The sequence below is a fragment of the Mucilaginibacter gossypii genome (assembly GCF_017569325.2).
GTDB classification, from domain to species: Bacteria; Bacteroidota; Bacteroidia; order Sphingobacteriales; family Sphingobacteriaceae; genus Mucilaginibacter; species Mucilaginibacter gossypii.
On the sequence record NZ_CP071878.2, the window covers coordinates 1553791 to 1611461 of the forward strand.

Below are 57671 nucleotides of genomic sequence, written 5' to 3' on the forward strand. Positions count from 1 at the left end.
ACCGGGGGGCTGGTTGATCCCACAGTGAAACCTTTGGTTGATGCCTGGGGATTTGGTGTAATTAAATCGGCACATGACCCTGATCGGAAAGAAGTGCAAAACCTCCTTCATCATGTAGGAGCGGATAAAATCAGTTTGAAAGGTACTTTTTTACACAAGACCCAGCCGGAAGTACAACTGGATCTCAACGGCATCGCGCAGGGCTATTCTGTCGATCTGCTGGCTTCGTTATTGGAACAGCATTCCATTCATAACTATCTCATCGAATTGGGTGGCGAATTACGCATTAAAGGCCATAAACCCGGCAACGAGCCGTTTAAGGTAGGCATTGAAGGCATCAGTGGTGATGACCTGAACCCGGCCCCGATGCGTAAAGTGATCGAACCGGGAGATGGCGCCATTACTACATCCGGCAATTACCGCAAACATCATGAAGCAGGCGGCAAACAGGTTTCGCACCTGATGGATCCGTTAACAGGTTACCCAATACAAAACGAAATGATCAGTGTTACCGTTTATGCAAAAGATGCAATAACAGCGGATGGTTATGATAACGGGTTTATGACGATGGGATTAAAACGCACGTTGAGCTTCCTGAAAAACCGGAAGGATCTGGGTGCTTATATTGTATACCGGAAGCCGGATGGCCGTATAGCAGATACGGTTACTGCTTACTTTAAAGGATATCAACAATAAAACTGGATAAATGGAGAGAAGAACTTTTTTGAAAAATACAGGCCTGCTAACAGGCGGACTATTGCTAAACCAAAACCTGAGCGCAATACAGCCCGGGGCCGATCTCGTTAAAATTGCAGTGGTAGGCTGTGGCGACCGTGGTACCGGGATTATGAATATCCTTAACGGAATGCCCGATCAGTTCCGCATTACTGCCTTGTGCGATGTGCTCGATTTTAGGCTGACAGCAGCACAAAAGCTGGTTAAGCCTGGTTCAGTAAAAATATATACGGATTACCGTAAATTAATTGATGATAAGCAGGTGGAGGCGATCATCGTTGCTGTTCCGCTGTACCTGCACTACGCTGTGGCTGCTGATGTTATCCGCTCGGGCAAGCATTTATACCTGGAAAAAACGATGACCTATACCATTGATCAGGCGCTTGAACTTGTGAGCCTGATGCATGGGCGCAGCAACCAGGTGCTGCAGGTTGGTCACCAGTACCGCTATTCGCCTTTATATTACCGGGTTAAAGATATGATCAATAAAGGCTACCTGGGCAAAGTGACGCAAGTGGATTGCCGCTGGGACCGCAATGGCAACTGGCGCCGCCCGGTGCCTGATCCTTCACTGGAACGGGCCATCAACTGGCGCATGTACAAAGAATATTCGGGCGGACTGGCGGCCGAACTGCTTTCGCACCAGATTGATTTTATTAACTGGGTTTTTGATACCCATCCGCAGGAATTTTTTGCTACCGGCGGGATAGATGTGTTTAAAGATGGCCGGGAGACCTATGATAACGTACAACTGATGTTACGTTACCCGGACCTGGGCCTGATCGGTAATTTCGGCGCGATGTGCGGCAATGCGCATGACGGGTATCTTTTCAAGATTAAAGGTACCCTGGGTACTGTATCCCTGCTAACCGACCAGGGCATGTTTTACCCTGAGAAAAAACTATTGAAAGAAAAAGGGACAGTAGACGGCGTAACCGGTGCAACACGCATTGTATGGAATAAAGAAGGAGGCACACCTATTCTGCCCGAGGCCACGAAAGACGGTACCTGGTATGCATTCAATGATTTTTATCAGAAAATACAGCATAATGAGCTACCGGATAGTAATGTATTTACAGGAGCCCGCACCGCCATTAGTGTGCACCTGGGCAACCAGGCGCTGTACAGCAAAAAGATCTGCAACTGGGATAACAGTTATAAGATTGGATAATTAGAAGCCCCGATATCGCAGACATCGGGGTTTTGTGTTTATAACCAAAAAAATCAAAATAAATTTGCGAAACCAATTAGTTGCGCATATATTTGCAACCAATCAGTTTCTTATTTAAATAAACCAAACCATGAAAACTAAAATCCTATTTGTTTTATGCCTGTTAACCGGGCTAATGTTTATCAACGCCGGTTGTGACAAATTTTTTCATTACATGCCCATGCCTAAAGAAATGCCCGAAAAAATGGTGAAAGCGGGGCAGGCCTTTATGCAAATCGGCTGGCTCATGCCGCTGGTTGGTGCCATGGAAATCCTTGGTGGTTTATTATTGATTATCCCAAGAACCAAGGCGCTTGGTGCTGTAGTACTTGTACCTCTTTTAACCGGTATTTTATTGGCTAATATTAGTATGGCGCCATCAGGTTTACCTATCGTATTAGTATTGATCGCAATTGTTCTTTGGGTAATTATTGACAATTGGGAAAAATACCTGCCCATGATCAGGAAATAAGTTTTAAATGAACCGGCGGTCTTATTAACCGGTTCTTAAATAGCACTTCAATGAGAAGAGACATTTTTCAGGCTGTTGCCGATCCTACCCGCAGAGCCATTATCGCTTTAATAGCATTGCAGGCAATGACACCCAATGCCATTGCCGAACATTTTGATACTACCCGACAGGCAATTTCAAAGCATTTGCGGGTTTTAACCGAATGTGAACTGGTGAAACCGGAGCACCGGGGCCGGGAGATTTACTATCTATTGGAGATTGACAAAATGAAAGAAATAGACAAATGGCTGGAGCAATTCCGGAAAATATGGGAGACCCGGTTCCTGCAACTCGATAACCTTTTAGCAACCTTAAAAAAACAACAAAAATGAAAAATAATTTGCACTTCGATTTTATTGCCGACAAAGTAAAAAATACGCTGACCATCAGACGTGAGTTTTTAGCCGACAGACCATTGGTTTGGGACTGTTATACTAAAAGCGAATTGCTCGATCAATGGTTTGCGCCCGCGCCCCTAACCACCAAAACCAAATCAATGGACTTTAGCGAAGGTGGCCACTGGCACTATGCCATGGTGGAGCCTAACGGCACAGAATATTGGGGCTGGACAGACTATCTTAAAATCAAACCTATTGATTACTATACATCATTGGATGCTTTTTGTAACGCAGAAGGTGAAATAAATAGGGATCTTCCCCGTGCGGAGTGGCTTGTAAATTTCACCGATAAAGGAGAAAACGCTTTGGTAGAAACCATTGTAACTTACAAATCGCTTTCAGATTTGGAAACGGTTATCCAGATGGGTATGGAACAGGGAATGATGGCAACCCTTGAAAAGCTCGACCAATTATTATTAACCTTAAAAAAGTAAAAAATGAGCAACAAGATCACCGTTACCGCTATGGTAAATGCAGATGCTAAAAAAGCTTGGGATTATTACACCAATCCCGAACACATTACAAAATGGAACTTTGCCGATCCTTCGTGGCAATGTCCTTCTGTATCAAATGATATGCGGGTAGGCGGAAAATACTCGGCAAGAATGGAAGCGAAAGATGGAAGCTTTGGTTTTGACTTTGAAGCTACTTATGACGAAATTGTTGATGGCGAAAAGTTTACCTATACTATGCCAAACGGCAGGCAGGCCTCTGTTGCCTTCAAAGCCAATGACAATCAAACTGAAGTTGAGGTAGCTTTCGACCCTGAAGATCAAAATCCCCTTGAAATGCAAAAAAATGGCTGGCAGGCGATACTTAACAACTTTAAGAAATATACCGAAGAAAATTAACGTGCTCAGGAAAGTTACCGTTAATGGTAGTTTTACAAAAGCTGGATGGAAACATTCAGCTTTTGTACTTTTTACTCTGCCCTTAGTTTAGGAGTAGGAAAATGTACTCAACAAAACTATTATTCTTTTTACCAAGTCCCCACTTCCTGTACTGGCCTATACACTTCAATATTCTCACATTGCATGTCAGTATTGTTACATTTATCAAGCCTCATATTTTATACATTGTACAGGTAAATCAATCATGTTATGTTGTTTAAGATCAGGGTGCTTTGTGCCTGTATTACATTATTGGTATGCTCTTTGCTTTCATTTGCGCAGCAAATAAATTATCCTCCAGTTGATAACGTTGCCGCTGATTTTAAAAAACTGCTGGAAAGACCACGTGTTCCGTTAAATCCATCTTTTACTATCACTCATACAGATTCAGTTATTATAGAACACGGTTTTATTTATAGCGAAAAGAATGAGCTGGTGCCTATTCTTATTTATAAGCCGGTTACCGGGACCAAGCCATATCCCGCTGTAATTTTTTTACATGGTACAGGTGGTAAAAAGGAAGACAGCAAAAAGATGTTGTACCAATTGGTTAAAAGAGGGATCATGGGCGTAGCCATTGATGCCCGCTTTCATGGTGAACGCATTGCCGGAGGCGCTCATGGCTCGAAGGAATACGTAGCAGCTGCTACCGCTGCCTGGGAAAATAAGGACAAAGCCCATCAAACGCATCCATTTTTGTTTGATACCGCTTTCGATCTTTGGAGGGTAACCGATTACCTGGCAAGCAGGCCTGATGTAGATGCTAACCGCATCGGTATGGGCGGCATATCCATGGGAGGGATGGAAACATGGCTTGCGGCATCAATAGATAAGCGGATAAAAGTAATTGTGCTGGATATTGCAGTGCAAAGTTTCAAATGGTCGTTAGATAATGATAAATGGCAGGGGCGTGCAGGTACTATTCAGGGAGCGCATTTGCAGGCAGCCAAAGACCTTGGCGATTCGGTATTAAACAAGCATAATGTACAGGCTGTATGGGATAAACTATTACCCGGTATCACCGGCGAGTTCGACTGTCCGTCGATGCTGCGATTGATAGCGCCACGTGCCATGTTGATTGTAGGCACAGAAAATGATCCCAATTGCCCGCTTCCCGGAGCAAACATAGCTTACGCTTCGGCCATACAGGCATATAGATCGAAAGGGGCAACCGATAAGATTATGCGCGATGTAACGCCAAAGCTATTCCATACATCTACGCCTGAACATTTTAAAATGACGTTGGATTGGTTTAGCAAATGGTTGTAATACAGCATTGTAATATTAAGGGAAGCCATTAAGTATTTCTAAGAAGCTGTTTAAAGAGTGATTTATTCATTGCCGTTGGCTTCAGCCAACGGTAAAATAGCCAATGAGGAGAGGGCTTTAGCCAAATTCAGATGGTATTTTGGCTAAAGCCCCTTAAATTTACTGCATTATTCCGTTGACTAAAGTCAACGGCAATGAATTTTATTGAATAATTAATAAGTCGCTAATTTAAACACAGCTAAGTCTAAAAAATAAAATTAACAAAAATTTGCTAAATCGATTTTATTATATAATTTGGTCGTGCAATAACCAATTAATAAATACCGGTCAATTTTAGTTCTGAAGGCTTATCTGTCATAAAAAACTTACGGTAAACTAAACTTTCTATCCGGTACCGCTATTATGAACATAACTACACTACCAGCCTTAAAAAAATGTTTAATAACCGTATTTGCCGCGGGTATGTTGTTTATTCCGGCAACAGTGCTGAAAGCGCAAAATGCGGCTTCCTATGTTAATCCTTTTATAGGAGCCAGCACCAGTGCCGATGGAGCAGGGGTTTACCATGGCTTAGGTAAAACGTTTCCGGGCGCTGCCTCACCTTACGGGCTTGTACAGTTAAGCCCAAACACCATAACCGGAGGCGACAATGGCTCGGGCTATAGCTATGAACATAAAAGTATTGAAGGCTTTGCCTTTACTCAAATGAGTGGCATTGGCTGGTATGGCGATCTGGGGAATTTTTTGGTAATGCCTACAGCGGGGCCAATTAAAACCAGTGCCGGTAAACCAGGCACTACTGGGGTTGGATATCGTTCTGCTTACGATAAAAGCACTGAAAAAGCATCGGTCGGATATTACAGTGTTCTGCTAACTGATAATCATATCAAGGCCGAAGCCACTGCCGCCCCTCATAGCGGCATGTTGCGCTTTACCTTTTCACAAAATAAACAATCGAGTATCCAGATTGATCTGGCCCGGAGGGTAGGGGGAACGTCAACGCTGCAATATGTAAAAGTAGTTGATGATCACACTATTGAGGGCTTTATGAAATGCACCCCTGAGGGTGGCGGCTGGGGCAATGGTGACGGACATGCAGATTATACAGTATATTTTTATGCACAATTCAGCAAGCCGCTTAAAAACTATGGCATCTGGAGTGCCGATATTCCAAGCGACTGGGGCCGTAAGCTGGACGACGTTACCGGCGATAAATACCAGGAACGCGTAGCTAATGCTGAGATCCTTAAAGGATTGAAGGAAAAGCAGGGAAAGCACCTTGGTTTTTATAGCGAATTTGCTACCAAAGCCGGTGAACAGGTATTGCTTAAATCGGGTATTTCATTTGTGAGTATAGCCGGTGCCAAATCCAATTTGCAAGCCGAAATAAAAGACTGGAATTTCGATGCTGTTCATCAGCATACCGTTAACCTGTGGAATAACGCCTTATCAAAAGTAAGTATCCAGGGTGGCACCACAGGGCAAAAAACGGTGTTTTATACAGCATTGTACCATACCATGATCGATCCCCGCATTGTAAGCGATGTTACAGGGCAATATATGGGCGGCGATGGCAAGGTGCATCATACTACAACATTTAAAAAACGCACCATATTTAGCGGATGGGACGTTTTCAGGAGCCAGATGCCTTTACAAACTATTATTAACCCTTCGCTGGTTAATGACCTGGTTAATTCGCTGGTTACCCTTGCCAATGAAAAAAAGAAAGATTACCTGGAGCGCTGGGAGTTATTAAATGCTTACAGCGGATGTATGCTTGGCAACCCGGCTGTAGCTGTATTGGCCGATGCGTATGCCAAAGGCATCCGTAATTATAATATACCAGATGCCTATAAATTAGCGGTTAGCACTGTTGAAAAATTTGGCAATGGCGATAAGGGTTTCACTCCGGGTGGTGGCAGCATAAGCTATACGCTTGAATACGCCTATAATGATTGGTGCGTTACACAGCTTGCAAAAGCGCTTAACAAAACACAAGACGAAAAAAAATACGGCGAAAGGGGAGAGGCATTTAAAAACATCTTTGACGCGGATAAAGGTTGGTTCCGGCCTAAGGATAGTACCGGCAACTGGCTTCCGTGGCCTGCAGAGGGACGTGTTAAACAGTGGTATGGCTGTGTAGAGAGTAATCCTTATCAGCAGGGATGGTTTGTACCGCAGGATGTAGGTGGTATGGCAAAACTAATGGGCGGCCGCGAAAAAGTAATAGCCGATCTGAATAATCTTTTTGAAAAAACGCCCGATAACATGATGTGGAACGATTATTATAATCACTCCAACGAGCCCGTACACCATGTTCCATTTTTATATAACAGGTTGGGCGCTCCATGGCTTACCCAGAAATGGACTCGTGAGATCTGCGGCCGGGCTTATAAAAACTCCGTAGAGGGTTTGGTAGGCAACGAAGATGTCGGGCAGATGTCGGCCTGGTATGTATTGGCAGCGAGTGGCTTGCATCCCGTTTGTCCCGGCGATACCAGGCAGGAGATTACCAGTCCGGTATTTAATAAAGTAACGTTAAAGCTTGATCCTAAATACGCAAAGGGTAAAACCTTTACCATCATCGCCAATAATAATTCGGCAAAAAATATTTATATACAGGCGGCAAAGCTTAACGGCAAAACCTATAATAAATGCTATATCGATTATAAGGATATTGCAGCAGGCGGCACCCTTGAACTAAGTATGGGCGCAACGCCCAATAAAAACTGGGGGATCTGATAATTTAGGACATGAGTGAAGGAAAGATGAGCGGGGATTTTTTATACATAATTGCTAAATCGATTTTATAAATTGAATGATTTTACTGCACCGACCAAACATCAAACCAAATTATAAACCAAACCAAATTATGAAAACAAACCTGTTCACCTGTACCATGACGGCTATGGCTTTGCTGGCATCATGCAGTAAACAAGCTGCCGTTAAGTACCCCAAACCTTTTGTTCGCACAGATTCCGTACAACTAACCAGCGGATCGCCGGTAAGCTCATACGGAACCTTTTTTATCACCAACGTTTTAAGCGGTAAAGCTATTGAAATTAATAGTAGCGGTATGCTTAATGATGGCACCGGTGCGCAGCAAAACCAATACTCGGGCAGTGGTACGGCCACGGCTCCCAACCAAAAATGGATAATTGTACAACAGGGTAGCGGCGCTATAACCAGCACCACCAAATTTAAGATCATGAACGTAGCCAGCGGTAAATATCTGGAAGTACCCTTGGCCACCACGAATCCCGGTACAGGCCTATGGCAGGATAAAGCCAACACCAACAATGCCCAGCAGTGGTATATTCAGGCAGTAAGTACCGGTGTTTATAAAATTATTAATGTGGGGAATGGCCTGGCAGTCACCAATCATGGATCATCTGCCACTAATGGTACGCCTATTACCCAGGAAGTATTTGTTGCCGGCAATACCGCGCAAACCTGGCTGCTTAACGGGCTTACAGCCGAGGCTTACCGCGACGATGATGTCGTAAACTTTTTTCACCGTACCAATGGCACCGTGGCTTTTGATGAGGGAAAAAGTATCCCGCTTACCTATGGCGCCAACAACGGAAAAGTGCTTTGGATAACCGAAGATGCCTATGAATCGTCACAGCTTCAAAGTAACGGACAGTTATATTGCCAGTTTTTTAAGTATCATAATTCGGCCCTGCTGCAGCCGGCCAGTCACAGCTGGGATCAGTCCCTTACGCCAAATATCACTACCAATAATTCGCCGGTAAACAGCATGGAGATCATTGAAAGCCCGGGCGATCATAACTCAACCTATCGCTGGCCCGGCGCAGGAATTGAGGCCGGTAGCCACGTTTATCTTTACACATTTGAATCGGCCAACGGAGCTACGCCCGAAAACCAGGTGCTGTATGACTTAACTCAAAACACATCCGGACTTAACTGGGGTACAGCCGCGCGGTTAACACCTGCGGGTATGTCGGGCCAAACAGAAACCGGGTTTTCAAACGGGATGGTTAAAAACGCTACTAACGACTCGGTATATGTTTACGGAAGCAAAAGCGTTTTCTTTAATACGTCCAATGTATTCCTGGCCCGCTTCCCGGTAAGTAACCCGTCTAACTGGTCGTTCTGGACAGGCTCTTCATGGTCGTCAACCCGTACAACCGCTTCGGCGGCAGCTTTATCTGTAGGTGCGGGCAATACCACGCAGCAAAATGTGACCATATCAAAAGTGAACAATAAGTACGTAATGATGCAAATGGACCTGGGCTATTTTTGTGATCCGGCGAGCCATAACATTTATATTTCAACGGCCGATAGTCCTAAGGGGCCTTTCACTGCGCCCAAAATGGTTTTTACCATTAATGATGTTTACCAGGGCCATTTGGCTAAGTACTATACCCCGGCCATCCACGCTGAGTTTTTAAACGGCCATAACGAGTTGCTTGTTACCTATTGCCTTAATTATAACGGTGATGGCGGCAGCTGCAGCACAACCACCTGCGTAAATAATAACCAGGATCCTAACTTTTACCAGGTAAAAGCAGTAAGGATCCCGTACAGCCTGGTGGGTTTATAGTTTGAATTTATTTTTTGCTGAACACATTATAATTAACAGTTAATGAAAAAGTTGATTTTATTATTAGTACTGATAGCAGCCCGGGGAGCAGTAACTGCCCAAAACATAGCGCCATTTCGCGCGGGCGACCGGGTGGCTTTTGTTGGCAACAGTATTACGGATGGGGGCCATTACCACTCGTACATATGGTTGTACTATATGACCCGTTTCCCTAACATGCGGATAACCTGCTATAACGCCGGCATTGGCGGCGATGTTGTAGGGCAGATCAACGATCGTTTTGAAGATGATGTGTTCAGCAAAAAACCAAATGTATTAACCCTTACCTGGGGCATGAATGATACCGGTTATTTTGAATGGTACCGCCCCGATGCACAGGATGTTATGGATAAAAGGATCCAGGGCTCATACGATAACTATACACTGCTGGAAAACAAACTAAAGCAACACCCTGAGATCCGTAAAATTTTTATTCTTGGTTCGCCTTATGACGAAACCAGCAAGTTTACTACCAAAAACATCTATCCTAAAAAAAGTGCGGCTTTTTCAAAAGTGATCGATTTTCAGCAAGCAGCAGCGAAAAGAAATAACTGGGGTTATGTTGATTTCTATCATCCCATGACAGAGATCAACCTGCGTGAGCAAGCCAAAGATTCCACCTTCAGCTTAACGCCTAATGACAGGGTGCATCCTGACAATGACGGGCACCTCGTGATGGCTTATCTTTTTTTAAAGGCGCAGGGCTTCAGCAATAAAGTAGTGGCTGATGTGGCTGTTGACGCTAAAAGTAAAAAGACCATTAAGGCGGTGAATTGTAAAGTAACTAACGTGGTTTCTTCGGCAGATTCCGTATCGTTCAATTACCTCGCAAATTCATTGCCTTATCCCATTGATACTATTCCGCGTGGTTGGGGAAACCGAAAAAAACAAGCCGATGCGCTTAAGGTTGTGCCGTTTACCAAAGAAATGAACCAGGAGTTGCTTACCGTTAAAGGGTTAAAAACAGCTAATTATGATGTCATTATCGATGGAGAAAAAATGGGGAGTTGGTCGACTGAGCAATTGGGCGCAGGTATCAACCTGGCCGAGATCACTATAACACCGCAATATCAGCAGGCTATCCAGATCAGGGAACTAAACGAAGAACGCTGGGACATTGAAAGGCGTATCCGCATGTATACCTGGATGCAGTTTGACTTTTTAAAAGGCAAAGGCTTGTTGTTCCATGATACCAACGCCGCTATGGATACCATAAGCAAGTATGCCAAAAAAGACATTTTTGTTAATGGAAATAAAGATAATTATACCCGTGCCCGCTACAAAAGCCTGCGCGATGCCTGGCAAAAAGAAATGGATGTACTTACCAACCAGATCTATGCTATCAATAAACCGCAAAACCATCGCATCACCATCATCGCCTCAAAATAAAATCACTATATACTGATGAATATTAAAAAGTTACTATTTATTCCATTATTTATCGGCTTTGCAGTCTGCAGTTTGAAAGCTGCCGCTGCAACGGTTGATACGGTGCTGACCCACAGTGCCATAATGAACAAAGACATTAAGGCTGTGGTGATCAAGCCGGCCGATTATTCAAGCACCAAAAAGTACCCGGTATTATACCTGCTGCATGGCTTTAGCGGCAATTACAGCGATTGGATTAAAAAAGTCCCTGCTGTTGCCGGTTTGGCCGATACTTATCATTTTATCATAGTTTGTGCCGACGGCGATTTTGCGGGCTGGTATTTTGATAGCCCAACCATTAAGGATTCGCAATACGAAACCTATGTAGGTACCGAACTGGTGAACTGGGTTGATAAGCATTATTCAACCATAACCGACCGAAAGGGGAGGGCCATAACCGGTTTGAGTATGGGCGGGCATGGCGCGTTGTATATAGCGTTTAAGCATTTAGATAAATTTGGTGCTGCCGGGAGCATGAGTGGCGCGGTTGATATCAGGCCTTTTCCGGATAGTTTCGGCATCGAACGCGTATTGGGTAAATACAGCGAACACCCCGACAGGTGGGAACAAAACAGCGTGGTAAACCTCATTTACCTGTTAAAACCCAACTCACTTGCTATTACTTTTGATGTTGGTTATGATGATTTCCTTTACCAGGCTAACCAGGAGCTGCATGAAAAGCTGCTTGAACGCAAAGTCCCTCATGATTATACTGTAAGGCCGGGAGGCCATACCTGGGAATTTTGGGGCAATTCCATTAACTACCAGGCACTGTATTTTAGTCTTTTTTTTGGTGGAAAAAATAGTTAGTGCCGGGTTACCGATAAATTGCGCTACGTTTTTAGTTCAATGTACACGTTCAGGTATCAAAAAAGAGAAAATCAGTCCAGTGGCTTCCGGTTTAGTATTATCGACTTAAATAGATAACGCTTTTATAATAACAATTACAACATTTTCAACCGATTGCAAATGTTGTAATTGTTAAAATTCCGGTATCGAAATTGTGATTTTAAAAATTATAAAAAAATAGTGTGAAAAATTTGCTAAATCGTTTTTATAAACTATATTAGTATCGGATTTCGACATCTGAATTATAAACCAATTAACAAACAGCTTTTAAAACGTTTGCTCCGCGGGTTAAAATATGAAATTGCTAAAACGATTTTATATTTTTCTGTCGAAGCATGATGTTAACTAACCCTATAGTATGAAAAAACTTTACTTCAAGGTTCTTGCTTATTCGGTTTTCGGGGGCTTCCTTGTTTTTACTTCATGTAAAAAGGAAGGTTTCCTGGGGCAAACACAAACATCAAACCTAACCGGGGAGACAGTGTTTACCGATAGTGCCAATACCGTATCGTTTTTAGCCGGCATTTACAGCAATGTTGGTTTTAGTGCGGCGGCAGGAAGGTTTACCTACGGGCCAATACTTTCGCCTACACCTAACGGCGGTATCGACGCTGCCTCCGACGAAGCGGAAGTATCGGCATCTGCCGGATCAACAGCCCTGGCATTTGAAACAGGCACCATCAATGCCGCTGTGGTTACCGATGATGCATATAAAACCTGCTATACCAATATCCGCTCGGTAAACCAGTTGCTTAAAAATTTGCCTAAGGCACCCATCAATAATTTCGTCAAAACACAGATGAAAGCTGAGGCGCGGTTTTTACGGGCCTGGTATTATGCTATATTACTGAAACATTACGGCGGTGTGCATTTACTTGGCGATAGTGTTTACACCTATACGGATAAGATCCCAGCTGCCCGCAATACCTATGCCGATTGCGTGAATTATATCCTTGCCGAGTGTGACGCGGCAGCGCAGGACCTGCCAACTGTGCAATCGGGGGTAAATTATGGAAGGGCATCAAAAGGGGCTTGCCTCGCTTTAAAAGCGAGAGTGTTGCTTTACGCCGCAAGCCCTTTGTTCAACGGGCAGTCTATCGGTGAGGGTAAAACACTTGAATTGGCGGGATACCCGGCTTACGATAAAGAGCGCTGGAGACTTGCCGAACAAGCTGCGGCTGCCGTTATCTCAACTGGCGTATATAGTCTCAACGTTGACAATGCCACCGCCCCGGGTTTTGGCTTTCAAAAGCTGTTTACCAAGCGTGTAAATACCGAATATATTTTTCAGTTGATGCGCCCGACCGGCAACGTGGATTTAGAGAATTTATGGCAACCACCAACCCGTACGGGCAAAAACGGTGCTTTCCCCCTACAGGGATTGGTTGATGCTTTCCCGATGAGTAACGGTAAAAGTATAACAGACCCTACATCAAACTATAATCCCAATAATCCATATGCTAACCGCGATCCGCGTTTGGATTATAGCATCATCCATGACCAAACACCATTGCAAATCAGGCTTTCGTCAGGTACCTCGCCCATAAATATTTTTGTTGGCAAATACAACGGAAATACAACGGGGCCTGATGCTGTACATGTTGGCACTACCACCGGATACTACACCAATAAAATGCTCGACCCGGCTGCAGTGGCCAATGATTTTATGCACCGGACAGATCGTTGCCTGCCATTGATCCGCTATGCCGAGATCTTGCTGAACTATGCCGAAGCTGCTAATGAATATGAAGGGCCAACCGCATTAGTTTATTCGGCAGTTGAGGCTATCCGTCAACGGGCGGGCTTAAACCCATACCAGTTGCCCGCGGGTTTGAGCCAGGCTGATATGCGTACAGCCATTCAAAACGAACGCCGTATTGAGCTGGCTTTTGAAGAGCACCGCTTTTGGGATGTGCGCCGCTGGAAAATTGCCGACCAAACTGACAACATCACTACCAAAGGGATGGAAGTTGACCGCGATGGTGCTGCAGTGGCCTACAAACAATTTGATGTGCGCAAACGCAATTTCCGTAAAGCGATGTACCTGTGGCCTTTCCCGCAAAGCGAGGTAGCCAAATCGCCCGAACTGATCCAGAACCCAGGCTATTAATCACCAACAGTATAATAGTATTGATATGAAATATAATTACAAAGCAAAATGGTTTTACATGCTGCTGATAGCTGTCTTTATGCTGGCGGCTTCATCATGTAAAACCGAAAAGATAGTCCCCGGAAGCGAGGCCCCCAAGGATATCGCCGGCAACTGGCGGGTGATCAAAGCTACCCGTAATGGCACCGATTTAACCTCCATTATTGATTTTAGCCAGTTCAGGATCAGCTTTACCGATAAAGGGTATACACTGGTGAACAAATTGCCCTTCCTGGTAAGCAAGGACGGTGCTTTTGCACTTGATGATCCGCAGTATCCGTTTAAGATCACCTTTACTGCCACGGGCGATAAGCCGGTTTCAACAGCTTTTACTTATCCTATAGTAAACGGCAAGAGGCAGCTAAGCATAACCTTCAGTCCGGGCTGTACCAATAATACTTATGTGTACGTGCTTGAAAAAGCCAATTGATAAACTAAAAGCAACCGATAAATTATGAGATCATATTTACATATAAAAGGTAAAAATTTATGGAAGCTGTGTGCTTTGGTGGTGCTGGGTATTGCTTTAGCCTGCTGCGGCGAACAAATTACCAGTGTTGATCAGCCGGCCACAGCTACCGTAGGTTCAGTTGTGCCGATAACGGTACACTGTGATATCCCTACTGTGGGAGATGGAGGCCCCGACTACCTCATTTTTGGTTTTTTGGTGCCTAAAGGCTGGAAGGCAGCGCAGAATACCACTATAACTTACACCAGCAAACAAGGTAACGGAACCATGTCCCTGATACCCGACGGTACTTTACCTAAAAAAGGCGACGGCCTTACCTGGTCGGCATACATGAAAAAAACTTTCGGTAACGGTGGTAACCTTATTGATGACATGGAATGGGTGGCTTACCAAACTGATAAAGCCTACAGCCATACCGGTGGGGTAGAGTTTATTGTCGATCTGAATATCAAAACAAAAGTAGGCGCCGATAATAATAACATGTTGGTTAAACTGGGCTATACCATAACCGACAGCGGTAACGGTTTTACCAGCGATGGCAACGGTACTTATTACAGTGTGCTGCTTGGTAATACCTGTTTTGAAGTAACCGGCGGCAGCGGTGACCTGGTTGACTTTTGTAACCCGCAGCTTACCACAATCGATCCGCCAAAATCATTGGATAACGATTTTGTAACCCTGACTTTTGATGGTACAGTTACCGATACACAGTTAAGCGGCGCAAGTGAAGTTTACCTGTGCGCAACGGCCTACACCAGCGATGGCAAAACCATAAAGGTTTGTGAGCAAACCACTAAAACATTATTGAAACAAACTACTGCCACCAGTAAAAAGTACCAGCTTACGTTTTGGCCGAGATCATTCTTTAATGCGGGGGATACGCAAACCATCACAAGAATGGAGTACTTCCTTACAGATAAAACGGGCAAGGTAAAGGTAGGCTATGGTAATACTGATGCCCCGTTCACCTATACATTTAAATGCGGTTGATCTGAAAATGTAAATAACAAGCAAATGCACTACACAATATTGCTTTTGCTAAAACGATATTTAAACCTTTTGCCAACAATTTTAAACCTGAAAAATATGGCTTATTGCTACATAAATAAATGTTTAACAGGTATCACGCTGTTGATGCTGCTACTGGTTAAAACCAGCTATGCAGCCATGCAGCAGGATACAGCTTCCGTGGCGCCTGCACGGCCCGGTCAGGTAAGCGGTATTGTACTTGATGAGTATGGTAACCCACTACAGGGTGTTAAAGTAATTAATAAAGGAAAAAATAGTACCCTAACTACCGGTAAAGACGGCATGTTTGCCATCAACGCCATAAAGGGAGATGCGCTGGTATTTACCGCCGCGAATTATAACGCCCGGCAAGTTACTGTTAAAAACACTGCTAAATTAACGGTGAGGCTCATAGATACCTATATTCAGGCACCTAAAACCATTAATGTGCTTTATGATACCATCAGCACATCAAAAAATGTGGGTGCCATATCAACTATCTATACCAATCAGCTTACCAGCACACCAGCAACTTTGTATACCTATGCTTTACCCGGGCAACTCCCCGGTTTATATACCCAGCAGTATAGCGGTTTCGCCGCACCTCAAACCGGTGTGCAGACTGTAAATGATTTTATCGGGGCGGTAGTGCAGCACAATAATTATTCGGCCAATGACAATACCGAGTTCGGCCTTTCATTAAGAGGGCAGGGGCCGATAACGATTATCGATGGTGTTCAGCGTGAGATAGCGTCGCTTGATCCGGAAAGTATCGAATCGGTTTCGGTATTAAAGGATGCGCTTTCAAATATGATGCTGGGCATCAACAGTTCGCGCGGTACTTTACTTATTACTACCAAACGCGGTCAGGTGGGTACGCCGCATATTTCATTCACTGCACAAACGGGTACCCAGCAGCCTTTAGGCTTGCCAAACCCGCTGCCTGCTTATCAATATGCGTATTTATATAATGAAGCGTTACAAAACGATGGTAAGCCGGCCCTTTACAGCAGTGCCGATTTTAACGCCTACCGCAACCACACCGACCCTTTAAGACATCCGGATGTTAACTGGTTTAAAACCATATTGCGCGATAATTCGCCGATGACCAGCTACAAGCTTAATGTTAACGGCGGTACCCAGGTAGCGCGGTACAGCGTGTCATTAAACTACCTTGACCAGGCCGGGATGTTCCGCACCGCATCAGCTGTACCATACAACACCAATAATGATCTTAACCGCTATATCATTAACTCCGATCTCGCGGTTAACGTAACCAAAAAATTTACTGTCGATCTTCAGTTATTTGGCCGTATCCAGCAAAGCACGCAGCCAGGGGCAGGGTATGGAAACATATTGGGCGCTCTTTACAGCACGCCAAACAATGCATATCCGCTTTATAATCCAAATAACACATTTGGCGGTACAACAACATATACCAACAACCTGCTTTCGCAAACCGAGTTTTCAGGCTATCAGCGCACCAGCAGCAATGATGTACTGGCCAACCTCGATCTGAATTATAACCTCAGCAGCATAACACCAGGCTTATCGGCAAAGGCGAAAGGCAACCTTGCTTTTTCATCGCAAAGTTTTTTAAATCGCTCATTGCAAAATAATGCCTATTCTTTTAACGCCGACAGTTCTTATTCGGCAGTGGGCTCATCAGTTGCGCAAAACAATTCGTTCAGTACGGTTTCAAGCGCCCGCTACTCGTTTGCCCAGGCATCGGTTAATTACGACAGGACTTTTGGTAAAAGCAATATAACCGGTATGGCACTGTATGATGTACGCTCGGTTGTATTAAACTATGACCTTTCGCAGGTAACAACAAACCGTGCATTAAAAGCAGGTTATAATTATGACGGTAAATACTTTATTGAAGCGGCCGCCAACAGCAGCGGTTATAACCGTTATCCTCCGGGCAATCAATATGGCTTGTTTTACGCCGGCGGTATTGGCTGGCAAATGGGTAAAGAGGATTTTATTAAAGATAATTTCAGCTGGATAAACTCATGGAAATGGCGCGCCACCTATGGTAAAACCGGAAACAACAACGTAGATAATTACGGTTACTATAATTTTTTGCAAACCTACGGCCCTTCGCAGGGCTATTCATACAGCACAGGTACCATCAAAAGCCCGGTACAGGGTTATTTTGAAAACACATTGGCCAACCCATACATCCGTTGGGAAAAAGCCCGCAAGCTGGATATAGGGGCCGATATCTCCCTGTTTAATAATCATTTCAATATTACTGCCGATTATTACCACGACAGGTATTACGATCTGTTGCAGGTTAGAGGAAACAGTATTGCTTTGTTGGGTACCTCATATCCTTATGAAAATTTAGGTATTAATCTTTACAAAGGCGCTGAACTTACTTTAACTTATCAAAATCACATCCAAAATTTCAATTACTTCATTTCGGGTAATGCCTCTATCCAATCGTCTAAAATTATTTTTAGCGACGAAGAGCCATATCCTTACTCATGGCTCAGGCACACCGGTCGCTCAACCAACGCTATTTATGGTTACACGGCTATCGGTTATTTCAAGGATGCCCAGGATGCTGCCACCAGTGCAACAACTACCGGTTACACCGCGCAGGCAGGAGATGTAAAATACAAAGACCTTAACGGCGATCATATTATCAACCAGTTTGATGTTTCGGCTATAGGCGGTAACCGGCCGCTGGTTTATTATGGCTTTTCGGCGGGTTTCAATTACAAAGGTTTTAGCCTGAGTTTCCTGTTACAGGGCGTGGCGAACCGTGAGCTGATGTTCAATAACTCGCAGGTGAACGGCTTTGCAGGTGTGGGTTTCCTCGGGCTTACTTACAGCGGGCAGGCGTACGAAACCATTTTAGGCCGGTGGACACCCGAAACCGCCGCCACGGCTACTGCGCCAAGGTTGTCAATAGGTAACGCCAATAATACCGCCAACTCAACCTTGTACCTGCGCAAAGGCAATTATGTAAGGCTAAAAAATGCTGAGGTAGGTTACAACCTGCCTTATGAGTGGGCGCATAAGCTTAGGCTATCGGGCTTGCGAGTGTTTGTGAACGGCGAAAACCTGTACACACTGTATGGCTACAAAGATTTTGATCCGGAGGCATACGGTACTGCTTACCCGATTCAAAGGGTGATAAATGCCGGCGTTAACATTAAGCTTTGATTTTGGCCATCATAAAAATATTACGATCATGAAGAATTTCAACAAAATAATTTTAGCGGCCGCCGGCATCTTAACCATAATGGCCAGCTGTAAAAAATATGAGCAGTTCCCGGTTGATAAAGTGACTATCAATTACGTGTTTGACAAAAAGGACTCCTTAGGCACCAATGCCCAAATGTTCCTGTATGGGATTTATGCAACGCTCCAAAACGGGCACAACAGGGTAGGGAACGACTATCTTGACGCGGCCAGTGATGATGCCATGTCATCGGCTTCGGTATCATCAAATGTAGTAACCATACTTTCAACAGCATCTTATAATTCATATACTATCCCCTCCGGTGAAAACCTTTGGGCTTATTATTACGCAGGCATCCGTAAGGCTAATGAGTTTGTGAATAATATTGATGTAGTGCCGGTACTTGCACAATACCATGGTTATTCCATGAAATATGTATGGAAAAGCGAGGCCCGTTTTTTAAGGGCGCTATATTACTTTGAACTGGTTAAACGTTACGGTGGCGTACCATTATTGGGCAACAAGGTGTTTACTATAACGGATAATGTGGCCTTGCCACGTAATTCCTTTGCCGATTGTATCAAGTACATTGTAAGCGAATGCGATGCCATTAAGGACACCCTGATGAGCGCGCCGCTAAGCAACCCTAATGCTGATTATCACCGCCCTACCAAAGGCGCCGCCATGGCTTTAAAGGCCAAAGTACTGCTGTATGCGGCAAGCCCATTATTTAACGGGCAGAATATTGATGCCTCAAATCCGCTAACCGGTTATACCGATTTTAGCGCCGACAGGTGGGCACAGGCTGCTGCTGCCGAAAAAGCGGTAATGGACCTGAATGTTTATTCGTTATTGCCCAGCTTTAAAGATGTATTTCTGACTCAAAACAGCTCTGAAAATATATTTATCCGGCAAACAGATAATTCATCCTCGATTGAAACCACTAACGGTCCGGTGGGATTTACCGGGGCAGTAGGCAAGGGGCAAACCAGTCCTACACAGCAATTGGTTGATGCCTTCCCCATGAAAAGCGGTTTGGCTATTACTGATCCGGCATCAGGCTATAATCCCGACAACCCTTACCAGAACCGCGACCCGCGCTTAACCTATACCGTGCTCTATAACGGTGCAAGATGGCTTAACTCAGATCTGCAATTGTATGAAGGAGGGGCCAGCAAACCCAACGGCTCATTACAGCAAACCAAAACAGGTTATTACATGCGCAAGTTCATGGGCAATTTTGAAAACACCAATGCCTACGCTGCTCATGTCATAGACTGGCAGATCCTGCGCTATGCTGATGTGGTTTTAGGCTATGCCGAAGCACTCAATGAATCGGCAGGAGCAACTCCCGAGGTTTATAATGCTGTTATCAGCATCAGGAAAAGGGCAGGGATAGATGCGGGCACCGGTAACTACGGACTTAAAGCCGGTATGAACAAAGCGGAGATGCGCGCCATCATCCAAAATGAGCGGCGCCTGGAAATGGCTTTTGAAGAGAACCGCTACTGGGATATCCGCCGCTGGAAAATTGCCGAAACGGTAATGAACCAGCCGCAAAAAGGCATCAGCATTGTGAAGATAGGCTCGAGCCTTACCTATAACGTGGTGAATGCGCTCACTACCAAATTCGAAGCGCCTAAGATGTACCTGTACCCAATACCTTATGACGAGGTTTTGAAGAACCCGAATATGAAACAAAATCCAGGATGGTAATCTCAAAACTTCAGCCAGTTAAACCAAAAAAATTAAGCTTTATGAGAAAAATAATACTTCTCTTCCAGATATTAATGATCCTGCTCCCGGCGGTGTCATTTGCGCAAAGCAGGACCGTAACAGGCACTGTACGCGATATTACCGGGGTATTGCCCGGGGTATCGGTAATTGAAAAAGGCGTTCCTAACAACGGTGCTATTACAGATCAGGGTGGTAAGTTCAGGCTTGTTCTTAAAGGGCAGTCAAATACCATCATTGTGCGTTTTATTGGTTATATCCCGCGTGAGCTCCGGCTGTCGGAATCGGGTAGAATGGATATTATCCTGCAAACCAATACCAACGGTTTGGATGAAGTAGCTGTAGTAGCTTACGGAACCAAAAAAAGGATTACCAATACCGGTGCTGTGAGTTCCATTTCGGCCAGTGAGATCCGTACCGTGCCAACGGCCAACGTGCAAAATGCTTTAACCGGTAAATTGCCAGGCTTTTTTTCGCAGCAGGGTTCGGGCCAGCCGGGTAAGGATGCTTCAGATTTTTATATCCGCGGGGTAAGTTCGTTAAACCCATCGGGTAACCAGCCGCTCATTATTGTAGATGACATCGAGTACAGCTATGACCAGCTGCAGCAGATCAATGTTAACGAGATAGAGAGCATCTCGATTCTGAAAGACGCGTCAACTACAGCTATCTACGGTATCAAAGGCGCTAACGGCGTATTGGTGGTAACCACCCGCCGCGGCAAAGCCGGCACCCCTAAAGTGAACCTGCGTGTGGAAAGCGGCATCCAGCAGCCTACTAAAACGCCGCAGTTTTTAGATTCATATAATACAGCGATATTGATTAATGAGGCCCAGCATAATGACGGCATCCCGCTTAGCTTTACCCAGCAGGACCTTGACCTGTTTAAAAATGGATCGGACCCGTACGGGCACCCCAATGTGGATTGGTACAATAAGATCTTTAAAAAGTACACCTATCAAACCAATGCCAACCTGGATATTTCGGGTGGTACAACCGGGGTAAAATATTTCATCTCGGGTGGCGCGCTAAACCAGAATGGCCTGGTACGTGATTTTGCCGATCCGCAAAGTTTGGTGAATACCAATTACTATTTTAAACGCTATAACTTTCGCTCAAACCTCGATCTGAAAGCCAATAAGACGCTTGATCTGCGACTGGACATTACCACCCGTTTTTCGGATCTGAACCAGCCTTATAACCAGAACGCCGTAAGCGAGGTATATAATTTTACCAAGGAAACGCCTTTTACGGCGCCATATCTTAATCCTAACGGAAGTTATTCATACGCCTATTCATCATTTAATCCCGATCACCTGCCAACGCTTAACGCCAGGCTGGCAACAGGAGGCTATCAACACTCCCGCCGTACCGATTTTAATGTACTTTTTGGTGCTACGCAAAGGCTTGATGCTTTAACCAATGGCCTTTCGGTAACGGGCAGGGTTGCTTATTCGAGCATTGAACAATTTACCAAGCAAATTTTTAACGGTGGTATCCCTGCCTATCATTACGATCCGGCTACTAATCAATATTCCTTAAGGCCGGGTGCTACTTATGTGTATCAAACTTATGCTTTAACGGGCAGCACCGATATCAATACAAATAATTACAACCTGCAGCTTTATGCCAACTACGACAGGACATTCCGTGGTTCGCACCATTTTTCGGGATTGTTGTTGTTCAATCAAACTTCGCAAACGTATTTCACCTATCCGCTACTTGATGGCGCGCAGGTTGGTGTGCCGCAAAAGTTCCGCGGTATATCGGGCAAGGTGGGATATGACTTTAAACAGAAATTTCTGTTCGACTTTAACGTAGCCTATAACGGCACCGACCGCTTTGCCGCTAATCATCGCTTTGGGATTTTTCCGGCTGTGAGCTTTGGTTATAACATCGCCAAAGAGTCGTTCTTTGAAAAGGCTCTCCCTATGTTTAGTCTTTTGAAAATAAGGGGCAGTTATGGTTTGGTTGGTTCGGATGCAGCGCCGGGTAACCGTTATGTATATAACCAGGTCTACAATCAGGGCGGTGGTTACAATTTTGGCGAAACAGCTCAAAACTACAATACTATATATGAAGGCTCATTGGGCAATCCGAACGTAGTTTGGGAACGTGCCAAAAAGATCGACATAGGCCTGGATGCCAACTTGTTTAATGATAAAATATCCATCACAGCCGATTATTTCCACGATATCCGTTACAATCAGCTAATTACACCGGGGAGTATACCGGAGATTTTGGGTGTTGGTTTGCCTGCCGTAAACATCGGTAAAACCCGTAACCAGGGCCTTGACGGGCAGATCAGCTATCATAGCACGCTTGGCAAAGTACAATACAACGTTGGTTTCGTGTTCTCGTACGCTAAAAACAAGATCCTATATGAAGATGAGGCTACGCCGGCATATCCATGGCTGGCGCAAACCGGTCATTCAATCGGGCAGCAATATGGTTATCACTTTTTGGGATACTATACTGCTGCCGATATTGCCGCCATCAATTCGGGAAGCAAATCGGTACCCGTACCTGATAACGGTATCCCACTACAGCCCGGCGATCTGAAATACCAGGACTTGAACGGTGACGGCATTATTAACGTTTTTGACAAAAGGCCGATAGGCAATCCAAACCTGCCAAATACCATACTGGGTCTTTCATTGCAGGCTGTTTACAAAGGTTTTAGTGTAAGTGTGCTTTTGCAGGGATCGTTTAACTACAGTTTCGCGGTGATTGGTACAGGTATCGAACCATTTCAAAGCCAGTTTCAGCCCATTCACCAGGAACGCTGGACGCCCGAAAACCCGGTTAATGCCGCCTTCCCAAGGTTAACTACCAATCCAACTTCCGTAAACAGCCCTACGGCTTATTTTTCTGATTACTGGTTATTAAATGCACATTACGTGCGGTTAAAAACCGTTGATATAGGTTACCAATTGCCAACCAAGCTGTTACCATTTAAGATTAATAACGCCCGCATTTATATGAGCGCATATAACCTGCTCACGTTTGATAACTACAAAAAATATCAGCAGGACCCCGAAATTGCTACCAATACCGCGGGCGATGCGTACATTAACCAGCGGGTGATTAACCTGGGCATCCAGGCTGGTTTTTAAAAACCAATAGATAAACCAAAAGGAGCCGGCGGTGCGGTGCCGGCTTCCTTTTTTGATTTGGCAGATAAACTTTAAATTAGGATATGTTTCCAACCATCGGCGATCTGATATATTATCTCTTCCATATCCGGATTGGATTTCCTATCCAAACGCTTGGTTTTTTTATTGCACTCGCCTTTCTATTTGCCTACATAGTGTTTACTTCAGAATTTAAACGGTATGAAACTATTGGAAAGATCAGTGCATTTAAGCGGAAGGTAATCGTCGGAAAACCCGCTTCGGCAGCTGAAATGATCATTAATTTTTTGCCCGGTTTTTTATTTGGCTTTAAACTTTTTGGAACCGTTTTTAACTACCAGGTTTTTGCTGCAAACCCGCGGGCATATATCCTTTCATTGCAGGGAAATTTAACAGCCGGCGTACTTATTGGAGGTGCATTTGCCTTCTGGATTTACCGCGATCGCAAGAAATTTGCATTGCCTAAACCACAAACAACTGAATACACAGTACATCCTTATCAATTAATGGGGTTGATTGTTTTCAGTGTCGGATTTTTTGGTTTCATTGGCGCCAAGCTTTTTGACATCGTTGAGCATTTTGACAGGTTGAGATATGATCCGCTGGGTACTATATTTTCGGCCAACGGATTTGCTTATTACGGCGGCCTGATCTTTGGCGCATTGACTTATTTGTATATCGGCCACCGGCATAACATGAAACTGGTGCACCTTGCCGATATCGGTTCGCCGGGCATGATGCTGGCGTACGGCATTGGCCGTATTGGTTGCCAACTGGCGGGCGACGGTGATTGGGGTAAGTTTAACCCACATCTAAAACCCGGTTTTTTAAGCTGGCTGCCCGATTGGATGTGGGCGTTCAATTATCCGCATAATGCTATCAATGCCGGTACACTGCTGCCCGGTTGCCTGGGTAACTATTGCAATCAACTGGCTAACCCGGTATACCCCACGCCGTTTTATGAGGCTGCACTTTGCATTGGTATGTTTTTGCTGATGTGGGTTTTTCGTAAACGGATAGTTACACCCGGTTTTATGTTTTTCCTTTACCTTGTGCTCAACGGTACCGAGCGTTTTTTGATAGAGCAGATCCGTATAAACCCGGTTTATCATTTTTTAGGTTTACCGTTTACCCAGGCCGGCTTCATCGGCTTTTTAATGCTGATGGGAGGGTTAACAGGTTTTATTGTGCTGTTTGCTAAATACAAAAGCCATCATCATAAACATTTACCTGTATTATAAATATCATTTAATGAAGAAAATTACCCTTGTTTGTTTAGCTTGTTTGAGCCTGGTTTTAACCAATAGGGCCTTTGCGCAAAAAACTGATACCGTTAATCTTACCGATATTAAATTTAAGGTAGAGGCCGCGCCGGAATGGTCGGCCCTTTTAAAGCGTGATTCGGGCTGGTTTGGGGGCGATGGTATTTATACTATCCCTTTGAATGGCAAGGAGACTGGCCAGGCAAAACATAACGATAAAGTGCTTTTTATTTTCAGCGATAGCATGATAGGCGCGGTGCGTGATCATACTATGGCTCCGGGAGCCATCATGATCCACAATGCCGTAGCTGAACTAAAAGGCAACGAGCCTTTGGATAAACAAATGAAATTTTATTGGGATAAAAATGCTAAAGGAAAACCGGAGTCTATTTTTATCCCCCATACACCTAAAACAGGAGCTACAGATTACTACTGGCTTGGCGATGGCTTTGTAAACCAGGCATTGAATAACAGCATCTACATTTTTGGGTACAGGGTGCATAACGTAAGCAACGAAGCATTTGGTTTCAGGGAAGTTGGCAACACACTCATCAAGATCCCGGCAAACAGCAAGCCGCCGTATAAAGACCTGAAGCAAATGGATACGCCGTTTTACCTGGTAGATCAGAAAGGGGAAAGCGGCTCTTTTGGTGCCGGCATTTACGTAAATACCAAAGAAGCCGGCGCGCCAAAGCCCGATGGCTATATTTATGTTTATGGAGTACGTGGCATGGCCAAGCATCTGATGGTTGCCCGTGTACTGCCCGGGGATTTTGAGAATTATAGCAAATGGACTTTCTACAATGGCAAAGCCTGGGTTGCTGATATGGAACAGGTTGCCAATGTAACCAGCAGTGTATCAAATGAGTTAAGTTTTAGTCCGCTGCCGGATGGTCGTTACGCGCTGATATTCCAGGTAGGGGGGATGACCACATCGGTGGGGATGCGGATAGGTGCAAGCCCGGTAGGTCCGTTTGGCCCGATCATTAAATTATGGGATTGCAAGCCTGATCTTATCGCCAAAACGTTTGTAGTTTATAATGCCAAGGCGCATCCAAGCTTATCAAAGCCCGGTGAACTGCTAATCAGTTATAACATTAACTCCGTTGATTTTTTAAACGATCTGAAGAAATATCCAAACCTGTACCGCCCAAGGTTTATCAGGGTAAAATTTAATGAACACGAATAGGCTCGAATTGAAGGAGCACGAATGGAATTAGTGTTTAATATAACCCAATGAAAATACGTTCGCTTATTTGCGCAGTTGCGCTTATGCACGCCGGAAACCTGTTTGCGCAGGAGGCTAACCTTATTAAGTATGTGAATACCCGGCAGGGCACCAATACCAAATACGAGTTTTCGTACGGTAATACCTATCCGGCTACCTCATTGCCTTTCGGCATGAACACCTGGACGGCGCAAACCGGCAAAAACGGCGATGGATGGAAATACCAGTATTTTGAGCACACTATCCGCGGCTTTCAGCAATCGCACCAGTGTAATTCGTGGGTTAACGATTATGCGGTGTTTTCGCTCATGCCGGTTGCCGGGAAACTTGTTGTTAATGAAGATGAACGGGCGGCATCATTTAGCCACGATAACGAGATAGCGCAACCAGGTTACTATAAGGTAAAACTTGATAATAATATTACAACCGAAATGTCGCCGACAGAACGGGGAGCGCACCTGAGGTTTTCGTTCCCGAAGGGTAAAGCCTCTTATCTTGTTTTAGATGGCTACACTAAAATGAGCGGGGTAAAAATCATCCCGGCCCAGCGGAAAATAACAGGGTACGTAAACAATTGCCGCTGGGCCCCTAAAGATTTCCGGAACTACTTTGTCATTATTTTTGATAAGCCCTTTACCGATTACGGCACCTGGGAAAATAAAAAGAATACCCTTTCGGAAAAGAACGAATCGGCAGAGGGCGAAGGTATCGGGGCCTATATCAAATTTAAAGATGGCGAAACTCTACAAGCCAAAGTAGCTTCGTCCTATATCAGCCCTGAGCAGGCTGAACTTACTTTAACAACTGAACTGGGTAAATACAAATCATTTGATGATACCCGTAAAGCTGCTGATAAAGTGTGGAACCAGTTGCTTGGCCGTATGGCCATTGAGGGGGCTACGGAAGATCAGAAGGCGACTTTCTACTCGTGCATGTATCACGCCAATCTATTCTCACACCAGTTTTTTGAATATAATAAAGATGGGAAGCCACACTATTATAGCCCTTACGATGGCAAGGTACATGACGGTTATATGTATACCGATAATGGTTTTTGGGACACTTTCCGTGCCCAATTCCCGCTGAATACGGTGTTGCACCCTAAAATGGAAGGCCAGCTTGTAAATGCCTTGCTTGATGCGCAGCAGCAATGCGGCTGGTTGCCGGCATGGTCGTTCCCGGGTGAAACGGGAGGGATGCTGGGTAACCATGCCATATCCCTGTTAACCGATGCATGGGTAAAAGGGATCCGCACCTTCGACCCCAAAAAAGCCCTGGAGGCTTACTATCATGAAGCTACCAATAAAGGTCCGTGGGGCAGTGCCAATGGCCGTCCGGGCTGGAAGGAATATTATGCCAACGGTTATGTGCCTTTTACGCCGCAAACCCTTGGTTCAACTGCCTGGACGCTGGAGTTTGCATACGATGATTTTTGTGGATATCAACTGGCGAAACTCACCGGTAATAAATTTTATGAAGATGTTTTTGCCCGGCAGATGTACAATTATAAAAACCTGTTTGATACCAAAACCCGTTTCATGCGCGCGAAAGATGCCCAAGGTAATTGGATTGAACCTTTTGACCCTATGGATTGGGGCGGCCCCTATACCGAAGGTAATGCCTGGCACTGGACCTGGTCGGTTTTCCAGGACACGCAGGGTTTGATCAACCTGATGGGCGGAGAGAAGAACTTTACTGCTAAGATTGATTCGGTATTTACTGAACCGGGAACAATCAAAGTAGGAGGGTACGGACAGGTGATCCACGAAATGACGGAGATGGCCGAATTTAAAATGGGTCAGTACGCCCAGGGTAACGAGCCTATTCACCATTTGCTTTACATGTACAACTATGCCGGCCAGCCATGGAAGGCGCAGCTACATTTGCGCAGTGTGATGGATAAGATGTATAACGCCGGCGAAAATGGTTACCCTGGTGATGAGGATGAAGGACAGATGTCATCTTGGTTTGTGTTGAGCGCCGCTGGCTTTTACAGTGTTTGCCCCGGTACCGATCAGTATGTAATTGGCAGTCCGCTATTTAAAAAGATGACCATCGCTTTGGAAAATGGCAAAAAGTTCGTGATAGAAGCTAATAATAACAACAAGGAGAACGTGTATATCCAGTCGGCGACGCTTAATGGCAAGCCTTATACCCATAACTGGATCAGCCATGCTGATATTATGAACGGCGGCGTATTACACTTTGAAATGGGTGATAAACCGGCTATAAACCGTGGCATTGGTTCTGAGGATAGACCGTTTTCGCTTTCAAAAGCTCAATAACAAAATTAAGAAGAATATGGAAAACGTCATTGCGAGTGTTTAAATCCGGAGGCCTCTGAAGGTGAAATGACATTTACACTACCCGTCATCCCGAATTTATTTCGGGATCCCACGCGCTGAGCGGCTATGCAAGCGGCCTTGCATGTGGGGTGCTGAAACAAGTTCAGCATGACTGTATTTTTTATTATGTTATGGGTAGGAACGAAGCAATCCCCGATTAGCAGGTCCGCTTTGTACAGTTTGGGATTGCTTCGTTCCTCACAATGACGGTTTACTTATTAAGAATTATTAGAATATCCGCTAAAACGATTTTATGATCAATATTTACAAAATAAAAAAGTCAATTCTATTACTTACTTCGGTGATACTGCTGTTCAACCCGGCATCAGCACAGGAAATCTTTTACCTCAACAACACCAACAACCAAATCACCTGGAAAGTAAAAGCCCAGGCCGACCTGGGAGCCGACAGTCTTGACATCTACAAAAACGGTTACGCCACTCCTGATTGGGTAAAGGCTATTGTACCCGGTACTGTATTTTCATCATACGTAGCAGCCGGTTTGGAAAAGGATCCCAATTTTGGCGATAATATTTATAAGGTTGATAAAAAGAAGTACGACCGCAATTTCTGGTACCGTACGCAGTTCAGCGTACCTGCAGGTTTCACCAAACAAAAAATCTGGCTTAATTTCAAAGGTATTAACCGCAAAGCCGAGATCTACCTGAATGGGAAGAAGATAGGTAGCTTAGATGGTTTTATGCAGCGGGGCATGTATGACGTAACCAAACTCGTAAATAAAACAGGGGCAAACACACTTGCTGTTTTGGTTTATTGTCCGCTGAACCCATTGGTAAATTATGCCAGCCCAACATATATACCCAGCGCCAGTTGGGATTGGATGCCTTATGTACCGGGCCTCAACAGCGGCATTACTGATGATGTTTACCTGAGCAACACAGGTAGTCTTACCATTAATGATCCCTGGATTCGTACGGATGTGCCTACCACGGCCCGGGCTGAAGTATCGGTTTCGGTTGGGGTGAAAAACAGCACCGATACTTTTCAGTCGGGGACCTTAACCGGTGTTATTAATCCTGGAAATATCCAGTTTACCCAAAAAGTATTTGTGGGTGCTAACGGCAATGCAGAGGTAAAAATCGACCCAAAACATTTTTCGCAGCTGGTGATCAACGGCCCAAAACTGTGGTGGCCCAATGGCTATGGCGATGCCAACCTGTACACCTGTAACTTAAACCTGAAGCTGGGCGATGAAGTATCTGACAGCAAACAGATCCGGTTCGGTATCAAAAAATACAGCTATGATACCGTGGGCCATGTATTGCATTTGTATGTAAATGGCACCAAAGTATTTTTAAAGGGCGGCAATTGGGGGATGGCCGAGTATATGCTGCGTTGTCGTGGTGATGAGTACGATACCAAAGTGCGCTTGCAGAAAGAAATGAATTTTAACATCATCCGAAACTGGATAGGCTCAACCACGGATGAAGAATTTTATGATGCCTGCGATAAATACGGCATCATGATCTGGGATGATTTCTGGCTTAACTCCATCCCCAACCTGCCTAATGACGTAAGTACTTTCAATGCCAATGCCATCGAAAAAATAAAACGGTTCAGGAACCACCCTTCCATTGCCATTTGGTGCGGTGATAATGAGGGCGAGCCTTTACCTCCGCTAAATAACTGGCTTCGTGAGGACATTAGCGCTTACGATGGTAACGACAGGTATTATCAACCTAACTCGCATGCAGGGAATTTAACAGGCAGCGGTCCGTGGACTAACTTTGATCCGCGCTGGTATTTCAGCCGTTTTCCTAATGGCTTTGGCGGTAATCAGGGTTGGGGATTGCGTAGTGAGATAGGTACGGCGGTGTTTACTAATTTCGACAGCTTTAAGAAATTTATGCCGAAGGATAAATGGTGGCCCCGCAATGAGATGTGGAACCTGCATTTCTTTGGTCCGTCCGCAGGTAATGCAGGCCCCGACAGGTACGACGATGGAATTAAAAACCGTTACGGAGCCGCTTCGGGTATCGAAGATTATTGCCGTAAAGCACAGCTGCTAAACATCGAAACCAATAAAGCCATGTATGAGGGCTGGGAAGATAACATTTGGGAAGATGCTTCGGGCATTATGACCTGGATGAGCCAGTCGGCCTATCCTTCATTGGTGTGGCAAACCTATGATTACTACTATGACCTCACCGGTGCCTACTGGGGGGCTAAAAAAGCCTGCGAACCGGTGCATATTCAATGGAACCCGGTAAATAATGCTATTAAAGTGATCAACACCTCCCGTACCGACGAAAACAGCCTCGCTGCTTATGCCGATGTTTATAATAGTGATGGACAGATCGTAAAAGAATATAGCCAGTCAAAAACTATCGATGCGCCATCGAATACAGCGCTGAATTGCTTTACTATGGCTTTTGCTGATAATCGCGAAAATTTGGCACTAAACAAACCAGCATTTGCATCATCAACCACCATGGGTGAGGCCGGTTCTGTAACGGATGGTAATCCAGGAAGCAGGTGGGCCAGTAATTCAAATGATGTCGAATGGATCTATGTCGATTTGGGTAAAGAGCAAGAAGTAAACGGCGTGAAATTAAACTGGGAGGAGGCATATGGTAAAGCTTTCAAGATCCAGGTATCTGACGATGCCAAAAGCTGGAAAGATGTTTATGAAAGCGGCGATGGGCATGTCGGTGTTCAACAGGTTACCTTTGATGAAGTGAAAGGCCGATACGTGCGTATGTATGGATTACAACGCGGATCGGGTTGGGGCTACTCTCTTTGGGATTTTGAGGTGTACGGCGGCGTGCCGAAAAGCAGCGGTCTTACGGATGTTCATTTCATCAAACTAAGATTGATTGATAAAAACGGAAAACTGGTATCAGATAATTTTTACTGGCGGGGTAATAAACGCACAGATTTTACCGCTCTTAACCAACTGCCAAAGGTTAACCTGAAGGTATCATCAACCATAAAACTAATTAACGGCAAGTATTATGTGGATGCAAAGATCAGCAACCCATCCTCATCAAAGGCGGCTGCATTTGCTATTCGCGTACAGGCAACAAAAGCCGGCACGGGCGAACAGATACTGCCCGCAATAATGAATGATAACTATTTTTCGCTGATGAAGGGCGAATCAAAAGATATTTGGATTGAATTTGATGCAGCGTTGCTGGGCAACGACAAGCTGAAGCTATTGGTACAGCCTTATAACGATCCGGTAATAACGGAAAAGTAATAATAAGCCTTTGGTACCTTGAAGTTTTAAACTAATTTACCGGTCCAATTAACAAACAAACCTGCATAATGGATACCAAACCCAAATTCACCGAACGCAAGTTCCTTGTCGTACTCATTTTTGTAACCTCATTATTTATGCTCTGGGGCATAGCCATGACCCTCGGCGATACATTAAACAAGCATTTTCAAAATGTTTTGCATGTTTCAAAGTCGCGTTCGGCTTATGTACAGTTATCATTATTTGGCGCTTACGCGGTGATGGGCATCCCGGCAGGTATGTTCATGAAAAAATTTGGTTATAAAAACGGTGTGCTTTTAGGCCTGGGGCTGTATGCTGCAGGTGCATTCCTGTTTGTTCCGGCGGCTGATGCTAAATCGTTTGACTTCTTCAGAATAGCCTTGTTTATCCTGGCTTGCGGCCTGGCTACGCTCGAAACTGTTGCTCATCCATTTGTTGCCTCTCTCGGCGATCAGCGTACCAGCGACCAACGCATTAACTTTTCGCAGGCTTTTAACGGTGTCGGCGGCGTTATTGGTCCGCTGTTGGGCGGCTATTTCGTTTTAAAAGGAGGGCAGGAGCATTCTAACGACCTGATATCTGTCAAACACCTATATATTGTGATAGGAGCGGTGATAGCATTGGTTGGTGTAGCATTTTCATTTTTAAAAGTGCCGTCATTGCAGGATCCGCATGTTGTAGCAACAGATTCATATGCGGTTGCCGGTGAAGGACATATTCCGGAAAGCCTGTTCAAAAAAAAGCATTTCGTTTTTGCAGCCATAGCTCAACTGTTTAACGTGGCAGCACAAGGCGGCACCTGGGCGTTTTTTATCAATTACGGTCACGAGATCATGCATTTAACCGATGAACACGCAGGCTATTATTTTTCATTAAGTATGGTGATGATGATGGCCGGCCGTTTTATTGGCACCTTCCTGATGCGTTACATAGCGCCAAACAAACTGCTGGCGATATTTGCCCTGGGCAATATCCTGATGTGTGTTATTGTAGCACAGGGATTTGGCGTGGTGTCATTTGTTGCATTGCTGTTCATCAACTTTTTCTTCAGTATTATGTTCCCAACCATATTTAGCCTGGGGTTGAAAAATTTAGGTTCACAAACGCAAAACGCGTCATCATTTATAGTAATGGGAGTTGTAGGCGGAGGGTTGTTTCCGCCAGTTATGGGCCTCATTGCTAATCACAATGTTGCTACGGCTTATTACCTGCCTATCATTTGTTATATGGTGATATTTTTGTTCGGGATCAGTTATCCTAAACTGAATAAAAAAGGAATATGAGCAGATTAGCTTAATCGATTTATTTTTATATTTTGGCCAATAATCGCTTAATAAATCATGGTTATTAAGCGATTATATTTTATATTTGATTTTAGCCAATTATAAGCCATTGAAAAAACTATCGATTGTTGATATCGCCAATGAATTAAAGGTTTCTAAAACCACCGTATCGTTTATACTGAACGGGCGTGCAAAGGAAAAACGGATAGGTGAAGACCTGGTAGAGCGTGTTACCAAATATGTAGAAGAAGTGGGTTATAAACCTAATTCCCTGGCTAAAAGCCTGCGTACCGGTAAATCAAATACCATTGGTTTAATGGTTGAAGATATTTCAAACCCCTTTTTTGCCAGCATAGCACGGCTTATTGAAGATAGGGCTTATAAAAATGGTTACAAAATTATTTATTGCAGTACCGATAATGATACCCAAAAAACCAGGGAACTGATCAATATGTTCCGCGACAGGCATGTGGACGGCTATATTATTGCTCCGCCCGAAGGTATTGAAGACGATGTAGAACAGCTGCTTAAGGATGGCTTGCCGGTGGTAATGTTCGACAGGCATTTACCCAAAGTAAATACCGATTATGTAGAGATTGATAACCTTTTCAGCACCTATAATGCCGCCAGGCACTTAATACAACAGGGTTACAAAAATATAGGCTTCGTTACTTTCGCTTCGTCACAAACACAAATGCTGGCCCGGATGCAGGGCTATAAGGATGCGCTGAAGGAAAGCCGTTTTGCTCCGGTGGTTAAAGAGATTGTTTTTAACCAGGACGAAGAAATGATCATTAAACCGATGACTGCCTTTTTTAAAAAGCATCAGGATCTCGACGCGGTAGTTTTTGGCACCAACCATGTAGGCACCTGCGGGTTAAAAGTATTTAACACATTGGGTATTAAAGTGCCCGTGGATATGGCCGTTATATCGTTTGATGATTATGACGTTTTTAAACTGTACTCGCCCCCGGTAACCGCCATAGCTCAGCCGGTTGAAGAAATTGCGGATAATGTGATTACCGTGTTACTTAAAAAATTGAACTCTAAAGGGCTTAGTACAGCCTCACATTCTATTATTCTCAAAACCAACCTCCAGATCAGGGGTTCATCGTCCGGATTAAAAGGGTGATTTAATTTGGAAGGGCCATATATTAGCAGGTAAAAGTGAAGTATTTGTAAAGATGGATATTTCGTAAATATTCAGTTTGTATCTTACCTTTAATAAAAAATTTACTGTTATGAAACGGGCTTTTATTATAAAAAATAAAGCAAGAATGGTTTTGGCTTTAGCTGTGCTTACCGCTATGCTTTTATTAGCCAACTGGAATGGGCGGGACAATGTTAAAGAATTGGATAAAACGTTGACATCCATTATGAAGGACCGCTTATTGCCGGCTACTTTTGTGCATGAAATAAGCAGTCGGCTTTATGAAAATAAACTGGCAGCTGTTTCTGGTGCAGATGTCCAGGTAAAAATTAATGGTAATTATGCAGCTATAGAAGCGTTAGCAAAGAAATATGAGGCCACTCAATTAACACGCGAAGAATCAGCAAAATGGAAGACCTTTCGTGTGCAATTGCGTCATCTGCAGCAGCAGGAAGCTGGCCTGAATAATGCAGAGTATGTTTTTAATCAGGCCCTTAAATCGCTTGATCAACTGATGGCGATTCAGGTGGGAGAGAGCAACCGCCTGCTGCAAAGCGGACAAAGGAATGTAAGTTCAAGTGTACTTACAGCCAATTTTGGTGTGGTTGTTTGTATTTTACTTGGATTATTTATTATGGTGCTGCTAAGCGCAAGGGAACAAATGATTTTAAGGCAGGACGAAAGGCATTTGCTCAATTAAAGATCTTAATAAAAACCAGACTTACGAAGTTTTTAAAACTTCGTAAGTCTTAGAGTTTCTTAAATAACCATCACATTTTCACCGCCTTTAAGCGGGTATGATTTTGCTTTCCAAACCAATACGCCGGATGTACGCTGCGGTAAACTGACCTTTATTTTCCACCTGTTATTTTCTAAAACATAAGCTACTGCAACCTTGCCGTTAGGGTGTGGGATCTCGCCGCTCACATTGGTCATTGTTCCCAAATGAGGTTCGATCTTGATCTTGCTGAATCCGGGCGAATAGCTGTCAATACCCAAAACAGTCCTGAAAAATTCAATGTTAGGGCTGCTTCCCCAGGCATGGCAATCTGAACGGCTGTATTTAAGGTCGGAATATTCGGCCCAGGTAGTTAAGCCCATTTTAATATTCTCGCGCCAGATATCCAGCCAGTTCAAATAATCGTTACCTAAACCACCTTTTACCAATGCCTGGTGCAGGTAATATTTAAAATAAATGGTGCATTGGGTCAATGAGGTATCGGTTAATAATCGTTTGGATAACACGGGCAGATCTGCGTTTTTTACCATGCCTGTAAGTATGGCTAATGAATTGGCATGCTGCGAAAATTGTTTCTTGTCCCATGTATCGGCATACAGCATTTTTGCCGGGTCCCAATATTTGCGTTGAATGGTTTGCTTAAGTTTCGCAGCTTCTTTGTTGTATAAAGTGGCGTAACCGGGCATGCCCATTTTTGTTTCCATAGCAGCAGCCCACTCATAAGCCCAAAGTAATTGCAAATCAATAATGGCCGAACTGCTGTCGGTGCCTTTTGGCGGCGAGCCTATATCCCAGTTTTTGCCGCTGGCCCAATCCACAAAAGTCCAGTGAGGGGTGTTTTTTAATGAGCCATCAGCTTGTTGGTATTGGCTGAAAAACTTTAATACTGCCCGTTCGCCATCCAGCTTATCCTTAATAAAATTACTGTCATTGCGGTACATCCAGTAATCGTACAGCATGCCTATGTACCATAACGAAAAGGTGGAAATAATTTGGGTATCATGCGTAGGGTAACGGCTTTGGGTAACGCCCTCTGTTAAACGGGAGTGATCCATCAGGTTTATGGCATTGCGGGCCAGCCGGTCATCGCCGCTATAGTAGTAGGATATCATGGCCTGGATACGGGTATCGCCGATATATTGCAATTGTTCATAATAAGGGCAATCTGTATAGGTTTCAAACGCATTCAAACGGGCTGTACGCCAGCCAATATCGAGCATCTGTTTTATTTCCTTATTATCGGTATTGAAAATGGCACGCTGCTTAAACGGGTACCCGGTAAAGGTGCCGTACAGGTCATCAATAATCAAAGGCTCGTTTTGTGTATGCACAATTAAGCGGATGTACCTAAAAGTACGGAAGTTGAGCGTTGTATATGATTGCCCTTTGCTGCCATTGGAGATCAAACTATCATTTCTGCCCGAAAAATCCTTGCCCTCCACATCGTTACGGTTACCTTTACGCATGCCATATTTGCTTAAATTATCAAAAAGCGATTCGGCATAGCTTAAAGAGATCCCCGCATCTTTCCCACCGCTGAAATTAATAGTAGGATAGGCGTTGGTAAGATGCGTTTGATCAAGCAGTATGGTAACTGTAGTATTTGCAGGAATAGTAAGGGGTGCTTTAGTGCCCGGAAAAGCCGGGGGAACATCCATCCCGGAGGCTTTACGTACAACAGGGATCCGCTCGTAAATTAATTCCTGGTGCGGAATGGAGGATGGTACCAATTCCCATCCGAAACCGTCCCACCGGCCCTTTAATTGCCCACCGAAGAGGTTTGCCGCCTTTGGCCAGCTGCTATCATCAAAGTTAGGCGAATGCCAGTTCATAATACTTTTATTCAGGTCCACCATTTCGCCGGTGCTGGCTGCAAAATAGCCCCAGATGGGCTGATAACCTTTGTCCTGAATGCTTTTCCAGGTGTTATTGGTATTGAGGATCTCTTCGGCTGCTGAATTGCCTTGTATAATAAAGGCTGTGCGGACACTGATCTGGGCTTCAGGGCGGTATTGAGCTTCGTTCCACACTAAAGCAGCTACGGTATTTTTACCGGCTACGAGATAGGGCGCAAGGTCGACGGTTTCATAGTTCCAGTAAAAAGTATCGCCCCTTGCCGGGCCTAATGATACCAATGTGCCGTTTACATACAATTTGTAACGGTTATCTGCCGATACATGAATAATAAAGCCGGCCGGTTTGTTGGTCAGCTCAATGTTTTTACGGAAATAATAAACGCCGTATTCATTTCCGGTGATGCCGGGTGCGGAGATCCATTGCGCATTCCATGTCTTTTCCTGTGCAGTTTTATGAACAGACCGGGCATTACTGTTTTGTGATGAGAGAAGGGTAGTTACAGAAAAAATTAAAATCAGAAGGTGTTTCATGCAGATTTCATTGATTAATTGGTGATGGTCAGGTTGTTTTTCCTGCTTGCATTAAGTAGATAAATTGGTTTGACTAATATAATTAAATCGATTTAGCATTTTATTATAATTTTTAATTTTTTATCATTTGGCAAAGCTGATGGGACTATGTTTCATTTTTGAACTATCGCTGGTCCGGTCTGTCTCCGGGTGGGGATAACATGCAAACTAAATCCCGAAGTTGTATTGAAATAAGCTGCTGAGCTTTATATTTGTTTAAACCTACCTTTAATCTATGAAAAAAATAATCCTGTTCCTGCTTTCATTTTATTTTATCGGCAAGGGAGTAGCTCAAAACCCGGTTCAACCACTTGTTATCCATGGAAAGCTCAGCAATTCGGCCGAAAAGATGTTGAAGATCTTTTTTGAAGATGCCAACGGTAAACTTCTTATGGATACCATCAGGCTTAATGATTCGGGTGAGTTTTATTTAAAAACGTACAAGATAGTAAAGCCTCAACGCACCAGCATCCAGCAAAACAATACCCAAATCAACCGGATCTATGTAGCACCGGGCTATGATCTCCATATAACCGGTGATGCCATTAATTACGTCAACCTGTCGAAAACTAAAAAGATAACCGGTATAGGTGCCGAAACCAATCAATACCGTGTAAAATTAGATTCAATCCTGGTAGCCCGGAACGACAAAACAGCGTGGTATGAACTAAAGACCGATGAGTTAATCCCGTTCCTTAAAAAAAGCAAGACGTTAGAAGACTCGTTACTAAATGTTGTGTTTAACAAGCCGGCAAAGCAGGATCAATATTTCAATACGTTTAAGAAAATGATTGATTTAGATAATCAAAGCTTAAATTTTTACATGCTGCTTCAGCACCTTGATTTGAGTAAATACAATGCAGCGCAGATGCGGGAGCTGGTATCAAAAAATACTCCTTCAGCATTTTCAAAAGGTATATCGCATGACGAATATTTAGTATCAGAAGATTATAAATCGTGGGTTTTACCACTTTATTATGCTTATGAACAGCGCCTGGATCTGCTGCGCGATTCGGCATCGGTGAAGCAGCCCGGGTACACACTTGGCAAAATCAAACAGCTTTTTACCGGTAAGGTTAGGGACTATTATCTGAACCGACAGGTTGAAAAAAGAATTGGTAGTGCTAACTCTCTTGAAAAATTGAATATAGCCCAAAAGGAGATGCGTGTATTCATTGACGCAATAAGTAACCCGGCTTTAAAAAATAACATCGCCGGGAATTTTACCGAAAAAAAGCTCCAGCTGATGCAGGTGCAAATTGGGAAGCCGGCCCCGGCATTTACTTTGCCCAGCGACCGTGGCAAGGTTTTTAACTTGGCCGATTTTAAAGGAAAAGTTATTTATATTGATCTTTGGGCCAGCTGGTGCGGGCCATGTCGCCAGGAGATGCCTGCATATAAAAAGCTAAGCGACAAGTTCAAAGCTAATCCGCAGGTTGCTTTTGTCAGTATTGCCGTACATGACGGAGAAAAGGAATGGCGAAATGCACTCAAAGAAGAAAAGCCGGACTGGCTGCAGCTTTATGACAAAGACGGTACAGTTGCACAATCATACATAGCCTATGCAATTCCAAAATATATACTGATTGATAAAGAAGGCAAAATGCTCAGTTTTGACGCTCCCGGCCCGGGGAGTGCGCAGGCCGAACAATTAATCAATGAGGCTATTGCAAAGCCATAGTGTGTTTATGCTTTTTCCAGGGCATATGATGCTAGTTCAGTTTTCAGGCTTTTGATCATGATCTGCATTGGTTTTGTGCTGTTTAATACCCTGCAGATCGCGTTGCCTCCTTCTATCGAAAGCATCATCCGGGTTGCAAATTCAACGGGATTTATGGCGTTTGAGAGTTCCCCGTTTTCAATTCCGTCCTGAATAATATTGGCATAGGTTGTTATTGCGGTATCAACCATGTCTTTTAACTTTTTTTTGATGGCCGGGTTAGTATCATCCGTCTCTGTCGAAAAATTAACTATCGGGCAGCCGCCTTCAATATAGCTTTTCAATGGATTTTTGCTGTTGTCTAAAGCGGCATTGATCTTGGCAATGGCAGTTTTATGTTTGCTTACTGTGTTGTTCCTTCTGTCGTTTAGTTTTCCTAAAAGGTAATCAACAGCGGCTTGTGCCAGCTCGTCTTTGCTTTCAAAATGGCCATAAAAACATCCCTTACTGGTATTGGCAACTTCAAGTACCTCATCAACCGAAGTGCCGGCAATTCCCCTCTCATTAAATAAAATCGCTGCTTGCTCAATAATGAATTGCCTTTTTTGCTCGCCTTTGCTCATCTTCAGTTATTTACTATGCAAATATAGACTAAATGGTTTAAAAAAAATAAAGGCCGTTGATTGCCTGTTGAAATTAACTGAATGTTTTATTATTTGTAAATGTCTGTCAGCTAGTGTTTTATTTTCGTGTTTGGTTTGTAAATGTATAACTTTAGGTTGATTTTTTTACACTTATCTTATGAATGCCTGTATTTATAAGCCGGCTAAGCAGTGATTGACACAGCAATGTAAATATGGTTAAAAGTAGACCAAAAGGTTTTATTTAATAAACCAATTAGTCTACTTTTGTTTTAAATAAAAACGCACAGTATACTGTTTTTACGATCTGTTAAATTTCAACATTAAGCTATGAAAATTATAAAAGAACACCACAGGGGCATCAGCACAATTTTAGCGTTCGCGCTGATCCCGCTTTCTGGTTTTGCAACTGATATTTATATACCTTCCCTGCCTTCTATGGCCAGGGAATTAGCTGTCAATAATTCGGCCGTTCAGCTTTCGCTCATCGCGTTTATGATCAGTTCGGGCGTTAGTCAATTGTTTGTTGGCAGCTTGCTTGATAGTTTTGGCCGGTACCGTATTGGTACTGTCTCTTTACTGGTGTTTGCATTTGCAAGTTTTGTCATAGCTATCTGCCATAATATCGAGCTTATTTATGCCATGCGTATTTTGCAGGGCATCACGGTAGCGCTTATTGTAGTAGGGAAGAGGGCATACTTTGTAGATATGTACTCGGGCGAGCAGCTTAAACATTATACCAGCCTTTTTTCTATCATTTGGGCAACCGCGCCTATTGTAGCACCATTTATTGGAGGTTACCTTGAAGCTGCTTTTGGCTGGGAATCCAACTTCCTTTTCCTGGGGATAGCCACTCTTTCACTACTTGTTTTAGAGCTGGTATACGGTGGCGAATCATTAAAAAATTATCACCCGTTCAAAGCTAAAAGTATTCTGCAGGTTTACCTGGCTACCATTAAAACCCGTGATTTTTCCCTGGGCCTCATCCTGATCTCCCTGAGCTATGCCATGCTGGTGGTTTATGGTATGAGTAGCCCTTTTATAATTGAGCACGTATTTCATTTGTCGCCTGTGGTAACCGGTTATTGTTCGCTGCTTTCGGGGGTATCATTGATGGCGGGCGGTATTATTTCAAAAACCCTCATCAGGAAACCGCTTATCAAAAAAGTATCTATAGCGCTTGCACTGCAATTAGGCTTTGCCGCTTTAATGGTGTTTACAGCAGGGATTAAAACAAATTTATTTACGCTGATGGCCTTTACAGCATTGGTTCACCTGTTATCGGGCTTTATATTCAATAATATATTTGCTTACTGTTTAGGCCGTTTTTCAAAAAATGCGGGTATTGCAAGCGGAGTAACCGGCGGCTCGCTTTATATTATCACTTCATTTTTTAGCTATGGCATTGTAAATATTATGGCCATCAAAAATCAGCAGTTATTAGGAACCGCTTATCTATCGTTCGCGATACTGGCTGTTATTACCCTGGTGCTTTTCGTCAAAGCGAGGGCTTCGCACCAAAAACAAGAAGAAGCTGCTGTTATTTTAACTGCTGAGGTAGCGGTATAAGCTGAGTGATATTGCCTTAAATAACAGGTGAAGCCGGTAATTAATTATCGGCTTCACCTGTTTTACAATGATACATAAGAACGGTACAATTCAACGGTTTGACAGCCTAACTTATTTGTTGATCATGGTATAACCTACAATTTAACCAATAAATAACCTGAATATTCAGCCGGCAGATCATTATATTTGCCCCGATAAGTTCTTTACTTTACTTCATCAACCGGTATAGGTTTTACTTAATTGTAGATTAATAGGGAATCGTGTGTAAATCACGAACTGTCGCGCAACTGTAAGTAACACAAAGGTTTTTGCCAGTAATGTCCACTGTCCTGATAAACAGGGATGGGAAGGGCGGCAAAAATGTTACAAGTCAGGAGACCTGCCTAATACTGAATTGACAATGCTTTCGCGGTATGAAGCTTGGTCTGGGTTATGATTACTTGCCTGTATGGGTCCATGGCCCGTTATGACAGGCTGTGCCCATATATTCTCTCCATATTTTACATATCACAAAACATTACGAAGCTTAGCTGAAAGGGCTTTTAACCGATTTATTCATTTAATCAATTAAAAGAATGCTAACGCAAAATTTAGGTTACCCGCGTATTGGTAGCCGGCGCGAATTGAAAAAAGTCTGCGAAAATTACTGGGCAGGCAAAACGGGCTTAAAAAATGTGCTTACCGTGGGTAAATACATAAGGGAAGAAAACTGGCTGCTGCAAAAAGAAGCCGGGATTGACCTTATTCCATCAAATGATTTTTCATTTTATGACCAGGTGCTTGATCATTCACTGATGTTTGGCGCTATTCCTAAACGCTATCATGAAGTGATTAGTCAAAAAGGCAATACCGAACTCGATCTGTATTTTGCTATGGCCCGCGGCTATCAAAAAGATGGATTGGATGTGGTAGCTATGGAAATGACTAAATGGTTTGATACCAATTATCATTACATAGTACCCGAGTTTTATAAAGATCAGCAGTTTAAACTTTTCTCCACCAAAGTTATCGATGAGTTTTATGAGGCTAAACAGTTGGGCATCGTTAGCAAGCCGGTATTGCTTGGCCCTGTATCGTACCTGTTGTTAGGCAAAGAGAAAGAGGCTGGTTTCGATAGGATAGACCTGATCAAAAATCTGCTGCCTGTTTATTTTGACATCCTGAATAAGCTTAAAGCTTTGGGTGCCGAATGGGTCCAGTTTGATGAACCGTTTTTAGCGCTTGATTTAAGCGAAAAACAACAGGAGGTATTTAAAGATACCTATAAGCAATTGCGGAAAGAATTTCCTTTCCTGAAGATAGTTTTGGCAACTTATTTTGAACGCCTGGGCGATAACACTCAATTAGCGGCAACTTTACCTATTGATGTTTTACATGTCGATTTAGTGCGGGCGCCTCAGCAATTAGATGAAGTAATGGAACATCTGCCCCAAAAAACTATTCTTTCTTTAGGTGTTGTTGACGGGCGCAATATCTGGAAAAATGATTTTGTTAACTCGCTGGTCATTATAAAGAGCGCTAAGGATAAATTAGGTGCCGACCGCGTTTGGATAGCACCTTCATGCTCATTGATCCATTCGCCATGCGATCTGCAAAATGAAACCAACGATGAAGTGCTTACTCCCGAAATTAAGCAGTGGCTGGCTTTTGCGCGGCAGAAAATAAACGAAGTGGTATTGCTCAGCAAATTATCGGAAGATGTGGTGAGCGATAGCAGCCTGCATCAGCTGGCAAAAAACCGGCAGGCAAACGAGGCCCGCCGAACATCTGCACTGATCCATAACCCGGCGGTTAAACAGCGTGTAAGCGCCATCACCGAAAATGATGCAAAGCGTATAAGTGCTTTTCCTGCCCGGAAAGAACAGCAGCAGCAACTGCTTGACCTGCCGCTTTTTGCTACCACAACTATTGGTTCGTTCCCGCAAACAGCCGAAGTACGAAGCTGGCGTGCCCAATTGAAAAAAGGCGCGATAACACTGGGGGAGTATAATAAACTGATAGCTACCGAAACTGAAAAAGCTATAAAATGGCAGGAAGAGATAGGGTTGGATGTGCTGGTCCATGGCGAGTTTGAACGCAATGATATGGTTGAGTACTTTGGCGAACAACTGGCCGGTTTTACCTTTACACAAAATGGCTGGGTGCAAAGCTATGGCAGTCGCTGTGTTAAGCCACCGGTTATTTATGGCGATGTATCAAGGCCACAGCCTATGACGGTAAAATGGTCGGCTTATGCGCAATCACTAACCTCAAAATGGATGAAGGGTATGTTAACCGGCCCGGTAACTATTTTGCAATGGTCGTTTGTGCGCAATGACCAACCCCGTTCCGAGACCTGTACGCAGATAGCATTGGCCATTCGTGATGAAGTTTGTGACCTGGAAAGCGCCGGTATCAAGATCATCCAGATAGATGAACCGGCCATTCGTGAAGGATTACCGCTTCGCAGGGATGACAGGGCAAATTACCTCGACTGGGCAGTTAAAGCTTTCAGGATTTCGGCAAGCGGCGTTCAGGACAGTACACAGATCCACACGCACATGTGCTATTCGGAGTTTAATGATATCATTAAAAGCATAGCCGACATGGATGCCGATGTGATCACGATAGAAACATCGCGCTCGCAAATGGAGCTGCTGGATGTTTTTGCCGATTTTAAGTATCCTAATGAAATTGGCCCCGGTGTATATGATATCCATTCGCCGCGTGTGCCCAACAGGGAGGAAATGATCCGTTTGCTTAAACGCGCCCAGGCCGTAATACCCGATGCCCAGCTTTGGGTAAATCCCGATTGTGGCTTAAAAACACGGGGCTGGGATGAAACCCAAAAAGCCTTAACAGAGATGGTTGAAGCCGCGAAAGCTGTCCGCGAGAATGTTATCAGCAATGTAACTGCTTAAATAAAAAAACTACTGTGTATCCTTACGGGTACACAATAGTTTTATAGGTATAATTAAAAAATGGGTGTCATGTTGAGCCTGTCGAAGCATGGTGGTTAGGCCTCTGCGCGCGAGTCTTCGACAGGCTCAGACTGACAGTCCCTCTTTTGTCATTTCACCTTCAGAGGCCTCTGGATTTAAACACTCAGACTGACAGGCCTAAAGGGCCACGGGATTTAAATACTTAATATGACAAAGCATGAAAATAAACACTGCCCCCGGTGTAAAGAGCCCTTTGAATGCAAAGTAGGCAGCATCCTGTTGTGCCAGTGCCAGGGCATCAGCTTTACCGACCAGGAGCGCGATTATATCCGCTTAACCTACCCGGATTGCCTTTGCCGTAAATGCCTGATGGTTATGAAGCATGAGATCAGCTCGACCGCAGCTCAGGAAAAAATGAAAACGATACTTGAAGCAATCAGGAAAGGTAAGTAATAGTACAAGCCCGGTGCTGATAATCAAAAGCTTTTGGCTTTCTGCGTTCAGCCTTTTGCATCTATTTTATTTCTCCTGCTTCAAAAAGCTCATCCAAACGCCAGTGTGAATCATTTACCCCGCGTTCCATGCCCGATTGCAGCATGCCGTCACGATCAGTCACCGATTGGAAAACAGATTGTACAGTCACTTTTGTACGGTTCCCTGGTAGTGCTTCAAACCTGGTGGTTTCAAGCGTTACATGACCACTTTCTGGCAATCCTTCAAACTCAAATGTTTGGATGATACGTTCAGGCGCGGTTACATCATGGATAACACCATGAAAGCCATAATCATTACCGGCAGGGTCGGTATGAATATAACGGTAAGCGCCTCCGCTGCGGCAGTCAAACTTATCTATGCGCATTTTAAGTTCGCACGGGCCCAGCCATCTAACAATAAGCTCAGGATCGGTGAAAGCTCTGAAAACCAGCTCACGCGGTGCTTCAAATTCGCGGGTTATAAAAAGCTCCTGTTTTCCGGGCTCGGCCTTAATTTCTGTTTGATTTTTTGTGGTGATCATGGTGTTTTTATTTAGGTGATTGATTAATCGTTATCGTTAGCTTCTTGCAAAAGCTTGATATCCATTTTGGTCATCTTCATCATGGCAGCCATAACTTTTTTGGCTTTTTCAGGATTTTCGTTGTTATAAAGTAATTCGCTCATAACTTCAGGGACAATTTGCCAGGTAACGCCGAATTTATCGTCGAGCCAGCCGCACTGATTGGTTTTGCCGCCGCCTGCAGGTAGTGCTTCCCACAGATAATCAATTTCCTCCTGGGTTTTGCAGTTGATGTAAAATGATGTAGCAGGCGAAAAATTGAACATTGGTCCGCCATCTAAAGCTAAAAACTGCTGATCTTCTATCCTGAATGTTCCAACTAACATTTTGCGGCCATTGCCGGGATCGGTAAGTGAGCTTACTTCGCTTTCGGAGTTTTTGAATACCGAAGTATAAAATTTCAATGCTTCTTCAAGGTTGCCGTTAAACCATAAAAAAGGGGTTACTTTCTGGGTTGCTTTAAATGTTGCCATGGTTTCTGTTTTTTATTGATTAAAAATTTGTTGCTTTCGATATCTCAAAGTTACCCGCCCTGGCAAGGGCTAATAGTGCCCAAAAACGACGAGATAAGGGGGTATTAGCGACAAATTGATTTTTATCTCCCTGGCATTTTGCTCATATCCATGTGCAGCACATTCCAGCTATGGCCATCAGGATCGGTAAACAGGCAGCCGTACATCCAGCCATCCATTTCCCGGGGCTTGTGATTGCTTTTGCCACCGGCTTCGATAGCCTTTTGAGCCAGTTCATCAACTTCTTCCTTGCTTTCCGCGTCGATAGACAGCAGAACTTCAACTCCCTTTGCAGTATCCGCAAGACCGCAGTTTTCAACAAAGCCTTTAAAGGTGCTTTCGTCAAAAAGCATTACGGTAACATCTTTTTCGCCAACCTGCATGGCTGCAGAATTCGGGCCGTTACCAAATTGCGAGTTAAACCGGAAGCCGAGTTTGCTGAAAAACTCCTTTGATACATTTACATTTTTTACAGGCAGATTGATCCAGAATTGCTTCGTCATAATTGGTTATTTTAATGGTTTATCATTGTTTTTTAATTCTTCGAGCAGATTGTCGAGTGCGTCAAATTTTTCTTCCCAAACCTTGCGGTAACGCTCAACCCATTGAGCAACCTCTTCAAGCTGTTTCAGCCGGGGTTCGCAATACCGTTCACGGCCTTGTTTTTTAATAGCGATAAGACCGCATTCGGTTAAAATTTTTATATGCTGGGATATAGCGGGGCGGCTTACATCAAAGTTATCCGCTATGGCATTCAGGTTCATGGGTTTAAAGGCTATCAGGTTAATGATATCCCTGCGGGTTGGATCGGCAATGGCCTGGAAAACATCTCGTCTCATCTAAATCAAATATAATATGTAAGCGATTGCTTACAAATATAATATGTAAGCAATCGCTTACGCAAATTTTTTGAATATTTTTATTTGTAAATAAAAAAGGGGAGAAGTACAGGGTCAACATTTAAACATTCGGACTTGCCTAAGCGCTCAAAAACATTAGCGTAGTGTAACCCCTAAAAAAATAAATATTTGATTATGAATATCTTGTGAGTTATATTTTAAAAAAGTGGTAACCCTGTTAACCCTATTTATGTGCGTTTGCCCGGGAGTGAAATAGGCCATCCTGTATGATTCTCAAAAAAATCATCATCTTTGTGGCTGATAAATATATCCTAACAATATGCTGTTTGATCAAATAAGCCAAAAGCCGTTCTTTATTCTTGGACCCTGTGTAATGGAAAGCCAGGAGTTATTATATACTGTTGCCGAAAAAGTAGCCGAAGCCGGGCAGAAATACAATGTGCCGGTGATCTTTAAATCGTCATTTGATAAAGCCAACCGCACATCTATTCATTCATACCGCGGCCCGGGATTAGAGAAAGGCATGGAAATGCTGATGAATGTTAAGCAGCGTTTTGGTTTACCGATTACTACAGATATTCATGAGCCATTCCAGGCAGCTATTGTAGCCGAGGTTGCCGATATATTGCAGATCCCTGCGTTTTTATGCCGCCAAACAGACCTGTTGGTTGCGGCTGCCCAAACCGGTAAAATCGTCAACGTAAAAAAAGCCCAGTTCCTTTCGGGGCATGATATGTTTTATCCGGCTCAAAAAGTTATTGAAGCCGGCAATAACCAGGTAATATTAACCGAGCGGGGCAATATGTATGGCTATAATAATTTAGCTGTCGATTTCAGGAATATTTACGATATGAAAGCTTTTGGCCACCCGGTTTGTATGGATTGTACCCATTCGGTTCAGCGTCCGGGCGGAGCAGGAGGAAAAACCGGCGGCGACCGTACTTTTGTGCCCATGATGGCGCTGGCAGCAAAAGCTTTTGGGGCAGATGGCTATTTTTTAGAAACGCATCCCGATCCTGATAATGCCCTGAGCGATGGCCCTAATATGGTTAAGCTGCACGAACTGGATAAGGTTTTAGCACCATTAGTAGGGTAAGTTTTTGTTCTGAATGTCCGGATCCATGAAAGATATTGCAAAAAGGGTTTTTGATATTGAAATAGAGTCGCTGCAGCAGGTAGCCGGCTCAATTGATGATGAGTTTGCAAGGGTTGTTGATGCCATATTAAAATCAACAGGAAAGCTGGTTGTTATTGGCATTGGCAAATCGGGGCTTATCGGTAAAAAGATAGCAGCCACATTGGCCAGTACAGGTACACCGAGCTTTTTTTTACATCCGGGAGAGGCTTTTCACGGCGATTTAGGGATGGTAAGCCCCAATGATATTGTTTTATTGATATCCTATTCGGGCGAAACCGACGAGGTGCTGAAACTTATTCCTTATTTAAAATGGAACAAGAATGTGATGATCGGCATAACAGGTAATCCTATATCAACCGTTGCCAAAAACTGCAGTTATCACCTTAATATAAAAGTTGAAAGGGAGGCTTGTCCGCTTGAACTGGCGCCAACCTCATCAACTACCGCGGCGCTGGTTATGGGCGATGCCCTTGCTATAGCTTTAATGGAGTCGCGAAACTTTCAGCAGCATGATTTTGCACGTTTTCATCCGGGCGGTAGCCTTGGGCGCAAACTGCTGGTAAAAGTTAAAGACCTCATGCGTACCGATAAGCTTCCTTTTATTAATGAGGAAGCTTCATTTATGGATTTGTTACTGCGCATGTCCGAAGGCAGGTTGGGTATGGTTATAGTGGGCGACGCGTCCCGGATTAAGGGGGTGGTTACAGATGGCGACCTTCGCCGGGCCTTGCTAAAACACCCGGATACCTCAACCTTAACCATCGCCGAAATCATGACCGTTAACCCGGTTATTATTGATGAGCATGAATTTGTAGGCTATGCCGAGCAGTTAATGCTTGAAAAAAAGATCACTACCTTACTGGTGGGTTCTGCACAAAACCGGTCAATAACAGGTGTTTACCAGATATATACGGCCTGAAACACTTTTGATTAGCCTAAGCCGCGCATTCTTTGGATCGGGAGGCAGCTGATTTTGGTAATATTTGATTATCTTTACCGGTATCTATCATATTCTACCGTGTTAAATTAAATGTCTGATCAATCAAATTCGATCACTAATAAATTTCAGGCTCCTGCAAATATTCATATTGCAATAATAGGTCTTGGCTATGTGGGATTGCCCCTTGCTGTTGAATTTGCCAAAAAATATCCTGTAAAAGGTTTCGATATTAAACAAAGCCGGGTAGATGAGCTGAATAACGCGTTTGACCGTACCCTTGAAACCAGTAGCGACGAACTATCGGTAGTTTTAAATTTAAAGGATGAAAGCAAGGGCCTTACTTTCACATCGCAGATAACAGACATTGCTTCCTGTAACGTTTATATTGTTTCGGTACCAACACCTACCGATCAGCACAACCGGCCCGATCTGAGCCTGCTTATTCGGGCAAGTAAATCAATAGCAGGAGTATTGAAGAGGGGGGATGTTGTTATTTATGAATCAACAGTTTATCCCGGCGTAACTGAGGATGTTTGTGTGCCTGTTTTACAAAAAGAATCAGGTTTGCAGTATAACAGGGATTTTTTTGCAGGATACTCGCCCGAGCGTATAAATCCGGGGGATAAAGTCCATACGCTGACCAATATTTTAAAAGTAACATCGGGCTCAACGCCCGAGGCTGCTGATTTTATTGACAACTTATACGGGTCAATAGTAAAAGCAGGAACGCATAAAGCCCCCGCCATTAAAGTTGCGGAAGCCTGTAAGGTGATCGAAAATTCACAGCGGGATATCAATATCGCTTTTGTAAACGAACTTGCCAAAATATTCAACATCATGGATATTGATACCCATGCGGTTTTGGCAGCGGCAGGTACCAAGTGGAATTTCCTGAATTTTAAACCAGGTCTTGTAGGCGGCCACTGCACAGGAGTTGATCCGTATTACCTTGCAGCAAAAGCCCAGCAAATGGGTTATCATCCCGAAATTATCCTGGCCGGACGAAGGCTTAATGATGGTATGGGTACGTACGTTGCCCTTGAAGTCATTAAACTGATGGTGAAGAATGATATTTCGGTAAAAAACTCAAAGATCCTGGTGCTCGGTTTTACTTTCAAAGAAAATTGCCCGGATGTTCGTAACACCAGGGTAATTGATATTATTAAGGGATTTGATGGTTTTGACGCAACCTGTGAAATATATGATCCATGGGCTGACCCGGATGAAGTAAAAAGAGAATATGGTATCTCTACATTAAAAAATTACGGGCAACTAAGCGGCGCTTACGATGCTATTGTTATGGCTGTGGCACATCGCGAGTTTTATGATTTAGACTATGCAAGCTTAAAACATAAACCATCATCGGTAATTTATGATATAAAAGGTATTTTAAACAAGGATGTTGTAAGCGGACGGCTGTAAATGTTTTTTTTACAGTTATTTTTTCGCATAGAAAATCATTTTTTTGTCACTGTTAACAGAGAATTCATTTTGAATAAATTTCTTAATTTCTAATTTTGTGGCTGTGAAAATAATACATTCGTAACCGTGTCTTCATTTAATTATGACATTGTTATTAGTAAATAATTATAGTAATTTTAGCAGGGTTGCATACTACATAAGCACATATACATGATTCACAGATACGCTACTTTTATTAAAGCAGTGAACCTTACCATTGATTATATTATACTTAATATGAGCATGGTAATTTCTTACTTCATTGAAGACCGGTCATATATTTTTTGGATTAACAACAGGCAGTACCTGCCTATTGTGTTAGTTTTTAATCTAATTTGGCTGCTGTCAGCTAATATTACCGGGCTTTATGAACATGTTCTGAATAAAGATTCAATTAAAACCTATCGCGGTGTAATTAAAACTTATCTGCTGTTTGTAAGCTTTATTTGCTTCACTATCATTATATTGATAGGCACCAAAGCGTATTTTATAACACGCGAGTATCTTTTTTATTCACTGGCGTTATTCGGTTTCCTGCTTGGTTTATGGAAGTTAATATTCCTGAGCATCCGTAAAAGCGACCGCGCAACGCTTATCGATATACGTACTGTTATCATTATAGGTGGGGGCCGCATCGGGTCAGACCTGCATAGCTTTTTTAAACAAAACCCCGAACGTGGGTATAAGCTTGTTGGCTTTTTTGATGATGCATCAGACAGCGTACTTGATCAAAGCCTTTATTTAGGCGGTACTAATGATTGTATAAGCTATGTGCTCAACAATAAAGTTGATGAAATATTTTGTACCCTACCAAACTCTGAAGCCGAGAAAATAGAGCAGTTGATGCTTGATGCAGATAAAAATCTGATTAGGTTTAAATTTGTGCCAGAATATTACGACTACGCTAAAAAGCCAACTTTTATACAAAGCTTCGGCCATATCCCGGTTATATCCGTAAGGCCAGAACCTTTGGAGAACATGCTGAACCGCTCCATCAAACGCTTGTTTGATATCTGTTTTTCTATATTTGTGATCCTGTTTATTTTTAGCTGGTTATTCCCCATTTTGGCCATCATTATAAAGCTTGAGTCAAAAGGGCCGATATTCTTTGTGCAGGAGCGCTCAGGCAGGGACAATAAGCCGTTTAAATGCTATAAATTCCGTAGCATGCGGGTAAATCACGATTCAGATAAAAAACAAGCTACACGCGGCGATTCACGTATAACCAAATCCGGGGCATTTATCCGTAAAACAAGTATCGACGAATTGCCACAGTTCTTTAACGTAATATTAGGCAATATGTCTGTAGTAGGCCCGAGGCCGCACATGATAAGCCACACTCAACAATATTCGCAGCTTATTGATACTTTCATGGTAAGGCATTTTCTTAAACCTGGTATTACGGGTTGGGCCCAGGTGTCAGGCCTGAGGGGCGAAACTCAAACCACACAGGCTATGCTTGAGCGTGTGGAGGCCGACGTTTGGTATCTTGAAAACTGGTCGTTCCTGCTGGATATGAAGATTATCTTCCTAACGGTATGGAACGTGTTTAGAGGCGAAAAGAACGCGTTTTAATATGCCGATATTCCGGGATCAGCTAAGCCGAAAGGTTGAACTTTCCGGAATCCCTAAGCGGATCATATCCATTGTCCCTTCACAAACAGAATTGCTTTTTTACCTTGGCTTAAACGTTGAGGTGATAGGCATTACTAAATTTTGTATCCATCCGGCAGATAGGTTTAATTCAACAACGAAAGTAGGGGGGACTAAACAGCTTGATGTCGAAAAAATCCGATTGCTGACCCCGGATTTAATTATCGCCAATAAAGAGGAGAACGACCGTCTTCAGGTAGAAGAGTTAATGAATATATGCCCGGTTTGGATCAGTGATATTTTTGATCTGGAATCGGCTTTGCAAATGATTGTTTGCATTGGTGATATGATAGGTAAGCCCGGGCAGGCAAACGTGCTTTGCACGGAAATTAATGGTGGTTTTAAGGGTATAAAGTTTTCTGTAACGAGGCTGGGAGTTGCCTATCTCATCTGGCGTAAACCCTATATGCTTGCCGGCAGGGGAACTTTCATTGATAGTATGCTGCAAACATGTGGACTAAACAATGTAACAGAGGGGGAGCGTTACCCGGAGATTGATGCAAATGCTTTAGTCGCGGCTAATCCGGATCTTCTTTTTCTATCATCAGAGCCATATCCATTCGCTCAAAAACATATAGAGGAGTTTAGGGCGCTTTTACCAAATGCAAAGATAGTTTTGGTAGATGGTGAAATGTTTTCATGGTATGGCAGCAGGCTTTTATACGCACCCGTATACTTCAAACAACTGATAAATGGGCTTGTGAAAAATTAATTCCTACTAAATGAGCATGATAGCAAAAAAATGAAAATTATGTTTTTAAGTATAATTTTAAACGCTATCTTTGCAGCCTGTTAAATCAGAAACGCGGAAGTGGCGTAATTGGTAGCCGCACCAGACTTAGGATCTGGCGCTTCACGGCGTGGGGGTTCGAGTCCCTTCTTCCGCACTTAAAAGTAAAAGCCTTCAAAGTCATTGATTTTGGAGGCTTTTTTGGTTCGATAGATAGGTTATTAATGTACTTCCTCTTTTAAGTATTTGTATTTTAGTGATTTAACAGTTCGAGTCCAGACATCAATCCAACTGCTGAAAGTTCAAAAAATCTTTGTTATACATGCTAATTCATTGCCTGGCTGACCTAAAAAATCGCATCAGATTCTATGGCCTTATAAACAAAGTTTTTCGGCCTTTAAAACAAAACGTCTGAATAGGCTACCTTCTAATTTTGCTTTCATAAAATTCAATTATTATGGAACAAAATAATTATAATGGGACTTTGCAAAAACCGGTAGGTTCAGGCTTCAACGCAGTATCCACAACATCTGATGTTATAAAGGAAGTGGATCTTAATGGAAAAATTGCTATTGTCACAGGCGGCGACGGAGGTCTCGGCCTGGAAGTCACCAAAACGTTGTCTAAGGCAGGTGCGACAGTAATTGTACCTGCCAGGGATATTGAAAAAGCAAAATTAAATCTTCAAGGAATTGCCAATGTAGAAGTGGAGCCGATGAACCTAACGGAACCTGCCTCTATTACTTCGTTTGCTGAAAAATTCCTGGCATCAGATAGGCAATTGCATATGTTAATAAATAATGCGGGCATTATGTGGACACCTTTACAACGTGACAACCGTGGTTATGAGGCACAGTTTTCTACCAACCACTTAGGACATTTTCAACTTACAGCAAAACTTTGGGAAGCCCTTAAGAAGGCAGAAGGAGCAAGGGTGGTGACGGTTTCCTCTTCGGCACACCATTATTCTCCTGTACTATTTGATGATGTTAATTATCATACGAGAGAATACAACAAATTTGAGGCGTACGGCCAATCTAAAACAGCTAACGTGCTATTTACTGTTGAACTTGATAAAAAAGCCCGTCCGTTCGGTGTCCGTGCTTATACACTGCATCCCGGTCTAATATTGGATACCAATTTGAGCAGGCACCTGACCTTTGAAGATTTTGTTACTTTGGGTGCTATAAATGCTGACGGCACACCCAATGAAGAAGCCCAGGCAGCGATGCAGAAAATGTCTAAGACTAAAGAGCAGGGCGCAGCCACAACCGTATGGGCCGCAACAAGTCCGCAATTGCAAAATATAGGCGGTGTTTATCTGCAAGATGTCGAAGTTGCCAGTTACAATCCCGATGCATACGATAGTAACGCAGGGAAGCGCAACCCTGGCGGGACATTCGGTGTGGCCCCATTTGCCCTGGAGCCGAATGCGGCACAAAGGCTTTGGGTTTTGAGCGAGGAACTTACTGATACAAAATTTGATGTTCAATAAACAAGAGAAATAGGGCCCAAGCTGTTGGGCTTTATTTGCTTATTTTTGTATTATGGCGGTACGGCAAATAAATAATTACGCGGAGATTGTATTTACCTGTAGCGAAGCGGTACACCAAAATAGTGAACTGGTTGCGGAAGAACATTCTATTGTCCGGGTATTATCAGGCCAATTGAAAGTAATAGAATCTAATAAAACTTACTTTTTTGAAGCTGGGGAAACTTTTTTATTTCCTAAGAACCGGTTAGCCCGGCTCATAAAAACGGGAAAAGACGATTTGCCCTACAGAGCGATTATTGTAAAGCTAACCCAAGATGTGCTGAAAGCATTTTACGAGCATAAAAAAAATGAAGTCTTTACGGTATTTAAAACTGATGCCATAATTCCTTTATCTAAAGGGCCGTTACTGGACAGTTTTTTTGCTTCAATGCTTCCTTATTTTGATCTGGAATACAAATTACCGCGCGAACTTTCGGAGTTGAAAATACAGGAAGCGATAGCCATATTGCGATCTATAAATGACAGTATGGACCATATTTTATCCGATTTTTCAGAGCCGCATAAAATTAACCTTGTCGAGTTTATGGAACGTAACTATATGTTTAACATGCCCATAGAAAAATTCGGTTATCTGACAGGCCGAAGTTTAACAACCTTTAAGCGTGATTTTAAGAAAGTGTATGGTACAACGCCTCAGAAATGGCTCATGCAAAAAAGGCTTCAACTCGCCCGATACCAATTGGCTGAAAAGAATCGCAAACCTTCTGAAATTTATTTGGAAACGGGCTTTGAAAACCTCTCGCACTTTTCATATGCCTTTAAAAAACAATTTGGTTTTACGCCAAGTGAATTGTCAAAAGCTAAATAAATTGAAACAACTGTTCTTAGGATACTTTGTGTTGTTAAAAGTTCTTAAATGGCAGATAACCCGCATAGGATAGCTAAATCCTTTAAAAAATGGTTCGAATTCTGTACCGTTAGGTGCACCACATGGGATTCTGTCGAAATTCCGAGAGGGTTGCTCCAAAAAGAGCAGCCATTTTTTATTGATTTTTAGTAAGTTATCCTCGAACGCCGGATTGATGTAGGGTGTGCGATATGCCCCCTCTCTAAACATGAGACTATGTTCGAACGCCCCTTTAATAAAGGATGTTTTTGATTGAGGTTCGCTTTTTTATAAACGCCCGGTATTGAGGTCAGCGAAGTTAATAAGATCGTTTGTTGATGCAGGCTGTCGTCCCCCAGCTTTTGATTATAACTAATTTCCTCACTCAGCCGTGTCTTTTCAGCCTGAAACTTTTCATAATATTTCAGGTAGGTTTCTACTTCAATTTCCTCGTTGATCAGTTCCTTCAACTTTTTTAACCTTTACCATGTCTTTGAAACTGGCGGTTGCAGGCGATACAAGGCTTAGAAAGACTTAAATAATCCAGGACCTGTTCCAGTTTTTCGTGAAGTACAGTTCCAAAAACATTGAAAATATTTGAACAGTAGGATCCAAAAGAAATCCTTTTTAAGAAATATGTCAGGTTGTTCATGGAGTAAACAACTTATACGGCAATACGGAAAGCTTGTTGAACTTAGAAATTTTCGCTGTGAAATAGGATCGATTATGATGATGAGCCGTGGACATGTTTAATGCAATTAGATTTTGCGTTGGAATTGCTGGTGAATCGGGCTTTTAGTATCTGCTGTTGCTGAAGAACTGTCAAAAAACAATATATTTCCACAGATTCAGGATTGGCGGCCAGGCGATTTTTATTGTGTGAAGGATGAGGTGAAGTTGTCATCTTTATTGATAATCACTAACAGCCAGATACGCCAGACTCATGTATAGTATTTAACGGTTGGCTTGCACATCAGGATTGTGGAGACCGTTTAAGCTTAGCAATCATGGGTTGATAAGCACTGTTTTTTAGATGGCTATCCGATGGATCTTCCATATTGGCAGCTATTGGGGAATTTACCAAGTTGTTACTTTCCGAAAGCCTTTTTCGGTAATCAGACGGGGATGTGCCCATTAACCGGCTGAACATCCGGGAAAAATAGTATTGGTCATGGATGCCGATGCGAAAAGCAAGTTCTTTGACAGACATGGCCGTGAATGAAAGGTACTGACAGGCTTTTTGTATCTTCAGGTAATTAAAATATTCCATAGGCGTATGTCCTGTTTTTTTCTTGAATATTTTACAAAAATAGGTGACTGACATTTGGGAATGATCAGCCATTTCTTTCAAGGTGACAATCTTTTCAATGTTGTCTTGCATGAAATTGATGACCGATTCTACGGTATCCGTACTCGGCTCTTTCTTCTCCCAGTTAAATTGTTCCGTGTAGATCATGGAGGACAAAAAATGATAAAAACTCATGTTCGCATAACGCAGCGTGTCTTCTCCGTAACCTTTTTCAAGGTTGTAGTAGATATCGTCAAAGATCTTAATACGTTCAGCGCTGTAGGTTAACTGCGGTTTAAAAGATTCTTGCTTTTCTACGATCAGGTCAGTGATGAATCGCGCATTTTCTCCCTTGAAATGTGCCCAATAGATCGACCATGGATTTTTTTCGTCAGCGCCGTAAGCGTGCGGCGTATTTGCCGGTATTGCGATAAATTGTGAAGGAGCTATTTGAATTCGTTTTTTGTTAATATCAATCCATCCATAACCATCTGTGCAATAGATTATTATATGCTGATTGATGCCTTGCGACCGCTGCGCGTAGTGGAATAGTGCCCTGGGATAATAGCCGATATCAGTGATGTAAACCTGCCTGGTGATCGGGTCATCGATCAAAAAATCCGAAACAATTTTTTTGGGGATCACAATCAGTCTTTGACCGTCAAACCCATCTCTCTTGCGTAATGATTTGTCTTTGGACATTTAATGCTGAATAAAGATATCGGCAAAAGTGTATAAAAATATTTCATTGTTTGTAAAAATCCATCACAATCACAAAATATGTCATTTTTAGCATGGTCGAAAGGTTGTAAGTTTGATGTATAAAACCAATATGTAAATATATTATTCGCCTGAACGGTTTTCAGTAGGAAACTAAATTTCGAAAAATCTTGATTATTCGTTTTTTTATTGATGCCAGGTAAAAGCCTGGCCCTGATTTCTATTGTCCATCTCTCTGGCGCAGAACTAATTTTTTTAAACCCAATTCAATGAGAAAACTACTACTATTCGTTGTGCTGTTTTCGGCCGGTCTGATCAGCGCTTACGCTCAGCAGCGGAAGATCACCGGCACGGTTAAGGATTCACAATCCGGGCAAACCCTGCCTTTCGCCACCATTTCCATCATCTCTAACGGAAAGACTATTAGCAAATCTGCGGCCGATCAGGCCGGTAAGTTCTCGGTTGACGCAGAAACGGGTATGATCATCCAGGTATCTTTCGCTGGTTACGAACCGGCCCGGATTACGCTAGCGGCAAGTTCTGATCTTACCGTTTCACTTAAAAGCAATACCAATCTTTCCGAGGTTGTTGTGATCGCTTATGGTCGTGAAAAGCGTAAAGATCTGACCAGTGCGGTAACTACCGTTACGGCGCAGCAACTCAGTGAAGCTCCGTCCACCAACCTTGCAACGGCACTCGGCTCGCGTGCTCCGGGACTGGAAGTGCACGCAACCAGTACACAGCCTGGCTCAGGCGCTTCGGTTAATGTCCGGGGTCTCAACTCGATTTCCCAGCTACAAGGCCCGCTTTATATTGTTGACGGTGTCGCCTTAGTCGGTGATATCCGCAACATTAATCCCAATGATATCGAGTCTGTTGAAAT

At 43.4% G+C, this 57671-nt stretch carries 44 protein-coding genes, 1 tRNA gene and 1 riboswitch (2 of these 46 only partly in view); of the genes, 37 read left to right on the forward strand and 8 right to left on the reverse strand.

Annotation, left to right across the window (positions count from 1 at the left end; translation table 11 throughout):
• From J3L18_RS06675 to J3L18_RS06790, 24 genes are all read left to right on the forward strand, one after another.
• Positions 1–696, forward strand: the 3' portion of a protein-coding gene (locus J3L18_RS06675; RefSeq protein ID WP_129570895.1) for an FAD:protein FMN transferase. Its footprint begins 312 nt before the window's first position; 696 of the gene's 1008 nt are visible here — the last part of the coding sequence; its start codon lies off the left edge, out of view; the stop codon is at positions 694–696.
• 10 nt (positions 697–706) lie between these two features.
• Complete coding sequence (locus J3L18_RS06680) at positions 707–1906, forward strand: Gfo/Idh/MocA family protein (protein WP_091162733.1); 1200 nt, start codon at positions 707–709, stop codon at positions 1904–1906.
• Positions 1907–2036: 130 nt separating this feature from the next.
• Entirely contained in the window at positions 2037–2417 is a 381-nt protein-coding gene (locus J3L18_RS06685; RefSeq protein ID WP_129570896.1) for a MauE/DoxX family redox-associated membrane protein, read from the forward strand.
• Between the two features lie 50 nt (positions 2418–2467).
• Positions 2468–2788, forward strand: a complete 321-nt coding sequence (locus J3L18_RS06690) for an ArsR/SmtB family transcription factor (RefSeq protein WP_091162735.1) — start codon at positions 2468–2470, stop codon at positions 2786–2788.
• Positions 2785–3288, forward strand: a complete 504-nt coding sequence (locus tag J3L18_RS06695) for an SRPBCC family protein (RefSeq protein WP_129570897.1) — start codon at positions 2785–2787, stop codon at positions 3286–3288. Before J3L18_RS06690 ends, J3L18_RS06695 begins: the two co-directional genes overlap by 4 nt.
• Positions 3289–3291: 3 nt before the next feature.
• Positions 3292–3705, forward strand: coding sequence for an SRPBCC family protein (locus tag J3L18_RS06700; RefSeq protein WP_129570898.1), 414 nt, complete (start codon positions 3292–3294; stop codon positions 3703–3705).
• 249 nt (positions 3706–3954) lie between these two features.
• Complete coding sequence (locus J3L18_RS06705) at positions 3955–5013, forward strand: alpha/beta hydrolase (protein WP_129570899.1); 1059 nt, start codon at positions 3955–3957, stop codon at positions 5011–5013.
• A 402-nt stretch (positions 5014–5415) separates the two neighbouring features.
• Positions 5416–7755, forward strand: coding sequence for a GH92 family glycosyl hydrolase (locus J3L18_RS06710; RefSeq protein WP_223266248.1), 2340 nt, complete (start codon positions 5416–5418; stop codon positions 7753–7755).
• A 130-nt stretch (positions 7756–7885) separates the two neighbouring features.
• Positions 7886–9580, forward strand: a complete 1695-nt coding sequence (locus J3L18_RS06715) for an RICIN domain-containing protein (protein WP_189549389.1) — start codon at positions 7886–7888, stop codon at positions 9578–9580.
• Between the two features lie 42 nt (positions 9581–9622).
• Positions 9623–11008 (forward strand): SGNH/GDSL hydrolase family protein, encoded by a 1386-nt coding sequence (locus tag J3L18_RS06720; protein WP_091162741.1) that lies wholly within the window; start codon positions 9623–9625, stop codon positions 11006–11008.
• 15 nt (positions 11009–11023) lie between these two features.
• Positions 11024–11857: an alpha/beta hydrolase gene (locus J3L18_RS06725; protein ID WP_091162742.1), complete on the forward strand. Its 834-nt coding sequence runs from the start codon at positions 11024–11026 to the stop codon at positions 11855–11857.
• 397 nt (positions 11858–12254) lie between these two features.
• Positions 12255–14006, forward strand: a complete 1752-nt coding sequence (locus J3L18_RS06730) for a RagB/SusD family nutrient uptake outer membrane protein (protein ID WP_129570901.1) — start codon at positions 12255–12257, stop codon at positions 14004–14006.
• Between the two features lie 25 nt (positions 14007–14031).
• Positions 14032–14475 carry a DUF5004 domain-containing protein gene (locus J3L18_RS06735; protein WP_129570902.1) on the forward strand — a complete coding sequence of 148 codons (444 nt, stop codon included), beginning with the start codon at positions 14032–14034 and terminating at the stop codon, positions 14473–14475.
• A gap of 24 nt (positions 14476–14499) precedes the next feature.
• The gene (locus tag J3L18_RS06740; RefSeq protein ID WP_091162745.1) at positions 14500–15504 is read left to right on the forward strand and encodes a DUF4961 domain-containing protein; all 1005 of its coding nucleotides are present in this window, start codon (positions 14500–14502) and stop codon (positions 15502–15504) included.
• A gap of 96 nt (positions 15505–15600) precedes the next feature.
• Positions 15601–18699, forward strand: coding sequence for a SusC/RagA family TonB-linked outer membrane protein (locus tag J3L18_RS06745; protein WP_129570903.1), 3099 nt, complete (start codon positions 15601–15603; stop codon positions 18697–18699).
• A gap of 28 nt (positions 18700–18727) precedes the next feature.
• Entirely contained in the window at positions 18728–20434 is a 1707-nt protein-coding gene (locus J3L18_RS06750; protein WP_129570904.1) for a RagB/SusD family nutrient uptake outer membrane protein, read from the forward strand.
• Between the two features lie 41 nt (positions 20435–20475).
• Positions 20476–23568, forward strand: coding sequence for a SusC/RagA family TonB-linked outer membrane protein (locus J3L18_RS06755; RefSeq protein WP_129570905.1), 3093 nt, complete (start codon positions 20476–20478; stop codon positions 23566–23568).
• Positions 23569–23651: 83 nt separating this feature from the next.
• Positions 23652–24827, forward strand: a complete 1176-nt coding sequence (locus J3L18_RS06760) for a prolipoprotein diacylglyceryl transferase (protein ID WP_129570906.1) — start codon at positions 23652–23654, stop codon at positions 24825–24827.
• Positions 24828–24837: 10 nt separating this feature from the next.
• Positions 24838–26037, forward strand: coding sequence for a DUF5005 domain-containing protein (locus tag J3L18_RS06765; protein ID WP_129570907.1), 1200 nt, complete (start codon positions 24838–24840; stop codon positions 26035–26037).
• A gap of 47 nt (positions 26038–26084) precedes the next feature.
• Positions 26085–28361: a GH92 family glycosyl hydrolase gene (locus J3L18_RS06770; RefSeq protein WP_129570908.1), complete on the forward strand. Its 2277-nt coding sequence runs from the start codon at positions 26085–26087 to the stop codon at positions 28359–28361.
• A 313-nt stretch (positions 28362–28674) separates the two neighbouring features.
• Entirely contained in the window at positions 28675–31641 is a 2967-nt protein-coding gene (locus J3L18_RS06775; RefSeq protein ID WP_129570909.1) for a discoidin domain-containing protein, read from the forward strand.
• Between the two features lie 68 nt (positions 31642–31709).
• On the forward strand, positions 31710–32945 hold the full coding sequence (gene fucP / locus J3L18_RS06780; RefSeq protein WP_129570910.1) for an L-fucose:H+ symporter permease: 1236 nt from the start codon (positions 31710–31712) through the stop codon (positions 32943–32945).
• A 109-nt stretch (positions 32946–33054) separates the two neighbouring features.
• On the forward strand, positions 33055–34077 hold the full coding sequence (locus J3L18_RS06785; RefSeq protein ID WP_129570911.1) for a LacI family DNA-binding transcriptional regulator: 1023 nt from the start codon (positions 33055–33057) through the stop codon (positions 34075–34077).
• A 109-nt stretch (positions 34078–34186) separates the two neighbouring features.
• Positions 34187–34795 carry an MCP four helix bundle domain-containing protein gene (locus J3L18_RS06790; protein ID WP_129570912.1) on the forward strand — a complete coding sequence of 203 codons (609 nt, stop codon included), beginning with the start codon at positions 34187–34189 and terminating at the stop codon, positions 34793–34795.
• A 59-nt stretch (positions 34796–34854) separates the two neighbouring features.
• On the opposite strand, the gene J3L18_RS06795 is transcribed toward J3L18_RS06790, so the two are convergent.
• A complete protein-coding gene (locus tag J3L18_RS06795) occupies positions 34855–37221 on the reverse strand; it encodes an alpha-L-rhamnosidase-related protein (protein WP_129570913.1) in 2367 nt (788 codons plus the stop codon).
• A 274-nt stretch (positions 37222–37495) separates the two neighbouring features.
• Between J3L18_RS06795 and J3L18_RS06800 the strand changes: the two genes are divergently transcribed.
• Positions 37496–38941 (forward strand): TlpA family protein disulfide reductase, encoded by a 1446-nt coding sequence (locus J3L18_RS06800; protein ID WP_129570914.1) that lies wholly within the window; start codon positions 37496–37498, stop codon positions 38939–38941.
• A 5-nt stretch (positions 38942–38946) separates the two neighbouring features.
• Here the strand turns inward: J3L18_RS06800 and J3L18_RS06805 are convergent, their stop codons facing one another.
• Complete coding sequence (locus J3L18_RS06805) at positions 38947–39543, reverse strand: TetR/AcrR family transcriptional regulator (RefSeq protein WP_091162755.1); 597 nt, start codon at positions 39541–39543, stop codon at positions 38947–38949.
• A 348-nt stretch (positions 39544–39891) separates the two neighbouring features.
• Here J3L18_RS06805 and J3L18_RS06810 point away from each other — a divergent pair, with 348 nt between their 5' ends.
• The 3 genes from J3L18_RS06810 (at position 39892) to J3L18_RS06820 (ending at position 44504) form a co-directional block, all read left to right on the forward strand.
• Positions 39892–41130, forward strand: a complete 1239-nt coding sequence (locus J3L18_RS06810; protein ID WP_129570915.1) for an MFS transporter — start codon at positions 39892–39894, stop codon at positions 41128–41130.
• A gap of 210 nt (positions 41131–41340) precedes the next feature.
• Positions 41341–41532: riboswitch (cobalamin riboswitch) on the forward strand.
• A gap of 173 nt (positions 41533–41705) precedes the next feature.
• A complete protein-coding gene (metE, locus tag J3L18_RS06815) occupies positions 41706–44030 on the forward strand; it encodes a 5-methyltetrahydropteroyltriglutamate--homocysteine S-methyltransferase (RefSeq protein WP_129570916.1) in 2325 nt (774 codons plus the stop codon).
• A 228-nt stretch (positions 44031–44258) separates the two neighbouring features.
• On the forward strand, positions 44259–44504 hold the full coding sequence (locus tag J3L18_RS06820) for a cysteine-rich CWC family protein (protein WP_091162759.1): 246 nt from the start codon (positions 44259–44261) through the stop codon (positions 44502–44504).
• 61 nt (positions 44505–44565) lie between these two features.
• On the opposite strand, the gene J3L18_RS06825 is transcribed toward J3L18_RS06820, so the two are convergent.
• The 4 genes from J3L18_RS06825 to J3L18_RS06840 all read right to left on the reverse strand — a co-directional run bounded on the left by J3L18_RS06825 (position 44566) and on the right by J3L18_RS06840 (position 46456).
• The gene (locus J3L18_RS06825; protein ID WP_129570917.1) at positions 44566–45066 is read right to left on the reverse strand and encodes an SRPBCC family protein; all 501 of its coding nucleotides are present in this window, start codon (positions 45064–45066) and stop codon (positions 44566–44568) included.
• 23 nt (positions 45067–45089) lie between these two features.
• Positions 45090–45578, reverse strand: coding sequence for a VOC family protein (locus J3L18_RS06830; protein WP_112652982.1), 489 nt, complete (start codon positions 45576–45578; stop codon positions 45090–45092).
• A 122-nt stretch (positions 45579–45700) separates the two neighbouring features.
• Complete coding sequence (locus J3L18_RS06835; RefSeq protein ID WP_090527313.1) at positions 45701–46120, reverse strand: VOC family protein; 420 nt, start codon at positions 46118–46120, stop codon at positions 45701–45703.
• Positions 46121–46126: 6 nt separating this feature from the next.
• Positions 46127–46456, reverse strand: a complete 330-nt coding sequence (locus J3L18_RS06840) for an ArsR/SmtB family transcription factor (RefSeq protein WP_091162762.1) — start codon at positions 46454–46456, stop codon at positions 46127–46129.
• A 340-nt stretch (positions 46457–46796) separates the two neighbouring features.
• Here J3L18_RS06840 and kdsA point away from each other — a divergent pair, with 340 nt between their 5' ends.
• From kdsA to J3L18_RS06880, 8 genes are all read left to right on the forward strand, one after another.
• Positions 46797–47573 (forward strand): 3-deoxy-8-phosphooctulonate synthase, encoded by a 777-nt coding sequence (gene kdsA, locus J3L18_RS06845; RefSeq protein WP_091162763.1) that lies wholly within the window; start codon positions 46797–46799, stop codon positions 47571–47573.
• A 25-nt stretch (positions 47574–47598) separates the two neighbouring features.
• Positions 47599–48534, forward strand: a complete 936-nt coding sequence (locus J3L18_RS06850) for a KpsF/GutQ family sugar-phosphate isomerase (protein ID WP_091162764.1) — start codon at positions 47599–47601, stop codon at positions 48532–48534.
• 111 nt (positions 48535–48645) lie between these two features.
• Entirely contained in the window at positions 48646–49977 is a 1332-nt protein-coding gene (locus J3L18_RS06855; RefSeq protein ID WP_129570918.1) for a nucleotide sugar dehydrogenase, read from the forward strand.
• A 210-nt stretch (positions 49978–50187) separates the two neighbouring features.
• Positions 50188–51591 carry an undecaprenyl-phosphate glucose phosphotransferase gene (locus tag J3L18_RS06860; protein ID WP_090527329.1) on the forward strand — a complete coding sequence of 468 codons (1404 nt, stop codon included), beginning with the start codon at positions 50188–50190 and terminating at the stop codon, positions 51589–51591.
• Position 51592: 1 nt separating this feature from the next.
• Positions 51593–52381, forward strand: coding sequence for a helical backbone metal receptor (locus J3L18_RS06865; protein WP_091162766.1), 789 nt, complete (start codon positions 51593–51595; stop codon positions 52379–52381).
• 93 nt (positions 52382–52474) lie between these two features.
• Positions 52475–52556, forward strand: a tRNA-Leu gene (locus tag J3L18_RS06870).
• A gap of 300 nt (positions 52557–52856) precedes the next feature.
• Positions 52857–53894, forward strand: coding sequence for an SDR family NAD(P)-dependent oxidoreductase (locus J3L18_RS06875; RefSeq protein WP_129570919.1), 1038 nt, complete (start codon positions 52857–52859; stop codon positions 53892–53894).
• Positions 53895–53946: 52 nt separating this feature from the next.
• The gene (locus tag J3L18_RS06880; protein WP_129570920.1) at positions 53947–54762 is read left to right on the forward strand and encodes an AraC family transcriptional regulator; all 816 of its coding nucleotides are present in this window, start codon (positions 53947–53949) and stop codon (positions 54760–54762) included.
• 185 nt (positions 54763–54947) lie between these two features.
• On the opposite strand, the gene J3L18_RS06885 is transcribed toward J3L18_RS06880, so the two are convergent.
• Positions 54948–55250, reverse strand: coding sequence for a hypothetical protein (locus J3L18_RS06885; RefSeq protein ID WP_129570921.1), 303 nt, complete (start codon positions 55248–55250; stop codon positions 54948–54950).
• Between the two features lie 503 nt (positions 55251–55753).
• Positions 55754–56770: an AraC family transcriptional regulator gene (locus J3L18_RS06890; protein ID WP_129570922.1), complete on the reverse strand. Its 1017-nt coding sequence runs from the start codon at positions 56768–56770 to the stop codon at positions 55754–55756.
• A gap of 287 nt (positions 56771–57057) precedes the next feature.
• Between J3L18_RS06890 and J3L18_RS06895 the strand changes: the two genes are divergently transcribed.
• Positions 57058–57671: the beginning of a SusC/RagA family TonB-linked outer membrane protein gene (locus J3L18_RS06895; protein ID WP_129570923.1), read on the forward strand. Its footprint extends 2440 nt past the window's final position; only the first 614 of its 3054 coding nucleotides appear in the window; it begins with the start codon at positions 57058–57060; the stop codon falls past the right edge of the window.

Bases quoted from the DNA above. Each gene is read 5' to 3' on its own strand.
- J3L18_RS06740 (WP_091162745.1), top strand. From the start codon at position 14,500: ATGAGATCATATTTACATATAAAAGGTAAAAATTTATGGAAGCTGTGT.
- kdsA (WP_091162763.1), top strand. From the start codon at position 46,797: ATGCTGTTTGATCAAATAAGCCAAAAGCCGTTCTTTATTCTTGGACCC.
- fucP (WP_129570910.1), top strand. From the start codon at position 31,710: ATGGATACCAAACCCAAATTCACCGAACGCAAGTTCCTTGTCGTACTC.
- J3L18_RS06755 (WP_129570905.1), top strand. From the start codon at position 20,476: ATGAGAAAAATAATACTTCTCTTCCAGATATTAATGATCCTGCTCCCG.
- J3L18_RS06850 (WP_091162764.1), top strand. From the start codon at position 47,599: ATGAAAGATATTGCAAAAAGGGTTTTTGATATTGAAATAGAGTCGCTG.
- J3L18_RS06830 (WP_112652982.1), bottom strand. From the start codon at position 45,578: ATGGCAACATTTAAAGCAACCCAGAAAGTAACCCCTTTTTTATGGTTT.
- J3L18_RS06710 (WP_223266248.1), top strand. From the start codon at position 5,416: ATGAACATAACTACACTACCAGCCTTAAAAAAATGTTTAATAACCGTA.
- J3L18_RS06705 (WP_129570899.1), top strand. From the start codon at position 3,955: ATGTTGTTTAAGATCAGGGTGCTTTGTGCCTGTATTACATTATTGGTA.
- J3L18_RS06835 (WP_090527313.1), bottom strand. From the start codon at position 46,120: ATGACGAAGCAATTCTGGATCAATCTGCCTGTAAAAAATGTAAATGTA.
- J3L18_RS06825 (WP_129570917.1), bottom strand. From the start codon at position 45,066: ATGATCACCACAAAAAATCAAACAGAAATTAAGGCCGAGCCCGGAAAA.
- J3L18_RS06760 (WP_129570906.1), top strand. From the start codon at position 23,652: ATGTTTCCAACCATCGGCGATCTGATATATTATCTCTTCCATATCCGG.
- J3L18_RS06685 (WP_129570896.1), top strand. From the start codon at position 2,037: ATGAAAACTAAAATCCTATTTGTTTTATGCCTGTTAACCGGGCTAATG.
- J3L18_RS06750 (WP_129570904.1), top strand. From the start codon at position 18,728: ATGAAGAATTTCAACAAAATAATTTTAGCGGCCGCCGGCATCTTAACC.
- J3L18_RS06795 (WP_129570913.1), bottom strand. From the start codon at position 37,221: ATGAAACACCTTCTGATTTTAATTTTTTCTGTAACTACCCTTCTCTCA.
- J3L18_RS06860 (WP_090527329.1), top strand. From the start codon at position 50,188: ATGATTCACAGATACGCTACTTTTATTAAAGCAGTGAACCTTACCATT.
- J3L18_RS06770 (WP_129570908.1), top strand. From the start codon at position 26,085: ATGAAAATACGTTCGCTTATTTGCGCAGTTGCGCTTATGCACGCCGGA.
- J3L18_RS06840 (WP_091162762.1), bottom strand. From the start codon at position 46,456: ATGAGACGAGATGTTTTCCAGGCCATTGCCGATCCAACCCGCAGGGAT.
- J3L18_RS06890 (WP_129570922.1), bottom strand. From the start codon at position 56,770: ATGTCCAAAGACAAATCATTACGCAAGAGAGATGGGTTTGACGGTCAA.
- J3L18_RS06730 (WP_129570901.1), top strand. From the start codon at position 12,255: ATGAAAAAACTTTACTTCAAGGTTCTTGCTTATTCGGTTTTCGGGGGC.
- J3L18_RS06725 (WP_091162742.1), top strand. From the start codon at position 11,024: ATGAATATTAAAAAGTTACTATTTATTCCATTATTTATCGGCTTTGCA.
- J3L18_RS06775 (WP_129570909.1), top strand. From the start codon at position 28,675: ATGATCAATATTTACAAAATAAAAAAGTCAATTCTATTACTTACTTCG.
- J3L18_RS06810 (WP_129570915.1), top strand. From the start codon at position 39,892: ATGAAAATTATAAAAGAACACCACAGGGGCATCAGCACAATTTTAGCG.
- J3L18_RS06765 (WP_129570907.1), top strand. From the start codon at position 24,838: ATGAAGAAAATTACCCTTGTTTGTTTAGCTTGTTTGAGCCTGGTTTTA.
- J3L18_RS06690 (WP_091162735.1), top strand. From the start codon at position 2,468: ATGAGAAGAGACATTTTTCAGGCTGTTGCCGATCCTACCCGCAGAGCC.
- J3L18_RS06820 (WP_091162759.1), top strand. From the start codon at position 44,259: ATGACAAAGCATGAAAATAAACACTGCCCCCGGTGTAAAGAGCCCTTT.
- J3L18_RS06715 (WP_189549389.1), top strand. From the start codon at position 7,886: ATGAAAACAAACCTGTTCACCTGTACCATGACGGCTATGGCTTTGCTG.
- J3L18_RS06745 (WP_129570903.1), top strand. From the start codon at position 15,601: ATGGCTTATTGCTACATAAATAAATGTTTAACAGGTATCACGCTGTTG.
- J3L18_RS06880 (WP_129570920.1), top strand. From the start codon at position 53,947: ATGGCGGTACGGCAAATAAATAATTACGCGGAGATTGTATTTACCTGT.
- J3L18_RS06805 (WP_091162755.1), bottom strand. From the start codon at position 39,543: ATGAGCAAAGGCGAGCAAAAAAGGCAATTCATTATTGAGCAAGCAGCG.
- J3L18_RS06700 (WP_129570898.1), top strand. From the start codon at position 3,292: ATGAGCAACAAGATCACCGTTACCGCTATGGTAAATGCAGATGCTAAA.
- J3L18_RS06720 (WP_091162741.1), top strand. From the start codon at position 9,623: ATGAAAAAGTTGATTTTATTATTAGTACTGATAGCAGCCCGGGGAGCA.
- metE (WP_129570916.1), top strand. From the start codon at position 41,706: ATGCTAACGCAAAATTTAGGTTACCCGCGTATTGGTAGCCGGCGCGAA.
- J3L18_RS06855 (WP_129570918.1), top strand. From the start codon at position 48,646: ATGTCTGATCAATCAAATTCGATCACTAATAAATTTCAGGCTCCTGCA.
- J3L18_RS06875 (WP_129570919.1), top strand. From the start codon at position 52,857: ATGGAACAAAATAATTATAATGGGACTTTGCAAAAACCGGTAGGTTCA.
- J3L18_RS06865 (WP_091162766.1), top strand. From the start codon at position 51,593: ATGCCGATATTCCGGGATCAGCTAAGCCGAAAGGTTGAACTTTCCGGA.
- J3L18_RS06680 (WP_091162733.1), top strand. From the start codon at position 707: ATGGAGAGAAGAACTTTTTTGAAAAATACAGGCCTGCTAACAGGCGGA.
- J3L18_RS06695 (WP_129570897.1), top strand. From the start codon at position 2,785: ATGAAAAATAATTTGCACTTCGATTTTATTGCCGACAAAGTAAAAAAT.
- J3L18_RS06800 (WP_129570914.1), top strand. From the start codon at position 37,496: ATGAAAAAAATAATCCTGTTCCTGCTTTCATTTTATTTTATCGGCAAG.
- J3L18_RS06790 (WP_129570912.1), top strand. From the start codon at position 34,187: ATGAAACGGGCTTTTATTATAAAAAATAAAGCAAGAATGGTTTTGGCT.
- J3L18_RS06735 (WP_129570902.1), top strand. From the start codon at position 14,032: ATGAAATATAATTACAAAGCAAAATGGTTTTACATGCTGCTGATAGCT.